Here is a 57,671-nt window from a genome sequence, read left to right on the forward strand (position 1 = left end):
GGTCCTGCACTTCCTGCACCGCAAGCCGCACGGGGAGCGCGGCAAACACGGGGAGCGCGGCAAGCACGCCAAGCAGCACGGCAAGCACGGCGGGCGGCCCGACACCCAGCCCGGAGCGCAGCCCGGCCTCCAGCGCGATGAGCAGTCCGGGGGAGCCGACACCGCCTGACAGGACGACGGCCCCGCGTCCTTAGGATCGGGGCCATGCCCGACAAGAACGCCAAGGCCGACGACAAGAAGTCCGCCCCGCCGGCGCCCGAGCCGCTGCGGGTCGCGGTCGCCGATTCCCACACCCACCTCGACATGCAGCCGGGCACGGTTCCCCAGGCCCTTGCCCAGGCCGCCGCGGTCGGCGTCGACACCCTCATCCAGGTGGGGTGCGATCTCGCGGGTTCCCGCTGGGCGGCGAAGACGGCCGCCGCCCACGACGCGATCTGGGCCACCGTGGCCCTGCACCCGAACGAGGCGCCCCGCATCGTCCACGGAGCGCCCGAGGGCTCCTACGGGGGCGCGCAGGCGCCGCGCGGCATCGAGGGGCTCGACCGGGAGATCGACGAGATCGACGCGCTCGCCGCCCTTCCCCAGGTGCGCGGCGTCGGCGAGACCGGCCTGGACTACTTCCGCACCGGGCCCGACGGTGTCGCCGCCCAACAGCACTCGTTCCGTCGCCATATCGACATCGCCAAGCGGCACGGCAAGGCGCTGGTCATCCACGACCGCGAGGCGCACGCCGACGTGCTGCGCATCCTCGACGAGGAGGGCGCCCCGGACACCGTCGTCTTCCACTGCTACTCCGGCGACGCCGAGATGGCCGAAGTCTGCGCGGCGCAGGGGTTCTACCTCTCCTTCGCCGGCACCGTCAGCTACAAGTCGGCGCAGAATCTGCGCGACGCGGTGGCCGTCGCCCCGCTCGACCGCCTCCTGGTGGAGACCGACGCGCCTTTCCTCACCCCGGTGCCCTACCGCGGACGGCCGAACGCGCCATACCTCATTCCGGTCACGCTGCGTGCGATGGCCGCGGCCCGCGGCATCGACGAGGACACCCTCGCGACGGCCGTCGCGGCCAACACCGCCAGGGCGTTCGCCTACTGACGTTTCCACGCGCTCACCCGGACAGGTGACTTCGCGCGACCGGAGGTGACGACGCCACGTGACGGCGAGGGCTTGGCCGGTGGCGACAAGTCGGCTACGTTCCCGGTTCCCCGCACCGGAACCCCGCAGCCGTGGAGCGAGCCGTCGTGAGCAATACGCAGGGCACACACCGAGCCGCCGCCCGTCCGGCGGCCGCCGTCCGGCGGACCGGCCGCGCGATCGTGCCGCGGGCGCTGGTGATGGCGGTCCTGGCGGGCGGCACCGGCGCGTACGTGCTGGCCGACAAGGCGGTACGGCTGACCGTGGACGGTCGGCCGCGCACGCTGCACACCTTCGCCGACGACGTGGCCGACGTGCTGCACGAGCAGGGCGTCGAGGTGGGCGACCACGACATCGTGGCGCCGGCGCCGGGCGAGGCGCTGCACGACGGCGACGACGTGGTGGTCCGCTACGGCCGTCCGCTGACGCTCACCGTGGACGGCCGTCACCAGCGGGTGTGGACGACCGGCAAGACCGTCGCGGAAGCGCTGCGGCAGCTCGGAGTACGGGCCGAGGGCGCGTATCTCAACGCCTCCCGCGACGCGTCCATCGGCCGCCACGGCCTCTTCCTCGACGTGCGCACGGAACGTACGGTCACCGTCCTGGCCGACGGCCGCGAGCACACCGTGCGCACCAACGCCGCCACCGTCCGGCAGGCCGTCGCGGACGCGGGCGTCACCCTCGGCGGCCAGGACGCCACCTCCGTGGACGCCGACAGCTTCCCCCGCGACGGCCAGACCGTCTCGGTGCTGCGGATCTCCGGCCACCAGGAGACCCGCGAAGAACCGATCCCCTTCCGCACCCGCAAGCACACCGACGCGACGCTCGCGCAGGGCACCGAGGCCGTGGACCGGCCGGGCCGCGACGGCGTCCGCCGCGTCACCTACGCCTACCGCACCGTCAACGGCGTCCGGGAGCGCCCGCGCGTCGTGGAGTCGGTGACCGCGCGCGAACCGGTCACCGAGGTCGTACGCGTCGGCACCAGACCGCTGCCCACCGCCGTCACGGGCGCCGACGGCCTCAACTGGGGCGGCCTCGCGCAGTGCGAGGCGGGCGGCAGACCCGACGCGGTGGACGCGACCGGCACCTATGGCGGGCTCTACCAGTTCGACGTGCACACCTGGCACAGCATCGGCGGCCAGGGCCGCCCCCAGGACGCCCCCGCCGCCGAGCAGACCTACCGGGCCAAGAAGCTGTACGTCCAGCGCGGCGCGGCCCCCTGGCCGGTCTGCGGGCGGCACCTGGGCGGTTAGGGCCGGACAGGCCCTAGGTCCGGTCCGCGAGGGCGGCCCCGGCCGCCCCGTACTCTTGCGGGTGTGAGTACGACAGATCCCGACGCCCTCCTCGGACCGGCCGACATCCGTGAACTGGCCGCGGCACTGGGGGTGCGCCCCACCAAGCAGCGCGGGCAGAACTTCGTCATCGACGCGAACACGGTGCGGCGGATCGTCAGGACCGCCGGGGTGCGCCCCGAGGACGCGGTCGTCGAGGTCGGTCCCGGACTCGGCTCGCTCACCCTCGCGCTGCTGGAGGCCGCCGACCGGGTCACCGCGATCGAGATCGACGACGTGCTGGCCGCAGCGCTGCCCGCGACCGTCGCCGCGCGCATGCCGGACCGGGCGGACCGTTTCGCCCTGGTGCACAGCGACGCGATGCGGGTGACAGAACTGCCGGGGCCGCCGCCCACCGCCCTGGTGGCGAATCTGCCGTACAACGTGGCGGTGCCCGTCCTGCTGCACATGCTCGCCGCCTTCCCGAGCATCGAGCGCACCTTGGTGATGGTCCAGGCCGAGGTCGCCGACCGGCTGGCCGCGGGGCCGGGCAACAAGGTGTACGGAGTGCCGTCGGTGAAGGCCAACTGGTACGCGGAGGTCAAGCGCGCCGGTTCCATCGGCCGCAATGTGTTCTGGCCCGCGCCCAACGTCGACTCCGGTCTCGTCTCGCTGACCCGGCGTGACCCGCCGAAGACCACCGCCACCCGCGAAGAGGTCTTCGCCGCCGTCGACGCGGCCTTCGCCCAGCGCCGCAAGACGCTGCGCGCGGCGCTGTCCGGCTGGGCGGGCTCGGCCCCGGCCGCCGAGGCCGCGCTGGTGGCCGCAGGGGTCTCCCCGCAGGCCAGGGGCGAGGAGCTGACGGTGGAGGAATTCGCCGCCGTCGCCGAGTACAAGCCCGCGGCCGAACACAAGCCCGCGGTCTGACGCCGCCGCACCGTAAACCCGCCGCCGCCCGTACCCGCCGCCCGCGAATCCCCAGCCCGTGAATCCCCAGCCCGTGAATCTCCACCCCGTGAATCCGCCGCGCCCGGCGGACCGCCCTCCGTACGCACCACCCTCGCAAGGGAGCCAGCAGTGACCGCCGCACCCGTCACCGTCCGCGTGCCCGCAAAGGTCAACGTCCAGCTCGCGGTCGGTGGTCGCCGCCCCGACGGTTTCCACGACCTGGCGAACGTCTTTCTGTCGGTCGGCCTGTACGACCATGTGACAGCAGTGCCCGCCGACGCGTTGACGATCACCGCGTCCGGCCCGGACACCGACAACATCCCGCTGGACGCCACCAATCTGGCGGCCAAGGCGGCGGTCGCGCTCGCCGCGCACCATGGCGTCGATCCCGTTGTGGGATTGCACATCACCAAGGACATCCCTGTGGCGGGCGGCATGGCGGGCGGCAGCGCGGACGCGGCGGCGGCGCTGCTCGCCTGCGACACCCTGTGGGGCCTGAACACCCCGCGCGCCGACCTGCTCGCGATCTGCGCGGAGCTGGGCAGCGACGTGCCGTTCAGCCTGGTCGGCGGCGCTGCGCTGGGGGAGGGCAGGGGCGAGATCCTCACGCCGCTGGAGGTGGCGGGCCCCTTCCACTGGGTCTTCGCCGTCGCCGACGGCGGCCTGTCCACCCCGGCCGTCTACCGCGAGTGCGACCGCCTGCGCCGCGAGTCCGGCGCGGGCGACACCACCGACGACGTACCGGCGCCCGTCGCCGACCCCGCCCTGATCGACGCGCTGCGCACCGGCGACCCGTACGCGCTCGCCGCCGTCCTGGTCAACGACCTCCAGGCCGCCGCCCTGTCCCTGCGGCCCGCGCTGGCCGACACCCTGGCGACCGGCACGGACGCGGGCGCGCTCGCCGCGCTGGTCTCCGGCTCGGGACCCACCTGCGCCTTCCTCGCGCCGGACGCCGACACCGCCGCCAAGATCGCGGTCACCCTCACCGCGTCAGGCACCTGCCGCACCGCCCGCCCGGCCGCCTCCCCGGCCCCCGGCGCGACCGTCGTCCCCGCCCCCTGACCGCCGGGGCACCACCCGGAACCGGCACCTCACCGCGCCGCACTACGCTGAAGCAGAACCCCCGCGAACCCCTGGAGCGTACGAGAGTGGCCGTCAACCTGGTCAACGTCGAAGCCGTCGGCAAGACATACGGCACGCGAGCGCTGCTCGAATCCGTGTCCCTCGGCGTCTCCGAAGGCGACCGCACCGGCGTCGTGGGCCGCAACGGCGACGGCAAGACCACCCTCATCCGGCTGCTCGCCAAGCTGGAGGAGCCGGACACCGGCCGCGTCACCCACCAGGGTGGGCTGCGACTGGGCGTCTTGACGCAGAGCGACAGCCTCGACCCGGCCGCGACCGTGCGCCACGAGGTGATCGGCGACCGCGCTGACCACCAGTGGGCGGGCGACGCGAAGATCCGCGACGTGCTGACCGGCCTGTTCGGCGGCCTGGACCTGCCCGGCTTCCCGCTCGGCCTGGACACCGTCATCGGCCCGCTCTCCGGCGGCGAGCGGCGCAGGATCGCGCTCGCGAAGCTGCTGATCGAGGAGCAGGACCTGCTGGTCCTCGACGAGCCGACCAACCACCTCGACGTCGAGGGCATCGCCTGGCTGGCGGGCCACCTCGGCACCCGCCGCTCCGCGCTCGTCTGCGTCACCCACGACCGCTGGTTCCTCGACCAGGTCTGTACCCGCATGTGGGACGTGCAGCGCGGCTCGGTGTACGAGTACGAGGGCGGCTACAGCGATTACGTGTTCGCGCGCGCCGAGCGGGAACGGATCGCGGCCACCGAGGAGACCAAGCGGCAGAATCTGATGCGCAAGGAGCTGGCCTGGCTGCGCCGCGGCGCCCCGGCCCGCACCTCCAAGCCGCGCTTCCGCATCGAGGCGGCGAACGAGCTGATCGCCGACGTGCCGCCGCCGCGCGACACCGCGGAGCTGATGAAATTCGCCAACTCCCGCCTCGGCAAGACCGTCTTCGAGCTGGAGGATGTGACAGTCCAAGCGGGCCCCAAGGTGCTGCTGAAGCACCTGACGTGGCAGCTCGGCCCCGGCGACCGCGTCGGCCTGGTCGGCGTCAACGGCTCGGGCAAGACCTCACTCCTGCGGGCGCTCGCCGAGGCCGCGGCGACCGGCGGCGACCAGCAGCCGGCGGCTGGCAAAGTGGTCGTCGGCAAGACGGTGAAGCTCGCTTACCTCTCCCAGGAGGTCGCCGAGCTGGACCCGAACTGGCGGGTGCTCCAGGCCGTGGAGTCGGTGCGGCAGCGCGTCGACCTCGGCAAGGGCCGGGAGATGACCGCGGGGCAGCTCTGCGAGAAGTTCGGCTTCACCAAGGAGAAGCAGTGGACGCCGGTCGGCGACCTGTCCGGCGGTGAGCGCCGTCGGCTCCAGATCCTGCGGCTGCTGATGGACGAGCCCAATGTGCTGTTCCTGGACGAGCCCACCAACGACCTCGACATCGAGACGCTCACCCAGCTGGAGGACCTGCTCGACGGCTGGCCCGGCTCGATGCTGGTGATCAGCCACGACCGGTACTTCCTGGAGCGCACCACCGACCGCGTCTTCGCGCTGCTCGGCGACGCCAGTCTGCGCATGCTGCCGCGCGGGGTGGACGAGTACCTGGAGCGCCGCCGCCGGGTCGCCGAGGCCGCGGCGCCCGCCCCGGCGCCCGCCAAGGACAAGCCCACGGGCGACACCCGCGCGGCGAAGAAGGAACTCCAGCGCATCGAGCGGCAGCTCGACAAACTCGGCCAGCGCGAGGCGAAGCTGCACACCGGCATCGCCGACAATGCGACCGATTTCGAGAAAGTCGCCTCCCTGGACGCCGAATTGCGCGCGCTGCGCGAGGAGCGCGAGGAACTGGAGATGCGCTGGCTGGAGTTGGCGGAGGACGCGTAACACCCCTTCACATGAGGCGGGTAACACCCCTTCACCTGGGGCGGGTAACACCCCTTCGCAGGTGAAGCAGAATCCCTCGACGTGTGAAGACGTGTAGCGGCCAGGTAACGGTCGGGCCGCTCCCCGAGGGGGTGGTGGGGGCGGGTGATAGAAAGAATTTCCGTTCATCCGTCCCTGATTCACCTGTGCCCGAAGGACCTGTTGATGTCGCAGCCGCCCCCGCCGCCCCCCGGAAACCCGCCGCCGCCCGGCGGTGGTTACGGATACCCGGGCCAGGCGGGCCCGGTTCCCGGTAACGAGAACCCGTACGCGCAGCCGGTGCCCCCCGGCCAGAACCCGTACGCGCAGGCGCCCACCCAACCGGCCTTCCCGCAGCAGCAGTACGGCGGCCGGCAGGGACCTCCGCCGCCGCCCGGCCAGGTGCCGCCCCCGCCCCCGCCGCCCGGCCAGGTGCCGCAGGGGCAGGCACCGCCCCCGCAGTACGGCTACCCGCAGCCCGGCCAGGTCCCGCAGCAGCAGGCGTACGGCTATCCGCAGCAGCAACAGCCGCCGTACGGGCCCGGACCCTCGGGCTACCCCGCCCCCTCAGGCGGCTCGTCGAACAACAAGCTGATCGTGATCGTCGCGGCGGTCGTCGCCGCGGTGCTGGTGATCGGCGGCGGTGTGTACTTCGCGACCAAGAGCGGCGGCGGCGACGACCCGGCGCCCAAGCCGCAGGCCAACGCCGGTGGCGCCAACGGCGGTACGAACACCGCCAAGACGCACAATTCGACACTGTCGTACAAGTGGGACAAGCCCGCGGACCCGGTGGCGTCGAAGGACAATCTGAAGAGCGTCCTCGGCGTCTGGTTCACCGACAAGTACGTGGTGAAGAACGAGATCGACAAGGTCGTCGGCTACGACCTGGGCACCGGCGCGGTGGCGTGGACCGTACCGACACCGTCGAGCGGCGACTGCACGGCCGCGCGCGACTCCAACAACAACCTGACGGCCGTCCAGTTCGGCGCCAACTGCGAGCAGGTCATGGTGATCGATCTCGCGGCGGGCAGGGCGGTGTGGACGGCGAAGCTGCCGGTCGGCAGCTCGGAGAAGGCGGACTTCGACTACAGCGAGATGGCGATCAGCGGCGACACGCTCGGCGTGGACTGGCTGGAGGGCTCGATCGGCTACCGGCTGAGCACCCAGAAGGTGCTGTGGCGGTCGGGCAACGGTGACTGCGAGGACGACGGCTACGCGGGCGGCAAGCAGTTCGTGGCGATCGTCAACTGCGGTTACAAGACGTACAAGGTCCAGGTCATCGATCCGGACAACAACGGCAGCGCCAAATGGTCGTGGACGGCGCCGGTCGGCACCAAGGTCTCGGCCGTCGTCTCCACCGACCCGGTGGTGGTGGTGCTCGGCACCGAGGGCGAGAGGCAGACGGACGTGGCGACGATCGTCGACGGCCGTCTCCAGTCGCGGGTCTCGCTCGGCACCGACAAGTACGACATCAGCACGGACGGCACCGAGATGCAGGCCGTGCACAATGTGATCGTCAGCAGTGACACCCTCTATCTGTCGCTGACGAGCAAGCACGACAGCAACGGCCAGGTGCTCAGCGGGATCGTCGCGTTCAACCTGAGCGACGGCAAGCAGAAGTGGATCGCCAAGCCCGACAGCAAGCACGACATCCAGGGCCTGGCGATCGAGGACGGCAAGCTGCTCGCGTACGAGCCCGCCGACTACGACGTGCAGGGCCGTCTGGTGACCCTGGACCCGGCCAGCGGCGCGCTCACCACCTACGCGCAGTTCGACACCGACGCCTCGCAGAAGCTGAACGTGTCGGCGATGCGCAGCTACCCCGTCTGGCACGACGGTCATTTCATCATCGCGACGCGCACGGTGTACGCCTCCTCGTCCGACCAGACCTATCTGGTGACCTTCGGCTGACGAGCTACGGTAATTCCGGATTCGCCGGAACCTTCTGTTCGATAGGGGGCGCGGCCGGTGGTGGATGCGTGTAGCTTCGCCGCCTAGGGCGGTATGCGTAGGGGTCGGGGTCGGCAGTGGTCCGGACCCCGGGGGGATAGGGGATACCCGACATGGGCGTACGGCTCGTGGTCGTTGACGACCACCGCCTGCTCGCCGAGGCGCTGGCCTCGGCACTGAAGCTGCGCGGGCACCGGGTGCTCGCGGCGGCGGCGCCCGCGGCGGGCGCGGCGGAACTGGTACTGAGCAGGTCTCCCGAGGTGTGCCTGTACGGTACGGCCGCACCGGCCGAGCCGGGCGCCTTCGACGCGGTGGCCAGGATCAAGCGGGAGCGCCCGGCGGTCGCGGTGGTCGTCCTCGGACCGGTGCCCGACCCGCGCGGCATCGCGGCGGCCTTCGCGGCCGGCGCCTCCGGTTACGTACGCCACGACGAGCGCATCGAGGGCGTGGAGCGCGCGATGGCCAAGGCGCGGGCCGGGGAGGTCGCGGTGGCGCAGACGCTCCTCCAGGGCGCCTTCGCGGAACTGCTCAACCCCGCGCGGCAGCCGGACGACGAGGGCGCGCGGCTGCTGGAGATGCTGACACCGCGCGAGATCGAGGTCCTGGTGCGGGTCGCGGAGGGCGAGGACACCCGGCTGATCGCGGCGGGCATGCGGATCGCGCCGAGCACCGCGCGGACGCATGTGCAGCGCGTCCTGATGAAGCTGGGGGTCGGCTCCCGGCTGGAGGCGGCCGCCCTGGCCGCCCGTACCGGCCTGCTGGACCGCGCGGCGGCCGAAGGCGCCCCGGCGTCCGCGCCGTTCCCGCAGTCCTCCGCGGCCGGTCCCGGCGCGGCGGGCTGACGCACCGATCCCAGCACCCCCTTTTCCCACACGTTTTCCGCACGTCTTCCGCACGCGGGGCGGCACCTCCGGACAGGAGGTGCCGCCCCGCTCTCGCGTGCGCGGACACTTACCACCACAATCAACCTGTTTCAAGCATCTTCCCGGAGTCCCCATTGACCGGGCTGTTATTTTGTGGTTCCTTGTGTTTGATTATGTTGAGTGCTTGTGATGAGGGGCCTCAAGGGTGAAGAAGACGACGACCCGGCTCGCCGACGGCCGTGAGCTGATCTATTACGACTCCAGGGACGACGTCGTGCGCGACGCCGTGGACCGCCGTCCGCTGGAGCCCGTCGCCACCGAGTCCGAGCTGCGCGCCGACCGGCTGCTGGGCGACACCGTCGCCGTCGCCTCGCACCGGCAGGGCCGTACGTACCACCCGCCCGCCGACGAGTGCCCGCTGTGCCCCTCGCGCGAGGGCCGGCTGAGCGAGATCCCGGACAGCGACTACGAGGTGGTCGTCTTCGAGAACCGCTTCCCCTCGCTGGCCGGTGACGCGGGCCGCTGCGAGGTGGTCTGCTTCACCCCCGACCACGACGCGTCCTTCGCCGACCTGAGCCCCGGCTCCGCCCGCCTGGTGCTGGACGCCTGGACCGACCGCACCCGCGACCTGGGCCAGCAGCCCGGCGTGGAGCAGGTCTTCCCGTTCGAGAACCGCGGCGCGGAGATCGGCGTCACCCTCGGCCACCCGCACGGCCAGATCTACGCCTATCCGTTCGTCACACCGCGCACCGCCCTGATGCTGCGCTCGCTCGCCGAGCACCGCGAGCGCACCGGCGGGCGCAACCTCTTCGACGACGTCCTCGCCGACGAGCGCGCGGACGGCCGCCGAATCGTCCTCACGGGTGAACACTGGACCGCCTTCGTGCCGTACGCCGCGCACTGGCCGTACGAAGTGCACCTGTATCCCCACCGCCGGGTGCCCGACCTGCTCGGCCTCGACGAGGACGCGCGCGCCGAGTTCCCGCGGGTCTATCTGGAGCTGCTGCGCCGCTTCGACCGGATCTTCGGCGAGGGCCAGCCGCGTACCCCGTACATCTCCGGCTGGCACCAGGCGCCGTTCAACGCGCCGGACCGCCGCGATTTCGCGCTCCATCTGGAGCTTTTCACTATCCGGCGCACATCGGGCAAGCTGAAGTTCCTCGCGGGCTCCGAGTCCGGAATGGGCGCTTTCATCAACGATGTGCCGCCGGAGTCCGCGGCGTTGCGACTGCGAGAGGTAGCGAGTCAGTGAGCACCGAGCGAGCGGGCACCGAGTCGACGACCGCCCAGCGGGAGACGGCCGCCCGGCCCAAGAAGGTCCTGGTCACCGGCGGCGCCGGATACGTCGGCGGGGTCGTCGCCGCCCATCTGCTGGAGGCCGGGCACCGGGTGACGGTGCTGGACGACCTGTCGACCGGCTTCCTCGCGGGCGTGCCCAAGGGCGCCGACTTCGTCGAGGGCCGCGTCCAGGACGCCGACAAGGTGCTCGACAGCACCTATGACGCGGTGCTGCACTTCGCCGCCTCCTCGCAGGTCGGCGAGTCCGTCGCCGTACCCGAGAAGTACTGGCGCAACAACGTCGGCGGCACCCTCGAACTGCTCGCCGCCATGCGGGACTCCGGCGTACGCACCCTCGTCTTCTCCTCCACCGCCGCCACCTACGGCGAGCCCACCGCCATCCCCATCACCGAGGACGCGGCGACCGCGCCCACCAACCCGTACGGCGCGACGAAGCTCGCCGTCGACCACATGATCACCAGCGAGTGCGCGGCACACGGCCTGTCCGCCGTCTCCCTGCGGTACTTCAACGTCGCGGGCGCGTACGGCGGCCACGGCGAGCGGCACGACCCCGAGTCGCACCTGATCCCGCTGGTCCTCCAGGTCGCGCAGGGCCGCCGCCCCGCGGTCTCGGTCTTCGGCGACGACTACCCGACGCCGGACGGCACCTGCCTGCGCGACTACATCCACGTCGCGGACCTGGCCGAGGCGCATCTGCTGGCGCTCGACAAGGCGCCCGCGGGCGAGCACCTGATCTGCAACCTCGGCAACGGCAACGGCTTCTCGGTCCGCGAGGTCATCAAGACCGCCCGCCAGGTCACCGGCCACCCCATCCCGGCCACCGACGAGCCGCGCCGCGCGGGCGACCCCGCCGTACTGGTCGCCTCCGCGGAGCGCGCCAGGCAGCGGCTCGGCTGGCAGCCCAGCCGCACCGACCTCGCGGAGATCATCCGCGACGCATGGAATTTCACCCGGTCGCTGTCGCAGGACCACTCGCCGACGCAGGGGGAGGACGGACGATGACGGAAGCCACGACGGAAGCCGCGTTCGAGATCGCGTTCAAGAACATCTTCGGGCGCGCGCCCGAGGGCATATGGGCGGCGCCCGGCCGGGTCAATCTGATCGGCGAGCACACCGACTACAACGACGGCTACGTCATGCCGTTCGCGCTCCCGCACCGCACCCGGGCGGCCGTCGCCCGCCGCGACGACGGGCTGCTGCGCGTGCACTCCGCCGACATGGACGGCGGCATCGTCGAACTGCGCGTCGACGAACTGGCTCCCGGTACGACCGGCGGCTGGGCCGTCTACCCCGCGGCCGTCCTGTGGACGCTGCGGCAGGCGGGCCACGCCATCGGCGGCGCCGACATCCACTACGACAGCAATGTGCCGGTCGGCGGCGGGCTCTCGTCCTCCGCCGCCCTCCAGGTCGTCACCGCCCTGGCCCTCACCGAACTGCACGGCCTGGACCTGCCCCGCCAGGAGTTGGCCCTGCTCTGCCAGTCCTCGGAGAACACCTACGTCGGCGCGCCCGTCGGCGTCATGGACCAGACCGCGTCCGCCTGCTGTACGCAGGGGCACGCGCTCCACCTCGACGTGCGCGGGCTCACGCAGCGCCAGGTGCCGTTCGACCTGGCCGCGCAGGGGCTGCAACTGCTGGTGGTCGACACCCGCGTCAAGCACGCGCACGCCGACGGGGCGTACGGCGAACTGCGCGCGGGCTGCGAGGCCGCCGCCGCGGCCCTCGGCGTCCCCGCCCTGCGCGACGTCCCCTACGACGGGCTCGACGCCGCGCTGGCCGCCCTCCCCGACGAGCGGCTGCGGCGGCTCACCCGGCACGTGGTGACCGAGAACCGGCGCGTCGAGGAGGTCATCGCGCTTCTGGACGCCGGGCGCACCCGCGAGATCGGGCCCGTCCTGACCGCGGGGCACGTCTCGCTCCGCGACGACTTCCGGATCTCGTGCGCCGAACTCGACCTCGTGGTCGACACCGCGCTCGCCAACGGCGCCCTGGGCGCCCGTATGACCGGCGGCGGCTTCGGCGGCTCCGCCATCGTCCTGGCGGAGGCCACCGACATCCCGGCGCTGTCCGCGACCATCCAGGCCGCCCTCCCGGCGGCCCGGCTCTTCCCGACGACGGCGGGCCCCGGAGCGCACCGGCTGGTTTAGCGGGGCCCGGATCTCAAACCCGGTTCCCAGACCCGGTTTCCATACCCGGTTTCCAGACCCCGTTCTCCCACCCCGTGCTCAAATCCCGTTCCCCGCTCCCGTTCCCCGCTGTCTGACGGGCCGGTCCGTGTGAAGCTCGGCACGCGCGGACCGGCCCGTTCGGCGCGCGCGGGGCCGCTCCCGTCACCGTGGTCACTCCGGTACCACAAGACGAGGGAATCCGGAATTCCGCGACGGAGAACTTCCGTCAAGACGGTGTTAACGGGGGCGCGACGCCCTACGCTTTTGAGACAGCGCCGGTGGGGGCCGGCGTGCATCAGGGGGCGAGACGCAAGGGGTTCGGCACCCGGGGAGGGTCGGCGGTCCCGATCCGGGTGCCGGATCCCGCGCGAATGCCGCCCCGCCACTGGGGGAGTGCCCAACACCGGGAGTGGTACCCGTGGGACGAATCCGCGTTCTCGTCGTCGATGATCATCGCATCTTCGCCGAGTCGCTTGCCGCCGCGCTCGCGGCGGAGCCCGACGTCGACGTCTCGGCCGCGGGGAGCGGCCCGGCCGCTCAGCGCTGCCTGGACCGCGCGGCGGCCGACAACCGGCGCTACGACGTCCTGCTGGTGGACGCCGATCTGGGGGACGGTCCGCGACCGCCGGTGACGCTCGCGGCGGTGCCGCGCATCCCGGTCGAGCAGGAACCGGTCCTGGACGGCCTGGCGCTGGTGGAACGGGTCAGGGCCGAGTATCCGGGGACCCGTACCGTCGTGCTGGCCGAGCGGGACGACGCCCGCAGGGCGGCCCGCGCGCTCCAGGCCGGGGCGTCGGGGTGGGTCGCCAAGGACTGCTCGCTGTCACGGCTGCTCGCGGTCGTACGCGGCGTGCTGCGCGACGAGACGCATCTGCCGCCCGCGCTGCTGACCGGTGTGCTGCGCGAGCTGACGGCCGCCCGCAGGCACCGCACCGAGAGCGAACGGCTGGTGGAGTCGCTGACGCCGCGCGAGCAGGAGGTGCTGCGCTGCATGGTCGCGGGCCTGGGCCGCAAAGCCGTCGCCGAGCGGCTGTTCCTGTCGCCGCACACCGTCCGCACCCATATGCAGAATGTGCTGGGCAAGCTCGGCGTGCACTCGACGCTGGCGGCGGTCGCGCTGGCCCGCAGGGCGGGCGTGGGGCCGGTGGAGCTGGTGCCGTCAGCCGGGGACGTTGTCGAAAGGCGCGGTCAACTGTCGTAGCAGCCCGGCCAGTTCACCGCGCTGCCGGGCGGACAGCTCGCCCAGGATCGCGCGTTCCTGCGCGAGCAGTCCGGCCAGTGACTGGTCCGCGCGCTCCTGGCCCTCCACGGTGAGCCGGACGAGCACGCCGCGCCGGTCGCTGGGGTCGGGCAGCCGCTCGACGAGCCCGCGCTGGGCGAGCCGGTCGATCCGGTTGGTCATCGTGCCGGAGGTGACCAGCGTCTGGGTCAGGAGCTGGCCCGGCGAGAGCTGGTACGGCGGTCCGGCGCGGCGCAGCGAGGTGAGCACGTCGAACTCCCACGGTTCGAGACTGTGCTCGGCGAAGGCCAGCCGCCGCGCGCGGTCGAGGTGCCGGGCGAGTCTGCTGACCCGGCTGAGCACCTCCAGCGGCTCCACGTCGAGGTCGGGGCGCTCTCGGCGCCATGCAGCGACCAGCCGGTCGACCTCGTCCTCCATGCGCTCAGTGTAGTAGGTCTGTCGATATGAAGTCTCTTGATATGAAGCCTCTTGACTTCAAGAGATATGTCGGAGGAGCCTGGACACCGACCAGAGGGCAGAACCTCGCCCTCCGTTTCGGTAGCGGCTGTGCGCAGCCGGCTATGAAAAGCCAGGGAGTACGACGATGCACGCAGCGCCAACGTGGGACCCGCAACAGTATCTCCGGCACTCCACCCACCGCACCCGCCCTTTCCTCGACCTCCTGACCCGTATCCAGGACCTGCCGGGCGGCGACGCGCCCCGGATCGCCGACATCGGGTGCGGTCCGGGCAATGTCACCGCGCTGCTCGCCGACCGCTGGCCCGGAGCCCGGATCACCGGCTTCGACAGCTCCCGCGAGATGCTGGACGCGGCGGCGCGGTACGCGGGACCCACGGCGGGCGGCGGTGAGCTGGACTTCCGGCAGGCCGACGCGGCGCACTGGGCGCCCGAGGAGTCCTTCGACCTGATCGTCTCCAACGCCGCGCTCCAGTGGGTGCCCGGCCACGCCGACCGCTTCCCCGGCTGGCTCGACCACATCACGCCCGGCGGCACCCTGGCCTTCCAGGTGCCGGGCAACTTCACCGCGCCCAGCCACGCGCTGCTGGGCGAGCTGTGCGACACCCCGCGGTGGCGCGACCGGCTCGACGGACACGGCCGCCGCTACGTCCACATCCTCAGCCCGGCCGACTATCTGGAGCGGCTGACCGAACTGGGCTGCGCGGCCGATGTGTGGGAGTCGACGTATGTGCAGTTGCTCCAGGGCGAGGACCCGGTGCTGGAGTGGACCAAGGGCACCGTGCTGCGGCCGGTGCTGACCGCGCTGGACGGCGACCGGGGGGCGGTGACGGAATTCGTCGGCCAGTACCGCGACCTGCTGCGCAAGGCGTACCCGCCGGGCCCGCACGGGACGGTCTTCCCCTTCCGGCGGATCTTCACCGTCGCGCGCAAACAGGGGCAGGAGGCGGCGGCGTGACGCGGGGAGCGGCAGGGGGGACGGCGGGGGGCGCCGACGGCTTCGGGATCGCGGGGGTCGACCACGTCCAGCTCGCCGCGCCGCCGGGCAGCGAGGAGGCGCTGCGCGCGTACTACGTCGGGGTGCTGGGGATGGCCGAGCTGACCAAGCCGCCGGTGCTCGCGGCGCGCGGCGGCTGCTGGTTCGCGGCGGGGGACGCGGTGCTGCACTTAGGGATCGAGGAGGACTTCAGGCCCGCCCGCAAGGCCCACCCGGGCATCCGCGTCACCGGGATCCACGCCTTCGGCAAGGAGCTCCAGGCGCGCGGCGCCAAGGTCGTCTGGGACGACGACCTGCCGGGCCACTCCCGCTTCTACTCCGAGGACCCGGTCGGCAACCGGCTGGAGTTCCTGGAGCCGACGGCGATGAGAGCCTGACGTCCGCGCGAGGGGGGCGTCGGGCGAGCGTGCCCGACGACCCCCACGCGTCCTACAGCAGCAGGAAGGCCGCACCGATAAGCGCCGCCCCCAGCGCCGCCAGCGTCCACGCCGTGCGCCGCATCCGCAGCGCCCCGCCGGCCACGACCGCGGCCAGCAGCAGGGCTCCGGCCAGCGGCACCCAGGAGAAGAACAGGCCGCCCCAGTCGGACCGTACGACCGTGTTCGTCCCGGGCTTCACCACGACCGGCACACGGTCGCCGACATGGTGTGTGACCGGCAGGCTGATGACCACCTTCGGGCGGGCGACGGCCGACCCCTTCGGCGCGAAGGGTCCGGTGCAGGTGGAGTCGCCGCAGTTCGTCAGCGTCATCGTGCCGTGCTCGTGCCCCTTGGTGAGCACCACGTATTGCGCGGTCTTCCACGAGTCCCAGGCGCCGGACGCCAGGAGCAGCAGCACCAGCGCCCACCCGCCCACCACCCGGGCCAGCAGGACCAGCCCCCAGGTGCCCTCGGCCATCCGGCGGGAACGGCTGCGTTTCACCATGCGGGCGATCTTTGGCCATCGCATGCCGTCCGGTCAACCTCGGTACGCGCTCGCCCTCGACAAGGGTGAGCGCCGTGTCCGGCGGTTGACCGGTCGCGCGTCCGGTCAGGTGTTGTACGTGCTCTGCGCGCGCTCCAGGCCCTCGGTGATCAGCGCCTCGACCGCGTCCGCCGCCCGGTCCACGAACCAGTCCAGCTCCTTGCGCTCGGTGGACGAGAAGTCCTTGAGCACAAAGGCCGCCACGTCCATCCGGCCCGGCGGACGGCCGATCCCCGCGCGCACCCGCAGATAGTCGGGGCCCATCGACTTGGTCATCGACTTGAGGCCGTTGTGACCGTTGTCGCCGCCGCCCAGCTTGAGCCGCAGCGTGCCGAAGTCGATGTCCAGCTCGTCGTGGACGGCGATGATCCGCTCGGTCGGCACCTTGTAGAAGTCGCGCAGCGCGGTCACCGGGCCGCCGGACAGATTCATGTACGACTGGGGCTTCGCCAGCACCACCCGCTGGTTCGCGGGACCGGGCGGGCCGATCCGGCCCTCCACGACCACGGCCTGCGCCTTCTGCGCGCGCTTGAACTTGCCGCCGACCCGCTGGGCGAGCAGATCGGCCACCATGAAGCCGATGTTGTGCCGGTTCCCCGCGTACTCGGGGCCCGGATTGCCGAGGCCCGCGACCAGCCAGGGCCCTGAGGTGTCACTCATCCACGTCTCCGACTCCGTGTCGCCGACTTCGTACCGGGAAAACGGCCGCCGCCGCACTCCGTGAGGGTGCGGCGGCGGCCGGGGTCACACGCGAGCACGTCAGCACGTCAGCACGCGAGCGCGCGGGCACGTGAGCGTACGCACATGAGCACGTCAACACACGAGCACGTCAGCACACGAGCGCATAAGCGCGCGAGGACCGGGGGAGCGCGGGGGACTACGCCTCGGCGGCGGCGTCCTCGGTGCCCTCGGCGGCCTCGTCGCCCGCCACGTCGGCGGCCTCGGCCTGGGCCGAGACGACCTGGATGACGACCGCGTCCTCGTCGATCGCCAGGGTGGAGCCCTTGGGCAGGGTGATGTCCTTGGCGAGGATGGAGGCGCCGGCCTCCAGGCCCTCGATGGAGACGGTGACCGCGGTCGGGATGTGGGTCGCCTCGGCCTCGACGGGCAGCGTGTTGAGCACGTGCTCCAGCAGGTTGCCGCCGACGGCCAGCTCGCCCTCGGTCTGCACCGGGATCTCGACGGTGACCTTCTCGCCGCTCTTCACGGACAGCAGGTCGACGTGCTCGATGGTGCCGCGCAGCGGGTCGCGCTGGACCGCCTTGGGGATGACCAGCGCGGTCTTGCCGTCGAGCTGGAGGGAGATCAGCACGTTCGCGGTGCGGAGCGCGAGCAGCAGCTCGTGGCCGGGGACGGTGACGTGCTGCGGGTCGGCGCCGTGACCGTAGATGACGGCGGGGACCTGGTGGGCGCGGCGCACGCGGCGGGCGGCGCCCTTGCCGAACTCGGTGCGCGGCTCTGCGGCGATCTTGACCTCGGCCATGATGCTCAACTCCTCGATGCGGAAAACTCGGTACGCGAAAGGGGGGTCATACGGTCGCCCGACCCACGACGGGCCGTTCCACGACTCACCCCCGCTTGCGCGGAGACCGTTACGAGGAGCGCGCCGATAACGGAGGTCCGCCGGAAAAACCGGGGCCTCCCTCGCCGAGCAACGCGGACAGCGTAACCGGCGGGGAGGCCCCGGGAGAAATCGATCTAGCTCAGTGCTCGGAGTCCTCGAACAGGCTGGTGACCGAGCCGTCCTCGAACACCTCGCGCACCGCGTTGGCGATGGTCGGCGCCATGGACAGCACGGTGATCTTGTCGAGGTTCAGCTCGCGCGGGGTCGGCAGGGTGTCGGTGAGGATGAACTCGCTCACCCGGGAGTTCTTCAGCCGGTCCGCGGCGGGCCCGGAGAGCACACCGTGGGTGGCGGTCACGATGACGTCCTCGGCGCCGTTGGCGAACAGCGCGTCGGCGGCGGCGCAGATCGTACCGCCGGTGTCGATCATGTCGTCGACCAGGACGCAGACCCGGCCCTTGACGTCACCGACGACCTCGTGGACCTTCACCTGGTTGGCGACGTCGGGGTCACGGCGCTTGTGGACGATGGCCAGCGGCGCGCCGAGCCGGTCGCACCAGCGGTCGGCGACCCGTACCCGGCCGGCGTCCGGGGAGACCACCGTGAGCTTGGCGCGGTCGACCTTGGCGCCCACGTAGTCCGCGAGCACCGGCAGGGCGAAGAGATGATCGACCGGGCCGTCGAAGAAGCCCTGGATCTGGTCGGTGTGCAGGTCGACCGTGAGGATGCGGTCGGCGCCCGCGGTCTTGAACAGGTCCGCCATCAGCCGGGCCGAGATCGGCTCACGGCCGCGGTGCTTCTTGTCCTGCCGGGCGTAGCCGTAGAAGGGCACGATCACGGTGATGCTCCGGGCGGAGGCCCGCTTGAGAGCATCGAGCATGATGAGCTGCTCCATGATCCACTTGTTGATGGGAGCGGTGTGGCTCTGGATGAGGAAGCAGTCCGCGCCGCGGGCCGACTCCTGGAACCGCACATAGATCTCGCCGTTGGCGAAGTCGAAAGCCTTGGTCGGCACCAGGCCGACTCCGAGACTGTGTGCCACCGCCTCCGCCAGATCGGGGTGGGCGCGGCCGGAGAAGAGCATCAGCTTCTTCTCACCGGTCGTCTTGATCCCGGTCACTGCACCGTCTCCTTGGAGTTTTCGACTGGTGTTCGGCACAGCGTCGCCTTCGGTTAGGCGTGCTGGCGGAATTGTGTGCAAGCCACACGGTACGCCCCAACCGGCGCATCTGTGCACCTCAAGAGGCCCGGATGAGACGTCCCTCACTCGCCCTGCGGCGTGTCTCCTCGTTGTGCGCGTTCGGCGGCCTCGGCGGCGGCGCTGCCGGGACGCTTGCGCGCCACCCAGCCCTCGATGTTGCGCTGCTGACCGCGGGCGACGGCCAGGGACCCCGCGGGAACGTCCTTGGTGATCACCGATCCGGCGGCGGTGTACGCGCCGTCCCCGACGGTGATCGGCGCCACGAACATGTTGTCGGAGCCGGTCTTGCAGTAGCTGCCGATGGTGGTGTGGTGCTTGGCCTCGCCGTCGTAGTTCACGAAGACGCTGGCGGCGCCGATGTTGGTGTACTCGCCGATCGTGGCGTCCCCCACATAGCTGAGGTGCGGCACCTTGGTGCCCTCGCCGATCGAGGCGTTCTTCATCTCCACGTACGTGCCCGCCTTGGCCTTCGGGCCGAGCTTGGCGCCGGGGCGCAGATACGCGTACGGGCCGACGGTCGCCTGCTCGCCGATCTCGGCCTGGTCGGCGACGGTGTTGGACACCCGCGCGCCGGGGCCGACCGCGGTGTCGGTGAGCGTGCAGTTGGGGCCGACCTCGGCGCCCGCGCCGACGCTGGTGGCGCCCAGGAGCTGGGTGTTGGGGTGCACCAGGCAGTCCTGCTCGAAGCGGACGTCGACGTCGACCCAGGTGGAGGCGGGGTCGACGACCGTGGCGCCGTCCAGCATGGCGCGGTGGAGCAGCCGGTCGTTGAGCACCCGGCGGGCCTCGGCGAGCTGCACCCGGTTGTTCACCCCGGCGATCTCGCGGTGGTCGGGGGCGACGTACGCGCCGACGCGGTGGCCGGCCTCGCGCAGGATGCCGAGGGTGTCGGTCAGATACTCCTCGCCCTGCGAGTTGTCCGTGGTGATCTTGCCGAGCGCGTCGGCGAGCAGGGCCGCGTCGAAGGCGTAGACCCCGGAGTTGATCTCGGCGATCGCCAGTTGGGCCGGTCCGGCGTCCTTCTGCTCGACGATCGCGGTGACCCGGTCGTCGGAGGAGCGGATGATCCGGCCGTAGCCGGTGGGGTCGGGCACCTTCGCGGTGAGGACCGTCACGGCGTTGCCGTCGCCCTCGTGCGCGCCGACCAGGGTGTGCAGGGTCTCGGCGGTGAGCAGCGGGGTGTCGCCGTAGGTGACCACCACGGTGCCGTCCAGGACGACGCCCTGCGCGGACAGCGCGTCCAGGCCGATCCTGACCGCGTGCCCGGTCCCGTTCTGCTCGTGCTGCACGGCGGTGAGCGCCTGCGGGTCGATGCCGTTGAGGTGCTCGGTGACCCGCTCGCGGGCGTGGCCCACGACCACCACGAGGTGCTGCGGCGCCAGTTCGCGGGAGGCGGCGACCACATGGCCGACGAGGGAACGGCCGCAGATGGGGTGGAGGACCTTCGGGGTGGCCGACTTCATGCGGGTGCCCTCACCCGCGGCGAGGACGACGACGGCAGCCGGACGGTTCGGGCTCACGTGAGGAGACTCCTCGGCTTCGGGTGCTGGACATCCGCAGGATACCGACGGGTTCCCGGATGGACGCCGGGCGGCCCCGGCCGGACCGGCCGGGGCCCCGGTGAGGTGCTCCGCCGCCAGGACTCGAACCCGGACATAAGGCACCAAAAGCCCCAGTGCTGCCAATTACACCACGGCGGATCAACCCGCGCTTTCGACCCGTTGGCGAGCCGGGCGGGCTGGACTTCACCATCATGCCGTACGAGCCGGGGTGGACGCGACGTAGATCCGGGGTAGAGATCGCACGACGGGCCGCATGAAGTGGTTCTGTCGCTCGTCGTCGGCCGCTGCAATACTTACGGCGGCGTAAGTTACGGGCTTGACCGGCTGAAACCAGCCCCCTCAGATCCCCAAGGGACAGACATGACCACGCACACGGACGTGAGGCCCGAGTCCCGGGAACCCGGGCCCTCGGGACAGGAAGACGCGCTGAACAGCGCCACCCGCGGTGGTGAGAGCAAGCGGTCGATCGAGCAGATCGCGCTGCTGCTGTTCATCAGCATCCCCTTCGTGGCGCTGGTGGCGGCCATCCCGCTCGCCTGGGGCCGCGGCATGAGCTGGCTGGATCTCGGCCTCATGATCGGCATGTACTTCCTCGGCTGCCACGGCATCACCATCGGCTTCCACCGGCACTTCACCCACGGTTCGTTCAAGGCCAACCGCCCCCTGAAGATCGCGCTCGCCATCGCCGGATCGATGGCCGTCGAGGGCCCGATCGTGCGCTGGGTGGCCGACCACCGCAGGCACCACAAGTTCAGCGACGCCGAGGGCGACCCGCACAGCCCGTGGCGGTACGGCGAGACGCTGCCCGCGCTGATGAAGGGCCTGTGGTGGGCCCACATGGGGTGGCTGTTCGACGAGGAGCAGACCTCGCAGGCGAAGTACGCGCCCGACCTGATCAAGGACTCCGCGATCCGCCGCATCTCGCGCGACTTCTGGCTGTGGACCGTGATCTCGCTGGCCATCCCGCCGGTGGTCGGCGGCCTCGTCACCATGTCGTGGTACGGCGCGTTCACCGCGTTCTTCTGGGGATCGCTCGTTCGGGTGGCGTTGCTGCACCACGTCACCTGGTCGATCAACTCGATCTGCCACGCGGTCGGCAAGCGCCCCTTCAAGTCCCGTGACCGCTCCGGCAACGTGTGGTGGCTGGCGGTGCTGTCCTGCGGCGAGTCCTGGCACAATCTGCACCACGCCGACCCCACCTCCGCCCGGCACGGTGTGCTGCGCGGCCAGGTCGACTCCAGCGCCCGGATCATCCGCTGGTGCGAACAGCTCGGCTGGGCCACCGACGTCCGCTGGCCGAGCGCGGACCGTATCGCGGCCCGCCGTAAGGAAAACATCAGTGAAGCGGCATGATTGACGCGTGAGCGACGGCAGCGGATCGAACGGCGACGGCGGAAGCGGCAGGGCCTCGGGTACGGATTCGGGTGCGAAGTCGGGCTCACGTCCGGCCACGGCCTCAGGCGTGGCGGGACCCACCGCCCGGCGCGCCCGCCGGGTCCGTATGACCGGCAAGGAACGGCGCGAGCAGCTTCTCGACATCGGCCGCACGCTCTTCGCCGAACGCGGCTTCGAGGGCACCTCGGTCGAGGAGATCGCCCACAAGGCGGGCGTCTCCAAGCCGGTGGTGTACGAGCACTTCGGCGGCAAGGAAGGGCTCTACGCCGTCGTCGTCGACCGTGAGATGCGCCGGTTGCTCGACATGGTGACCGGCGCCCTCACCGGCGGCCACCCCAGGGAGCTGCTGGAACAGGCCGCCTTCGCGCTGCTGGACTACATCGAGCAGTACACCGACGGTTTCCGCATCCTGGTGCGCGATTCACCCGTCGCCCAGTCCACCGGCACCTTCGCCTCGCTGATCAGCGACATCGCCACCCAGGTCGAGGACATCCTCGGCCACGAGTTCAAGCGGCGCGGCTTCGACCCCAAGCTCGCCCCGATGTACGCGCAGGCGCTGGTCGGCATGGTGGCGCTCACCGGCCAGTGGTGGCTGGACGCGCAGAAGCCGAAGAAGGCCGAGGTCGTCGCCCACCTGGTGAACCTCTCCTGGAACGGCCTGGCGGGCATAGAGCCCAAGCCGCGGCTGATCGGCCACCGCAAGAACTGAGGCGGCCGACGACGTACAGGCGCATAGGCGCACAGACGTACAGGCATACAGACGTACAGGCGTACAGAAGAAGGCGCCCGGCGGACCGATCATCGGTCCGCCGGGCGCCTTTCTCCTATCGCTCAGCCGGTGTTGCGCAGCCCCGCCGCCACACCGTTCACCGTCAGCAGCAGCGCGCGCGACAGCAGCGGGTCGGGGCTCTCGCCCCGCTCCGCCGCCGCCCGCTGCCGGGCCAGCAGCGTCACCTGGAGATACGAGATCGGGTCCAGGTACTGGTCACGGATGTGGAAGGTCTGCGCCAGCAGCGGGCTGCCCGCCAGCAGCTCGGACTCCCCGGTGATCCGCAGCACCTCGCTGACCGTCAGCGCGTGCTCCGCCTCGATCGTGGCGAAGACGTGCTTGAGCTCGTCGGGCACCAGGGTGTCCACGTAGTGCCGGGCGATCCGCAGATCGGTCTTGGCCAGGGTCATCTCGACGTTGGACAGGAAGTTGCGGAAGAAGTGCCACTGTCCGAACGCCTCGTCTATCACCGGGCCGAGCCCCGCCTCGCGGGCGGCCTTCAGCCCGGCGCCGACCCCGAACCAGCCGGGGACGATCTGCCGGGACTGCGTCCAGCCGAACACCCACGGGATGGCCCGCAGACCGTCCAGGCCCGCACCGGAGTCCGGGCGGCGCGAGGGACGCGACCCCAGGTGCAGCTCGCCGAGCTGGTCGACGGGCGTGGAGGCGAAGAAGTACGGCGGCAGGTCCGGGTCCTCGACCAGCTTGCGGTACGCGTCGTGGGCCGCCTCGGAGACGATGTCCATCGCCGCGTCCCAGCGCGACAGCGCCTCGTCGGACTGCCGGGGCGCGGTGTGCAGCGCGGACGCCTGAAGCGTGGCGGCGACCGTCAGTTCCAGGTTCTCCCGGGCCAGCGACGGGATCAGGTACTTGTCCGAGATCACCTCGCCCTGCTCGGTCACCTTGATCTCGCCCTCCAGGGTGCCCCAGGGCTGGGCGAGGATCGCGGTGTGCGAGGGGCCGCCGCCGCGGCCGACGGTGCCGCCGCGGCCGTGGAACAGCCGCAGCCGCACCCCGTGCCGGTGCGCGACGTCACGCAGCCGCCGCTGCGCCCGGTGGATCTCCCACTGCGAGGTGGTGATGCCGCCGAACTTCGACGAGTCGCTGTAGCCGAGCATGACCTCCTGCACGTCACCGCGGAGCGACACCAGCCGCCGGTAGGACGGGTCGGACAGCATCTCGTCCAGGAGCTGGTCGGCGATCTTCAGCTCGTCGGTGGTCTCCAGCAGCGGCACGATGCCGATCTTGGCGATCCCGGCGTGCAGGTCGATCAGCCCGGCCTCGCGCGCCAGCACCGCCGCCGCGAAGACGTCGTCCGAGCCCAGGCACATCGAGATGATGTACGACTCCACGACCTCCGGACCGAACCGCTCGAACGCCTCCCGGATGGTGTGGAACACCCCGAGCGTCTTGGCGCCCGCCTCGTCCAGCGGGGCGGGCGTCGGCGCCAGCGGGCGGCGCGAGCGCAGCTCCTTGGCCAGCAGCTTGCGCCGGTAGTCGCGCGGCATGTCCGCGTACCGCCAGGACTCCTCGCCGAGCCGGTCGAAGAGCTGCCCCAGCGCGTGGTGGTGCGCCTCGGCGTGCTCGCGCACGTCCATGGTCGCGAGCTGGAGGCCGAAGGCGGACAGGGTCCGGATCGTACGGTCCAGGCGGCCGTCGGCGATCAGTCCGCCGCGGTGGACGCGCAGCGAGTCCTGGATGAGCTGGAGGTCGTGCAGCAGACCGCCGGTGCCCAGGTAGTCGCGGCCGGGGACGTGCGGGGTGCCGCCGGCCAGCCGCTCGCGGGTGTTGACGAGCTTCTGCCGGATGCAGGTCGCCTTCAGCCGGTACGGCTCCTCGGCGTTCAGCCGCTTGTAGCGCGGGCTGATCTCGGGCAGCGCCACCAGGTCCGTGGCCAGCGAGTCCAGCAGGTCGGTGCTCGCGCCGCAGTTGCGGATCGAGTTGGACAGCGCGCCGCGCAGCACGTCCACCAGGTCGAGCGCGTCGGTGATGCCGTGCTCGTGCTGGAGGATCAGCACGTCCCAGGTGACCTGCGGGGTCACATTGGGGTTCCCGTCGCGGTCGCCGCCGATCCAGGTGCCGAAGGTCAGCGGGCGGGTCCCCGCGGGCAGCGGCAGCCCGACCCGCTCCAGCTCGGCCGCCAGGTCCTCCAGGACGTCGCCGACCGCGCCCGCGTGCAGTTCGTCCAGGTAGTAGATGGCGTTGCGCGCCTCGTCGGCGGGCTCAGGGCGCACCACCCGCAGCTCGTCGGTCTGCCACAGCAGGTCGATGTTCTCCGCGAGCCGCAGGTCCGCGCGGCGCCGGTCGCCCGTGCCCTGCCCGGTGGTGTCGTCCAGCAGCTCCGCGATCCTGCGCAGCTTGTTCAGCACACTGCGCCGCGCGGCCTCGGTGGGGTGCGCGGTGAACACCGGCCGCACGTTCAGATTCCGTACGGTCTCGCGTACGTGCTCGGGGTCGCCGTCCTTCAGCAGGTCGGCGGTCTGGGCGAGCAGGCCGCCCTCCTGCGCGCGGCGCTCGCGCAGGTCCCGGCCGCGGTGCACCTGCTCGGTGACGTTGGCCAGATGGAAGTAGGTGGAGAAGGCGCGTACCAGCTTGGCGGCGGTCTCCAGGTCGGTGTCGCCGAGAAGCGTGGCGGCTGCCTCGCCGTCGGTGCGGGTCAGGGCACGTACCCGCTCGACGAGATCGAGGAGTTCCTGGCCTTCCTGTCTCACCAGCGTGCCGCCGAGCAGTTCTCCCAGGCGGCGGATGTCGGCTCGCAGGGCGGTACTGCTCTCCGGGGCGGTGTCGGCGCTGCTCACAGGTGCGGCTCCTTGTGCAGTGGAAGTGGACGACGGCATACAAGGCGTAGGGAAAGACGTGGCTGCGGACCGCGCTGTCCGACCGCTCCAGGATAGGTGGCCGCCTCCGCGGCGAGACGGCCCGCCCATCTGGCGGACACGGCACCCGGTCGCGCTTACCCCTGGAGACCCTTACCGGTCCCGCCGGCCGATACCGCGCCGATACGGGGCTGACACGGCCGCCACGCCGCCTCGGGCACCGCCTAGTCTGGACGCCATGAGTACGACGGGGGCGCACGTACCGGACGACGGGGCTGGAGGACGGCCCGGGTCCGGCTGGTGGTGGTGGACGCGGCGGCGCGGCTTCCTCCTGGACCTGGCGCTGGCCGTGGCCTCGGCCGTGGAGTGCGCCTTCGAGGGCGTGACCTTCGCCCACAAGACCGGGGTGACACCCGCGGTGGCGGCGCTGATCGGGCTGCTCGCGGGCGGCACCCTGCTGCTGCGCCGCCGCTGGCCGATCGCCGTGGTCCTGGTGGGCATCGCCCTGAGCCCGGCCGAGCTGGGCTTCCTGCTGTCGGTGGTCGGCCTCTACTCCCTGACCGTCTCCGAGGTGCCGCGCCGGATCACCGCCGCGCTCGCCGCCATGAACGGCCTCGGCACCTTCCTGGTCTCCTTCATCCGCCTCCACGACAGCCTGCGCAACGCGGACGACAACCGCTCGATGTCCCTGCCGATCGTCCTGAGCACCTCACTCCTGCTCGCCCTCGGCCTCACCGCCCCGCCGGTCCTGCTCGGTCTGTACGTACGGGCCAGGCGCCGACTGGTGGAGAGCCTGCGGGAGCGGGCCGACGGCCTGGAACGCGAGCTGGAACTCCTCGCGGAGAAGGCGGCCGAGCGCGCCGAGCGGGCCCGCGCCGAGGAGCGGACCCGGATCGCCCGCGACATGCACGACGTGGTGGCCCACCGGGTGAGCCTGATGGTCGTCCACGCGGCGGCCCTCAAGGCCGTCGCCCTCAAGGACCCGGCCAAGGCGTCCAGCACCGCGGAGTTGCTCGGCGACATGGGGCGCGAGGCGCTGACCGAACTGCGCCAGATGCTCGGGGTGCTGCGTACGGCGGCGCCCGAGCGGGCACCCGCGCCCGCGCCGCGGCTTCCCGCGCCGCGGGTTCTCGAGCCCGAGCCCGAGCCGGATACGGATACGGAGCCGGAGCCCGAGGGGCCCTGCATCGACCAGCTCGGCGAACTCGTCGAGCAGTCCCAGGCCGCCGGGATGACCGTCGAGTTCACCGTCGAGGGCGAGGAGCGGCCCTGCGGCGCCCGCGTCGAACAGACCGTCTACCGCGTGGTCCAGGAAGCGCTCACCAACGTCCACAAGCACGCCGGGGGCGCCAGGGCCCATGTCCGGCTCGCCTACCGCGAGCTCGAGATCGCCGTCCTCGTTCTCAACGGGCCCTCCGACGGCACCCCGGCCACGCCGCTTCCCAGCGGGGGGCACGGGCTGGTCGGCATGAAGGAACGTGTCACCACCCACGGCGGGGGCTTCGCCGCGGGCCCCACGCCCGACGGCGGTTTCCGCGTCTCCGCCTTGTTGCCCCTGGCAGCCCGCCCGATCTGACGCCCGCCTGGCGCCGGTCGGTAAGCCGCTCTTCGGGGGCGGGGCCCTGGGCGGTTCTTCTCCCAAGGCGGCTGGCCGATCCTTGAGGGGCGCGGGGAACTGCGCGCTCAGCCACCGACGGTGGCGCGGCCTTTGGCCACCGGCCCCCGCGGGGCAGACGCGGTTGTTGTCGGGCTGACAGCCCGGTGGGGGCGGGCCGCGCAGTTCCCCGCGCCCCTAAAAACACGGCCCTGCGCAAGGGCAAGGCACCTTCCCCGCGCCCCTAAAAACACGGCCCTGCGCAATGGCAGCGCGCCCTAGGGGTCAGGCCGGGGCGGACGGGTCGGCTTGTTCGGGGAGGCCGGGGGCGCCCGGTGCTTCGGGGTGGTCCGGCCCGGAGGGCGGGAGGTGGCGGCCGGTCAGGGAGGCGAGGGTGGCCCGTACGTGCGCGAGATGCGCGCGAATCTCGTCGCGGTGCTGCTCGTGCTCGCGCAGCGAGCGCTCGCTCTCACGGCGGGTGCGCTCCTCGTGCATGCGCGCCTGGGCGAGCAGTTCGGACGCCCGCTCCTCGGCCTCCTGCTGCTGCACCCGCAGGGCCTCCTCGGCGTCGGCACGCTCCTGGTGCGCCTCGTGGAGGCGCCGTTCGGCGTCGCCGAGGAGATCGGCGAGCCTGCTGTCGACCCCGGCCTCGCGCTCGGCGAGCTCGTGTTCGAGGGTGTCGAGCCGTTCGCGGCGCTCCTTGTCGACCTCGGCCAGGGTCCGGCCGACGTCCTGCCGCATGGCGTCCAGGGCACGGCCCGCCTCGCCGCGTACGGCCTCGGCTTCCGCGCGGGCCTGGCCGAGGATCTCGGAGGCGCGTCCGCACGCCTCGTCCAGGAGCCGTTCCGCCTGCTCCTCGGCGGCGGCGAGCCGGGCGGAGGCGGCGGCGCGGGCCTCGTCCTGGAGGGTGCGGCGGGCGGTCTCCGCGGTGTCGCGCGCGTGCTGCGCCTCGGCCTCGGCGCGGTCGCGTACGGCGGCGGCCTCCTCCTCGACCAGCCGCAGCAACTCCTGGGCGCCGTCGCCGAGCGCGTCGAACGAGGTGGCGCCGAGCGCTTCGACCTGGTGCCGCAACGAGGCGCACTCGGCGTCCATCTCGTTGGCGAGCACCGTCAGCCGGGCGGCCCGCTCCCAGGCGGCGTCCCGGTCCTCCGACAACTCGTCGAGGAAACGGTCGACCTGTTCCGGCCGATAGCCGCGTCCGCGCGCGGTGTCGATGTTGCGGGCTGACGATGCGGTGTTGCTGCTCATGCCCTGCCCCTCGCCGTCGGCCGTTCCGTCCTGCCTATTTTTGGCTTATGTCCGAATTGTACGGGCTGCGACACTCCGACCTGTCTCCTACCCATCCACTCCCTTCCCGATGGCCCCGAACGCAGACGGGCCGGGTGAAGAAGGGAAGTGCCCTTCGTCACCCGGCTCTTCGCCGCGTGCGGGGTGGGGGTCAGCGCGCGAGGGAGACGGCGAACGGCGTGAAGCCGTTCCGGCGCAGGACGTGGGGCACGACCAGGATCATGGCCTCGGCGGCGCGGGCGGTGCGAATGCCGCCGAGGTCCTCGATCCATGCGGGCCGCCAGCCCAGGTCGGCGAGCAGACCGTTGACGGTCTTCTTCGCGTCCTCGTCGTCCCCCGACACATAGGCGGTCGGCGGGGTGGCCAGGATCTCGGGAGCGGTCATGACCATGAACAGCATGGTGTTGAGGGTCTTGACCACACGGGTGTCGGGGAGCGCGGCCTGGAGGTGCTCGGCGAGGCTGCCGCCGGGGTAGCACAGGTCGCCGGGCAGCCCGTCCTCGGCGTCGCGGGTGGCGTTGGAGACATCGACGAGGATCTTCCCGGAGAGTTCGGCGCGCAGGCCGGTGAGGCGTTCCAGCGAACTGTCGCCGGGCGTCGCGTTGATCACGATGTCCGCGCCGCGGGCGGCGGTGGGCTGGTCGGCGAAGGCGACCGTCGGGGCGGCCCCGGCGGCGCGGGCGGCGGTCTCCACCGGGGTCCGGCCGCCGAGGGTGACCTGGTGTCCCGCGGCGGAGAGCTTGTTGGCGAGGTGGGTCCCGACGCGGCCCGCGCCCAGGATGCCGATGGTGGTCATGAGGTGATGCTCCTTGCGGTGTCGAGCGGGTAAGGGCGGGCGTCCGGTCAGACGATCGGCGACAGGACCTCGCGGGCGGCGGCGTGGACGCCGGGGGCCGCGGCCAGGAAGTCGCGGCTGCGGGTGCTCCAGGGCTCGCCCGCCAGGTCGGTGACGGTGCCTCCGGCCTCGGAGACCAGCAGGGCGCCGGCGACCAGTCCCGAGCGGACGTCGGAGAACTGCCAGAAGGCGTCCATCCGTCCGGCGGCGACGTGGATGAGCTGCATCGTGGCGGGCACGGACACGCGTACGACCAGGCCGTTGACGAGCATGGCGGTGACGGAGTCGCCGATCCGCCGGAAGGTGCGCTCGTCCTCGCCGGGCCTGGCCTGACCGGTGCCGATGAGCGAGGCGGCCAGACCGGTCTTGGCGGACACCGCCAGGGGCCGGTCGTTGAGGCGGGCGCCGCCGCCGGCCACCGCGGTGTACGTGTCACCGGTCAGCGGCAGGTGGACGACGGTGAGCACGGGCTGGTTGTCGCGGACCAGGGTGGCGGTGACGGCCCAGTCGTCCATGCCGTGCACGTGGTTGATGTTGCCCTCGGCGGGGTCGACCACCCACCACTCCCCGGGCGGGAGCGCGCCGCCCGCCAACTCGTCCTCGGCCCACCGCGATCCCGGCCGGGCCCGCAGCAGCGGTTCGCGCAGCACGCTCAGCACCGCGTCGTCGTTGGCGTGGATCTCCGCGACGACCTCGTCCAGGCTCACGCCGCGGGCGTGCGTGGTGTGGCGGGCGCGCAACGTGCGACCGGCGGTCCGCACCGCGGCCGTCACGTCGGACAGGAGGGTCGTGCCGGCGGCGAAAGGCATGGCTGTGCTCATGGGGGGCTCCCTGGTGTCGATGGCCGCGGGGCGGTTCTTCTCGCGCCCGCACTTCGACGGTAGGTCGCCCATGGATTAACAACAAGTGCATGCTTTTCACTTGTAGATTTACTGTCATGCAACTGGATCTGAACCTGCTCACGGCCCTGGACGCGCTGCTGGAGGAGGGGAGCGTCACCGGCGCCGCGGCCCGCCTCCATGTGACCGCGCCCGCGATGAGCCGGTCCCTGGGCCGTATCCGCAAGGTCACCGGTGACCAGATCCTGGTCCGCGCCGGGCGCGGCATGCTCCCCACCCCTCGCGCGCTGGCCATGCGCGCCGAGGTCCACGCCCTCGTGCAGCAGGCCCACCGCCTGCTGTCCGCGCGGCAGAGCCTCGACCTGGCGGCTCTGGACCGGGTCTTCACCGTGCGCTGGCACGACGCGCTGACCGCGGCCTGCGGCACCGCTCTGACCACGGCCGTCCGCGAGCAGGCGCCCGGCGCCCGGCTGCGGCTGTCCGCCGAACCCGGCACGGACACGCCCGAGTCGCACCGGGGCGAGGTCGACCTCGAATCCAGCTCCGGCCGGTCGGCGCTTCCCGACATCCGCCACCGCCTCGTCGGCAGGGACCGGCTGGTCGTCGCCGTCCGGCCCGGCCACCCGCTGGCCGAGGGCCCGTTGAGCCCCGAGCGGTACGCGGCGGCGGAACACCTCACCGTTTCCCGGCGCGGAAGCCTGCGCGACTCGGTCGACGACGCCCTGGCCGCGCACGGCCTCGAACGGCGCGTCGCCGCCGCCGGGCCCACCGCCGCCTTCGCGCTGCGGCTGGTCCTCGACACCGACCTCGTGGTCACCGTGCCCGACGCGGTCACCCGCGAGGCCAGGGACCACCTCGGCCTGCTCACCCTGCCGACGCCGCTCCCGCTGCCCGACGTCCCCTTGTACCTGCTGTGGCACCAGCGGTACGACGAGGACCGCGCCCACATCTGGCTGCGCGACCTGGCCACCGAAACCGTCCAGGCGCTCTTCGCACCCCTGAACGCCTGACCGGCCCGCCAGATCGGCACGCTTGACCGGCCCGCCTGAACGGCACAGCGGACGGCCCCGCCGCGGCGGGGCCGTCCGCTGACGCCTCTGCTACGACCCGGCGGGACGGAACTTCTGTCGGCCGGGCCCTGGCGGGGCCGTTACAGCAGTCCGTCCCACATCTGCTCGATGAGGACCGACCACCAGTGGTCGGGCGAGGCGATGGCCGCCGGGTCCTGCGCGGCGAGCTGCGCCTGGAAGTCCACCGTCCAGCGGCCCGCCTGATCGGGCGTCAGCCCGATCCGCAGCCGCCACATCCGGCCCAGCAGCGCCAGGCAGCGGGCGAATTCCGGCAGGCTCGAATTGACGAACTGCGGCGGCGCGGGCTGTCCGCCCGGACCGGCCTCCAACGGCACCGCCACGATGTGCGCGGTGCCGTACTGCACACAGAGCTGACGGCCGAAGTCATTGCCCATCACCAGATACGAGCCGGCGTCCGACGCCGCCTGCACGCCGCGCTGCTGGGCCAGCTCCGCCAGCGTCGGCACCGGCTGGCCCGGCTGGGCCTGCGCCCAGAAGAACGGGCCGAAGTCCACCGGCAGCCCGGCCCACACCAGGGTCTGCGCCACGATGTCGGGCACGCCCTGCCGGGACACCGCCCGCTGGTCGAAGCGGAACAGGCCCTGCGGCCCGAAGGCCGACGCCAGTTCCTGCCCGATCACGTCGAGCGGCACCGGCGGCACCCGCAGCACACTGTGCGGGTCGGGCATCGGCACCCGCTGCGGCTGCGGGCGCGCGGGCGCGCCCGCCACCTGGTGCAGCTCGCCCTGGTGCGTCAGCAGATGCTGGACGCCCTGCTGGCGGCTGGCGTGGTCCCTGCCGTACGGCGCGGTGTGGCTGATCCGCACCTGCGGCCAGGTCTCGCGGATCATCCGCGTGCAGTAACCGCCCGGCAGGTCGCACGACTCCAGCTCGGTGTGCAGTTCGAGCACCTGCTCGGGCCGCACGCCCATCGAGCGCAGCTCGTGCAGGATCTGCCACTCCGGGTGCGGAGTGCCGGGCGCCGAACGCCGGATGAGCTGCTGCTCGCTGCCGTCCTGGCCGCGATAGCGGAGCACCGCCATGTAGCCGGGTCCGACCGTGGGCACCGCCGTCGGCTGCGGGTAGCCGTAGCCGGGCGGCGGGGGCGGGGCCATGCCGCCGCCACCGGGCGGGGGCGGCGGACCCATGGGCGCGCCGCCGGGACCCGCGAGCATCGTGGCCGCGTAGTGCGGGTCGTTGCCGCCGGTCCGGCCGGGCGCGCCGGGGCCCGCGCCGGGCGCCTGGGGTCCGGGCGGACCCGAAGGCCCTGCCAGCATCGTGGCCGCGTAGTGCGGGTCGTTGTTCCCCGCGGGCGGCGGGGGCGGCGACATGCCGGGGCCGGGCGGCGGCGGGGGCGGTCCCGTCGGACCGGTGGGTCCGGGAGGTCCGGGCGGGCCGCCGGGGCCCGCGAGCATGGTCGCCGCGTAGTGCGGGTCGTTGCCGCCGGGGCGACCGGCGCCGGGCGGCGGCGGTCCCTGCGGTCCCTGCGGGCTCTGACCACCCGGCGGATTCTGCGGTACGAGCTGCGTCGGCAGGTAACCGCCCGCAGGAGCGGCGGCTCCCGGCGGGGGCGGCGGCGCGTCCGGGCTGCGGACCGGACCGCCCGAGGGCGGCGGCACATGGCCGCGGGCGGCCTTCGCCGTCTCCAGGTCGGCGATGTCGGCGGCACCGCGACCGGGGCCACCGGGCGGAGGCACGGATCCGGCGCCGAGGCCGCCGGGCGGCGGCAGCGGCACCGCGGGTCCGCCGGGCGGCGGGAATTCCGAACCCCCCACGGTGTGCGGCACGCCGGGCCTGGCGGGCGGCACGGGAAGCTGCGGCTCCACGGGCGGGGCGATCCGGGTCTTGGGCAACCCGCTGCCGCTCGGCAGCAGTTCGGTGCGGGCCTGCTCGGCCTCGGGGTCCTGCGCGACGTCCACCTGGTCGGAGCCGGTGATCGGCGGCGCGAAGACGGTCGCGGGCACCGGGACCGACTGGCCCTCGCCGCTGTCGCTGGTCGTCTTGCCCGCCCAACTGCCGCCGGGCACGGCCGGTTCCGCGGGCGCCGAGGGCGTCGCGGGCGCGTCGGCCGCCGGGGCCGGGCGCCGGTAGTCGATCCCGCCGGACGCGGCCGGTGCGACGGGAGCGCTGTCAGCGGGCGCGGGGGAGGGCGTCGAGGCACCGGAGGAGGCGGGCCGCCGGTAGTCGATGCCGCCGGAGCCGGAGCCGGAGCCGGAGCCGGAGCCGGAGCCGGGCGCGGAGCCCGTACCGTCGCCCGGTCCCGAGGCGGGACCGGAGGCCGCCGCCAGGCCGTACCCGCCGTCGGCGTCGGCCGCCGGGGCACGGTCGGCCGGGGCGCCGCCGGACCCGGGGGCGGCGGCGTGCCACGCGGGAGCGTCGGCGCCCGCGCCTGCGGCGATACCGGCACCGTTGGTCCGGCTCGACCGGCGGTTGTCGGGGATGCCCATCTTGTCGGCCGCGTCCTGGAGCCACTGCGGCGGGCTCAGCAGGAAGGACGTGGCCTCCAGGTCGATGCGTTGCGGCGGGTCGGGCACCGCGTCGTTCGGCACCGGGCCGTACTCCTCCTCGTAACGCCTGATGAGTTCGCCGACGGGCAGGCCGGGCCACAAGGTGGCCTCGCCGCTGTCCTTGGCTATGACGACGCGGACGTCACCGCCGTCGCCCGCGGACGGGCCGCCCTCGCGCGGCTCCGACCAGACGACGAAGCCGAGGTCGAATTCGCGGACCCGGATCTCCCGGGCCTCGTACGCGGGGACGTCGCCGTTGATCCAGCGCTCCGCCCGCTCCTGGGCCTGCGCGAAAGTGACCATGTCCGGCCTCATCCCTCCACCGGGACGGCGCTGGCGAAGCCCCCGTCCACCATCAGGTTCGCGACGGTCTCCAATTCCGGCGGATTGCCCGCGAGCCGGAGCAGGAACGCGTCGAGTGACTCACCGCAGGGCAGCAGCAGTTCCGCGACCCGGTCGGCGGGGGCGGCCCAGCGGTCGCCGTCGCGGACGTCGTCGTACGCGCAGAACCAGACCGAGCCGGTCCGCTCGCCCTTGACCTTGACCGCGAGCAGGCCGCCCTGGAGGTAGGAGATCGCCAGGAAGTCCTTGGTCAGGTGGTCGCGCAGGCACTTGTTCACGTACACCAGGTCGTTGACCGCGGCGTCGTCGCGGACGGTGAAGAACGGCTGGTCGATCAGCAGGCCGAGGTCCGGGTCGAGCGCGACGCCGCTCGGGGCGCAGCCGCCCGCCGCCTTCAGGAAGGTGCGGTAGCCGCCGGGCAGCCGGTAGCCCAGCTCCTCCTCGACGTCACGGACCTGCGACTCGGTGACCGCGACCGGGTCCTTCGGCAGTCCGAAGTGCACCGGGCGGGTCTCCTGGAGCGGCCGGGTGCCGCGCTTGGCGTGGTCGGCGGAGGAGGCGGCGAGGCCCCCGTGGTGCCGCAGCAGCGCCTTGACCTCGACCGGTATCAGCTCCATCCGGCGGGTCCCGATGACGTGGTGCCAGGTCCAGCCGTGCGGGGTCGCGACGGGGGAGAGGCTGCCCCACAGCTCGTGGCCCGAGGCGTGCAGCGCCGCGTTCGCCGACACGTAGTCGGTCAGCCGCAGCTCGTCTATCCCGAAGCCCTCGGGGGGCTCGGCGATCTCCGCCACCGCCCGCGCGTACGGCGCGAAGTCCGGAATCCCGTTGTCGTCCACCCAGACACCCTGGGGATGGCGGGCGGCGCGTACGGGGTCGGGAAAATGCACGACCTGTCCGGCGTAGGCCGCGTTCGGCGGCGGCACGATACGTCCCCCGGCCCGCGGACCGGGAGGTGCGCCCAGCCCTTGCCGACCTGTCGTCATGGCGGTTGCCCCCTGCTGCGTCTGGCTGATGACCACAGCCTAGGGCCTCACCACCAGGGCAGAGCCAGGGCCTGTGGATAACTTGCCTGATCCGCCTGCCGCCGGGCCCGCGTCGGCAGCCGCCGACTCCGCGCCGATTCCGCGCCGACTCCGCCTCGACTCCGCGTCGGCGGCTGTCGGCCCCCGCGTCGGCCCCGCGTCGGCAGCCGCCGGGCTCAGTCGCCGGTCGCCGCCGCCCGCAGCTTCTCCGCCTGCTTCAGCGCGATCGCCGCCCGCAGCGTCGCCGTCTTGTGGTCGGCGCGCACCGTCTCGTACGCGGCCGTGGCGCCGCCGGACCTGACCACGGTGACCAGGACGACGCCCGCCGCGCCGCGCGCGGTGTCGGCGATCGTGTACGCCACCTCCTGGTCGCCCAGCGCGGGCCGGCCCGCGGGCGGCGCCACCGGCCGGACGGTGTAGGAGGTGACCCCGCCGTCGCGGGTGGCCTTGAAGCCGCGGCAGGTCTTCAGCGCCGTGGTCAGCTCGTCCAGCACGGTCTCGGCGGTGCCGGGAGCGTAGGAGGCGATCACCTCCAGGCTGATCGCCTTCGCGTTCTTGTCCTTGTCCGCGGTGTCGGTGACCATCGCGCCGGTGTACACCTGCCGCGTGTGCTTGGGCCGGCTGCTCCACTGGTCGGCGACCGGCTGGCAGGCCGCGTTGTCGACCGTCGTGGCCGGGCCGAGGAGCTGCGTCTTGCTGCCCGCGGGCAGCACCTGGACGTGGGGGACGTCGGAGGACGTGAGCAGCGCGGAGGTGAGCTTGGCCGTCGACACCGCGCCGGACGCGCGGACCGGGCCCGGCTCCTTCTTCGCCTTGTCGTCGCCGCCCCCGCCGCCCCCGCAGGCCGCGGTGAGCGCGAGCACCGGCACCAGGGCGGCGGCCGCCAGTACGGCGGTCCGCGTGTGCGGGCCGCCGTGTCGCAGGTCAGCGGCCGACTCCCGGCTACCGGTCAGTAGGCGACTGCGTGCACGTATCGGCATCTGGTGTTCCCCTGTGTTGTGTCCGTCCCCGGGATCGCACGGGCGACGGTCCGTTGCCGCGCGACTTTACGGCACCAGGGGCGCGATTTCGCCTGTGGGGCCGCTCACGAAGAGGCGCGCGAAAGCGGCCCCGGGGTGTGCCCCGAGACGGTCCCCGCAGGCCCTTCAGCGGACGGTCACTTCGCCTGCGCCGCCTTCAGCTTCTCGCTCTGCTTGCGCGCGACGTCGATGGGCAGGGTGCCCGCGCCGCCCGCCGACTTCACCGACAGGTACGCGGTGATGGTGTCGCCGGTCCGCACGACGCTCACCAGGGCCGCGCCGGACTTCTTGTCCGCGGTGTCGGCCATCACATAGGAGACGGCCTCGTCACCGGTCGGCACCGCGGGGCCCTTGGCGATGGTGAACGGCGTCTTGGTGCCGGTGTTGTCCGTCGCGGTGAAGCTCTTGCAGGTGCCCAGCGCCGTCTTCACCGACTCGATGACCTTCTCGGCGTCACCGGGCGCGTGACTGGCGACCAGCATCTGGTTGATCGCGTCGGGGGTGGCGCTCGACGTCGTCTTCGCGAAGGCCGCGCCGACGAACGCCTTGCGCGGGATCTTCGGCTTGCTGCTGGTGATGTCGGCGAGCGGCTGGCAGGCGGGCTTGTCCGCGGTGAGCGTGGAGGTGTCGGCGGAGTCGTCGGTCTGCGAGACCTGGATCGTCCAGCCGGGCACGTCGGCCTCGGCGATCAGCGCCTTGGTGAGCTGCGCCTTGGTGAGCGCCGAGCCGTCCGACGGACTGTCGGCGCCGCTCGTCGGAGCGGAGGCCGAGGCGGAGCCCGTGGCCTTGCCGCCCTTGCCGTCGGCGTCCTTGGAGCCGTCGGACGAGCCGGAGCAGGCCGCGGCGAGGACGAGGGCGGGGAGCACGGCGGCGGCCAGGCGGAGCCGGGTCTTGCGCATGGGGGGTCACGTTCCCTGATCGGCGGCAGCGGGTCCGCGGGCGCGGACCGACTGCCGATACTCCCGCCATGTCGGGCGCGCGTCCATGCCGCGCCGAAGCTGTGTCGCGGCTGTGCGTGCCTGACGCCCCCGCGGTGCGCGCCCCCGCCGCCGACATGTGTTCGGGAAGCGCCCGCCGGGGACCGGCCGTCACCCTGCGTCGACCGTCCGCGCCCGTACGACGATCGCCCGCGACCGTATGGCGGCCGGTTTTGTGCACATGCTGTGCCCATGCTGCCGACGCTCCGTCACACGACGGTGACATGGCCCACACACGATGGGCGCGGTGCCGCGTCCGGCTTCCCGTCGCATGGCCTGTTTGGCACTCTGAACGACATACGGGGGATCGCCCGCCCAGGCGGGCGGATGGAGGGACGCACACAGATCATGACAAGTCAGACCCAGGCGGCGGGGGCCGCCGATCCGCGCTTGAGCTGGAGCGGTTCGGACGATCCGGTGGGCCCGCCGGTGCTGCGGCACCGCAGGGACGGCATCATGCCCGCGGTCGCCGCCGCGCTGCTGATCCGCGACGACGTGCTGACCTGCACCGGTGCCAAAGGTGAGCAACCGCCCGTACTGCACCCGATCGTTCAGGACTTCCTGGACGCGCTGCCGGTCGCGCAGCGGGAACGGTTCGCCGGGCGCTGTCCCGAACCGGTGCTCATTTCACGCCACTTGACGGCAGTCGAGGCAAACCGGGGCAAGCGTGCGTCCCGCAAGCCGCTCACCCAGGGTGAGGCCCGCAAGGCGCTGCGCGGGGCGAAGCTCACCTCGCGGCGCATCCGGGAGGACGGCGACCCGACGCACGGCGCGTACGCCCCGCCCTGCCGCTCGTGCGCGCCGCTGCTGTCGCACCTGGGGGTCAAGCCGGTGGATCCGGCGGCCGAAGGAGTATGAGCATCCCGATGGCGGGCACCACCCGTTTCCCGGTCGGCGTCGACGCCGCGCTGCGCGCCGCGGGCTGGCGGCCGGGGCGCTGGGACATCAAGCAGGCCGAGTTCTGGGCGGACCGGCTGCGGGCGTACGAGTCGCCGGGCGGCCACCGGCACGCCGTCTTCCCCGCCGCGGTCGAGGCGTGGGCGGAGTTCGGCGGCCTGCTGATCCCCGGCGCCTCGGGTCCCGGCCGGCAGATCGCCCCCACGGCCATCGCCGTCGACCCGCTGCGCGGCCTGCACCTGGCGCGGACCTTCGGCGATCTCGGCCGCGCCCTGGAGACCGACATCAGCCCGCTCGGCGAGGAGCCCGCGTCCGGCGCGCTGCTCGCGATCGACGCCGAGGGCCGCGTCTACACCGTCGACCACACCGGCGACTGGTACGTGGGCCCCGACATCGACCGCGCGCTGACCGCCCTGATCGGCGGCGTACGCCCGGTGCGCCTCACGATGCACTGACCTTCGCAGGGTTGAGCCGCGATGCACTGACCTTCGCCGGGTTGAGCCGCGAAAGACCGGCTCACGGCGAACCCGTCCACGACGGACCGCCCGCGTCCGCGGCCGTGGACGCGGGTGTTCCCCCGGCCATGACGACCCCTCAACTCCCGTACGTGTAAAGGACACCTTCGCGCGGTCGCGGCGACGTCCCCGACACGGGGATGAGCCTCAGGTAGCAGACCCCTAGGGGGAGGTACCTACTTTTGGTGGCCATCGGTTCGTACCGGCGGATGACGATCCCGGGCCGTCCGTTCCATACGGTCATGAGGCGGGGTGGGGATAGCCCCACCCACAAGACGGAGACCTCCCCCATCGTGCCGGGGGACGCCGCTCCGACAAGCTGAGCACACCGGCTCAACAGGGCCTGGTCAGGGCCCGCATCGACCTCACAGGAGATTCACGTGACAACGGCAGTGACGATTCCCAAGTCCGGGGGCAGCGGAGAGCGTCCGGCCGTTGCCGCAGCAGGCCGAGCGGTGACGAAGGCGTACGGCAGCGGCGAGACGCGCGTCCTGGCGCTCGACGCGGTGGACGTCGACATCGCGCGCGGCCGGTTCACCGCGATCATGGGCCCCTCGGGCTCCGGCAAGTCCACGCTGATGCACTGCCTGGCCGGGCTGGACACCGTGTCCGAGGGCCGGATCTGGATCGGCGACACCGAGATCACCACCCTCAAGGACAAGAAGCTCACCCAGCTCCGCCGGGACAAGATCGGCTTCATCTTCCAGTCCTTCAACCTGCTGCCGACGCTCAACGCGGCGGAGAACATCACGCTGCCCATGGACATCGCGGGCCGCAAGGTGGACCGCGACTGGTTCGACCGGGTGGTGGAGACCGTCGGTCTCGCCGGGCGCCTCAAGCACCGCCCCACGCAGCTCTCCGGCGGTCAGCAGCAGCGCGTCGCGGTCGCCCGCGCCCTCGCCGCCCGCCCCGAGATCATCTTCGGTGACGAGCCGACCGGAAACCTCGACTCCCGCGCCGGCGCCGAAGTCCTCGGCTTCCTGCGCAAGTCGGTGGACGAGCTGGGCCAGACCATCGTGATGGTCACCCACGACCCGGTCGCCGCCTCCTACTCCGACCGCGTGCTGTACCTGGCGGACGGCCGGATCGTCGACGAGATGCAGAACCCGACCGCCGACGGCGTCCTGGAGCGCATGAAGTCCTTCGACGGTCGCGGGAGGACCTCGTGACCGTCCTGAAGACATCGGTGCGCAACTTCCTCGCGCACAAGGGACGCATGGCGCTGTCCGCCGTCGCCGTCCTGCTCTCGGTGGCGTTCGTGTGCGGCACGCTCGTGTTCACCGACACCATGACCGCCACCTTCGACAAGCTCTTCGGCTCCACCGCCTCCGACGTCACCATCAGCGCCAAGAAGGTCGACGACGCGCAGGAGACCGGGCGGCCCGACACCGTGCCCGCCTCGCTCCAGCAGACCCTGCTCAAGGTGCCGGGCGTCGCCAAGTCCTACCCCGACGTCACCAGCGACCAGGTGACGGTCGCCGACGCGAACAACAAGAGCATCAGCCCGACCAGCGGCGCCCCGACCATCGTCAGCAACTGGGACCCGACCGAGACCAAGGCCGTCGAGCTGTCCTCGGGCAACACCCCGCGCGGGCCCACCGACGCGGTGATCGACGCCGACACCGCCGACAAGCACCACCTGAAGATCGGCGACACGCTGCGGGTCATCGCCGCGCCCGGCGACTTCCACGTCACGATCTCCGGCATCGTCACCTTCAAGACCACCAACCCCGGCGCGGCCGTCATCTACATCGAGACCGCCACCGCCCAGGCCAAGCTGCTCGGTGACAGCCACGCGTACACCGGCTACGGCCTGACCGCGGCCAAGGGCGTCACCGACGACCGCCTCAAGGCGGACGTCACGACGGCCATCGGCGCGGGCAAGTACACCGTCGACACCGCCGCCGAGACCAAGAAGAAGGACAAGGACGACGTCGGCAGCTTCCTGAACTTCATGAAGTACGCGATGCTCGGCTTCGCGGGCATCTCGGTCCTGGTCGGCATCTTCCTGATCGTCAACACCTTCTCCATGCTGGTCGCCCAGCGCACCCGCGAGATCGGCCTGATGCGGGCCCTCGGCTCCAGCCGCAAGCAGGTCAACCGGTCGGTGCTGGTCGAGGCGGTGCTGCTCGGCGTCGTCGGCTCGGTGCTCGGCATCGGCGGCGGCATCGGCCTGGCCATCGCCCTGATGAAGCTCATGGGCCAGGCGGGCATGAAGCTCGACACCTCCGAGCTGACCATCAAGGCCACCACCCCGATCGTCGGCCTGGCCATCGGCGTCATCGTCACCGTGATCTCCGCCTACATCCCGGCCCGCAGGGCCGGACGGATCTCCCCGATGGCGGCGCTGCGCGACGCGGGCACCCCCACCGACGCGAAGTCCGGCCGGATCCGCGCCGCGATCGGCGTCCTGGTCTGCGCGATCGGCGCCGTGGCGCTGGTCGGCGCGGGACAGTCGGACAAGGCGTCCTCCGGCGGCGGACTGCTGGGCCTGGGCGTGCTGTTCAGCCTGGTCGGCTTCGTGATCATCGGCCCGCTGCTGGCCGGTGTGATCGTACGAGCGGTCAGCGCGGTCATCCTGCGGTTCTTCGGACCGATGGGCCGCCTCGCGGAGCGCAACGCGCTGCGCAACCCGCGCCGTACCGGTGCCACCGCCTCCGCGCTGATGATCGGCCTCGCGCTGGTCGCCGGCATGTCGGTGGTCGGCTCGTCCATGGTGGCCTCCGCCGACGACCAGCTCGACAAGTCGGTCGGCGCGGACTTCATCCTCCAGCCCGACGGCGGCCAGCCGCTGACCCCCGCCCTGGTCGCGGCGATCAAGTCGGCCTCCCACATGGAGCACTTCACCGAGTACGCGGGCGTCAACGCCAAGGTCACGCTGCCCGACGGCAAGACGGTCACCAAGCAGTTCAGCGCGGTCAGCCCGACCTACGCCGACGACCTGCGGCTCAAGACGGTCAAGGGCGATCTGAAGGACGCGTACGCGAAGAACGGCATGTCCGTCAACGAGGCGTACGCCAAGGACCACCACATCAAGATCGGTGACGAGCTGCCGGTGACGATGATCGGCGGCACGCCGACCAAGCTCCGCGTCAACGTCATCACCAGCGACGACACCACGGTCGACCACGGCGCCTGGTACACCAACCTGGCCACCGCCAAGCAGTACCTCCCGGCGGACAAGCAGCCGCTCGACCAGATCATGTTCGCCAAGGCCGTCGACGGCCAGGCCAAGGAGGCGGGCGCCTCGCTCACCGCGGCCGTCAAGGACTACCCGCAGCTCAAGGTCCGCGACCAGTCCGACTTCAAGGACCTCATCCACAAGCAGGTCAACCAGCTCCTGTACATGATCTACGGGCTGCTCGGCCTCGCGATCATCGTCGCCATCCTGGGCGTGGTGAACACCCTCGCCCTGTCGGTGGTCGAGCGCACCCGGGAGATCGGCCTGATGCGGGCGATCGGCACCTCCCGGCGCCAGCTGCGCCGGATGATCCGCCTCGAATCGGTGGTCATCGCGCTCTTCGGCGCGCTGGTCGGCCTCGGTCTCGGCCTCGGCTGGGGCACCACGGGACAGAAGGTGCTGGCCTCCCAGGGCCTCGGCGTCCTCCAGATCCCGTGGACGACGATCATCCTGGTCTTCATCGGCTCCGCGGTCGTCGGCCTGCTGGCCGCGCTGCTCCCGGCCTTCCGGGCGGGGCGGATGAACGTACTGAACGCGATCGCCACGGACTGACGCCGCCGGTCGCACCGGCCGGTGGCGCAGGTCACCACAGACGCGGCCCCGGAAGCGCAACCCCCCGCGCTCCGGGGCCGCCCGCGCGTCCCGCACCCCGGTCCGCCCCCCCCCGCCGGGCGTCCCCGCCCACGGGCTCCGCGGCCTTGCGCCTCACGCGATGGCCTGTGGCTGTCGGCGGTACGTCGTACGCTGGAGGTACCCCCGGCCCGTGACACGTGTCGGGTGCTTCGCGTTGCCTCTGCCCCGGGACGGAAAACCCCTCATGAGTCTGAACGGTCTGGTCGACGTCGTCGTCGAGGACGCCGCCCTCGCGGAAGCGGTGGAGGCCGCCGCCTCCGGCGCCCGGCCGATGGTGGACCTGGTGGGGCCGCCCGCCGCGCGTCCGCTGGCCATCGCGGCGCTCGCGGCCCGCGCGCACCGCACCGTACTGGCGGTCACGGCGACCGGCCGCGAGGCGGAGGACCTGGCCGCCGCGCTGCGCACCCTGCTGCCGCCGGACGCCGTCGCCGAGTACCCGGCGTGGGAGACGCTGCCGCACGAGCGGCTGTCCCCGCGCAGCGACACCGTAGGCCGCCGCCTGGCCGTCCTGCGCCGCCTGGCGCACCCGCGGGCCGACGACGCGGCGACCGGACCCGTACAGGTCGTGGTCGCCCCCATCAGGTCCGTGCTGCAACCGCAGGTCAAGGGCCTGGGCGACCTGGAGCCCGTCGCCTTGCGGACCGGGCAGAGCGCCGACCTGGGCACCGTCACCGAGGGCCTGGCGGCAGCCGCGTACTCCCGCGTCGAGCTGGTCGAGAAGCGCGGCGAATTCGCGGTGCGCGGCGGCATCCTCGACGTCTTCCCGCCGACCGAGGAGCACCCGCTGCGGGTGGAGTTCTGGGGCGACGACGTCGAGGAGATCCGGTACTTCAAGGTCGCCGACCAGCGCTCCCTCGAAGTCGCCGAGCACGGCCTGTGGGCGCCGCCCTGCCGCGAGCTGCTCCTCACCGACCAGGTGAAGGAGCGGGCCGCGGCGCTGTCGGTCGCCCACCCCGAGCTGCACGAGCTGCTGGACAAGATCGCCGAGGGCATCGCGGTGGAGGGCATGGAGTCCCTGGCCCCGGTGCTGGTCGACGACATGGAGCTGCTGCTCGACGTGCTCCCGGCGGGCAGCATGGCCGTGGTGTGCGACCCGGAGCGGGTCCGTACCCGCGCCGCCGACCTGGTGGCGACCTCCCGCGAATTCCTGGAGGCGTCCTGGGCGGCGTCGGCCGGCGGCGGCGAGGCGCCGATCGACCTGGGCGCGGCCTCGCTGTGGTCGATCGCCGACGTCCGCGACCGGGCCCGCGAGCTGGGCGTCCCCTGGTGGTCGGTGAGCCCCTTCGCGGCCGACGAGGCCGACGACCTGGCCGCCGACACCCTCAAGCTGGGCATGCACGCGCCCGAGCTGTACCGCGGCGACACCGCACGCGCGCTCGCCGACACCAAGGGCTGGCTGGCCGACGGCTGGCGCACCGTCTACGTCACCGAGGGCCAGGGCCCGGCCGCCCGCGTGGTGGAGGTGCTGGGCGGCGAGGGCATCGCCGCTCGCCTCGACATCGAGCTGGCCGACCTCGCGGCGTCCGTGGTCCACGTGGCGACCGGCTCCATCGAGCACGGCTTCATCGACCCGGCGCTCAAGCTCGCGGTGCTCACCGAGACCGACCTGTCGGGGCAGCGCTCGTCCACCAAGGACATGGGCCGGATGCCGTCCCGGCGGCGCAAGACCATCGACCCGCTCACCCTCCAGGCGGGCGACTACATCGTGCACGAGCAGCACGGTGTCGGCCGCTATGTGGAGATGGTGCAGCGCACCGTGCAGGGCGCCACCCGCGAGTACCTGCTGGTCGAGTACGCGCCCGCCAAGCGCGGCCAGCCGGGCGACCGGCTCTTCGTCCCCACCGATCAGCTCGAACAGGTCACCAAGTACGTCGGCGGCGAGGCCCCCTCGCTGCACCGGCTCGGCGGCGCGGACTGGACGAAGACCAAGGCGCGGGCGAAGAAGGCGGTCAAGGAGATCGCCGCCGACCTGATCAAGCTGTACTCGGCGCGGATGGCCGCCCCCGGCTACACCTTCGGGCCCGACACCCCCTGGCAGCGCGAGCTGGAGGACGCCTTCCCGTACGCGGAGACGCCCGACCAGCTCACCACCATCGCCGAGGTCAAGGAGGACATGGAGAAGTCCGTCCCCATGGACCGGCTGATCTGCGGCGACGTCGGCTACGGCAAGACCGAGATCGCCGTGAGGGCGGCCTTCAAGGCCGTGCAGGACGGCAAGCAGGTCGCCGTGCTGGTGCCGACCACGCTGCTGGTGCAGCAGCACATGGGCACCTTCGCCGAGCGGTACGCGCAGTTCCCGGTCAAGGTGCGGGCGCTGTCGCGGTTCCAGACCGACAGCGAGGCCAAGGCCACCATCGAGGGGCTGTGGGACGGCACCGTGGACCTGGTGATCGGCACCCACCGGCTCTTCTCCTCCGAGACGAAGTTCAAGGACCTGGGCCTGGTCATCGTCGACGAGGAGCAGCGCTTCGGCGTCGAGCACAAGGAGCAGCTCAAGAAGCTGCGGGCCAACGTGGACGTGCTGACCATGTCCGCCACCCCGATCCCGCGCACCCTGGAGATGGCGGTCACCGGCATCCGCGAGATGTCCACCATCACCACCCCGCCGGAGGAGCGGCACCCGGTGCTGACCTTCGTAGGCCCGTACGAGGAGCGGCAGATCGGCGCCGCGATCCGGCGTGAACTGCTGCGCGAGGGCCAGGTCTTCTACATCCACAACCGGGTGGAGTCGATCGACCGGGCGGCGGCGCGGCTGCGCGCCATCGTGCCGGAGGCGCGGATCGCCACCGCGCACGGGCAGATGGGGGAGTCTCAGCTCGAACAGGTCGTGGTCGACTTCTGGGAGAAGCGGTTCGACGTGCTGGTGTCCACCACGATCGTGGAGTCGGGCATCGACATCGCCAACGCCAACACCCTGATCGTGGAGCGCGGCGACACCTTCGGGCTCAGCCAGCTCCACCAGTTGCGCGGGCGCGTCGGCCGCTCGCGCGAACGCGGCTACGCGTATTTCCTGTACCCGCCGGAGAAGCCGCTGACCGAGACCGCGCACGAGCGGCTCGCCACCATCGCCCAGCACACCGAGATGGGCGCGGGCATGTACGTCGCCATGAAGGACCTGGAGATCCGCGGCGCGGGCAATCTGCTGGGCGGCGAGCAGTCCGGGCACATCGCGGGCGTCGGATTCGACCTGTACGTACGGATGGTGGGCGAGGCCGTCGCCGACTACCGCTCGGCGCTGGAGAGCGGCGGCGAGCCGGAGGAGACGCTGCTCGACGTCAAGATCGAGCTGCCGGTGGACGCGCACGTCCCGCACGACTACGCGCCGGGCGAGCGGTTGCGGCTCCAGGCGTACCGGGCCATCGCGGCGGCCAACACGGCCGAGGACATCGCGGCGGTCCGCGAGGAGCTGACCGACCGCTACGGCAAGCTGCCGGAGCCGGTGGAGAATCTGCTGCTGGTGGCGGGGCTGCGGATGCTGGCCCGCAAGGTCGGCGTCAGCGACATCACCCTCCAGGGAGTCAACGTCCGTTTCGGCCCGGTGGAGTTGCGCGAGTCGCAGGAGCTGCGGCTGAACCGGCTCTACCCGCGCACGGTGCTCAAGCACGCGACGAAGCAGATCCTCGTCCCGCGTCCGACGACGGCGCGGATCGGCGGCAAGCCGGTGGTGGGCCGCGAACTGCTGCAGTGGACGGCGGAGTTCCTGACGACGGTGCTGGACAACTAGGGCTGTTCCAGCCGGTTTCCCACCGCCCGGCGGACGTTCAATGGTCTGGACCTTGACAGGTCCAGACCATTCCGCTTGAGTCTGTCCCGACCCCACTCGAACCCCCACAAGGAGTGGTCACGTGTCGAGACAACGGCTCATAGCGTTCCTCACCGCACTCGCGGTCGCGATAGGAATCGCCATCCTCGTACCGCTGGCGTCCACCGCCTCCGCCGCGGGCTGCTCCACCGCGTGGAACTCGTCGTCGGTGTACACCGGCGGCATGAGCGCGTCGTACAACAGCCACAACTGGCTGGCGAAGTGGTGGACCCAGGGCGAGACGCCCGGCGCCGCCGACGTCTGGTCGGACCAGGGCGCCTGTACCGGCGGTTCGGGCGGCACCGGCGGCACCACGGGCGGCACCGGCGGGACCTGCAACTACCCGGCGTGGGTCCAGGGCCACAACTACGTCGCCGGTGACATCGTCAAGTACAGCAACGGCAACTACTACAAGGCCTCCCACGACAACCCGGGCTACGACCCCACCATCAGCACCTGGTACTGGGACCCGTTCGGCTGCAACGGCGGCGGTACGACCACCCCGCCCGGCAACCCGAGCGGATTCGTCGTCACCGAGGCCCAGTTCAACCAGATGTTCCCGAACCGGAACTCCTTCTACACCTACAGCGGCCTGACCGCGGCGCTCAGCGCGTACCCCGGTTTCGCGAACACCGGCAGCGACACGGTGAAGAAGCAGGAGGCCGCGGCCTTCCTCGCCAACGTCAGCCACGAGACCGGCGGCCTCGTCTACATCGTCGAGCAGAACACCGCGAACTACTCGCACTACTGCGACACGAGCCAGTCCTACGGCTGCCCGGCCGGACAGTCCGCGTACTACGGCCGCGGGCCGATCCAGTTGAGCTGGAACTTCAACTACAAGGCCGCGGGCGACGCGCTCGGCATCGACCTGCTGCACAACCCCAACCTGGTGCAGACCGACTCGGCCGTCGCCTGGAAGACCGGCCTGTGGTACTGGAACACCCAGACCGGCCCCGGCACCATGACCCCGCACAACGCCATGGTCAACGGCGCCGGATTCGGTGAGACCATCCGCAGCATCAACGGCAGCATCGAGTGCAACGGCGGCAACCCCGCGCAGGTGCAGAGCCGGATCAACTCCTACCAGAGCTTCGTCTCGATCCTCGGAGTCCCGGCGGGCAACAACCTGAGCTGCTGACCCGGCGTCGTCCCACGGACGCACGCAAGGCCGTACGCACGCAAGGCCGTACACAGGTAAGGCCGTACGGGCCCAGCCCGTACGCACGCTTCATCCGACGCGCCCCGCTCACCACGAGCGGGGCGCGTTAGTGTGAGCGGCTGTGACGATCACCGGAGCGGGGACGAACGTACGGCCGCTGGCGGCGGGACAGCGCGCGCGGCTGCTGGTCGGGGACATCGACGGCGGCGAGCCGCGCCTGGTGTACGAGACGGCGGACAGCGCGCTGGAGGCGCCGAACTGGTCGCCGGACGGCCGCTGGCTGGTCTTCAACCAGGACGGGCTGCTGCTGCGGATCGCCCCCGGCGGCGGGGCGCCCGAGGTCATCGACACCGGCGGCATCACGGACGCCAACAACGACCATGTGCTCTCGCCGGACGGCGGCACGGTCTATCTGTCGGCGGGCGACGGGCACATCCACGCCGTGCCGTTCGAGGGCGGACCCGCGCGCCGGGTCACCAACGACCGCGGCCCCGGACCCTTCCGGCACTTCCTGCACGGCGTCTCGCCCGACGGCCGCACGCTGGCGTACGTGGGCGTCGAGCCGTACGGCGGCGACGAGTGGGGCTACCGCAACATCTTCACCGTCCCCGCGGCCGGCGGCCCCGACACCCGGCTGACGGACTCTCCCGCTCCCGCGGACGGCCCGGAGTTCAGCCCAGACGGCGCCTGGATCTACTTCAACTCCGAGCACGGCGCGACCGTCCCCGGCCACGCCCAGCTCTTCCGGATGCGGCCGGACGGCACCGAGTTGACGCGGCTCACCTCGGACGCGCGCGTCAACTGGTTTCCGCACCTGTCACCCGATGGACGACACGTCCTCTACATCAGCTTCCCGCCCGGCACCGAGGGGCACCCGGCCGACCGCGACGTCGTCCTGCGCGTCATGGACCCGGACGGCGGCGCCCCGCGTGACGTCCTGGCCTTCCCCGGCGGCCAGGGCAGCCTCAACGTCAACAGCTGGGCCCCGGACAGCCGCCGCTTCGCCTACGTCGACTACCCGACGGCCTGAGCCGGTCCCGCTGCGCCCGACGCGCCCGGCCCTAGCCGTTCGGCGGGCTCGTCCGGTGCATGATCACATAGCCCTCGGCGTTGACGATCTGCTGATATTCGGCGTTCGGGTGGAGCTGCTTGGCGTAGGTGAGCGGATCGGGCACCCAGCCGGAGGAGTTGTCGATCACGATGTAGTCCGGGCTGATGCCCTGCGTGTCGCCGACCCAGTACACCGTGGTCCGGTGGACGAGACGGCTGATCGGCCCGACGTTCGCCTCCACCGAGGAGCCGCTGGGCACCGTCTCGAGCAGCTTCTCCACGGCCTTGGTGTGCGCGTCGACCTTGTAGGTGTCGGAGTGGCTGAGCGAGGCCAGCGGCATCGTCAAGGTGAGCGCCAGCGCGGCGCCCGCCGCCGCCGCGGGCAGCCCCGAGGCGTACGAGCGCAGCCAGGGCCGCGGGCTCCTGCGGGAGAGCGCCGCCGCGTCCACGAGGGCGAGGAAGACCACCGGCATCAGCACCGCGCTGTAGTGCCAGTCGGTGCCCCAGTAGTGGTCGTCGTGCGAGATGAACCGCCAGCCGATGGTCGGCAGCGCGGCCAGCAGCAGCGGCGAACGCAGCGCGAGCAGGCCGGTGGTCGGCAGCAGGATCCACAGCAGGGTGTGCACGGCGGTGCCGAACGGGATGTGCCCCGGCATCGGCGCCCCGTTGCCGTTCAGCTTGTTCCAGTAGTCGTATCCGCCCGCGCTGTTGAACGCCGGGATGATCACCGCGAAGGCGAGCGCGGAGGCCAGCACCCCGAGGCTGACCAGCCCCAGCGCGTACGGCCCGTACCGCATGCCGTCGCTGAGCCGCGGCGGCTCCTCGGCCCGCGTCCCGCTCCCGTCGGCCTCCGGGGCCTCCGGGGTCTCGCCGCCGTCGGCGCGCGGCGCCGGGACGACGTCCTCGCCCCGCGCGGACCCGGACCCGCCGACTGTCCCGGACCCGCCGACCGACCCCGCCCCTGACGGCGCCCCGGACATGGCCTCGGACCCGGCGTCCGGCTCGGTCTCCTTGCGGGTCCGCAGCCACACGATCGCGCCGATCGCGGCGGCCGTGACGCCCATGTCCTCCTTGACGAAGATCAGCGGCAGCGCCCACCACATCGCCGGCGCCCACTTCCTGCGCAGCACCGCCTCCAGCGAGAACGCCAGCAGCGGCATCGCGAAGGCGATCTCGTGGAAGTCGAACTCGACCGCCCGCTGCACGCCCCACGACAGCCCGTACGCCACGCCGACGGCCAGTCCGCGCCCGCGGCCCAGCAGATGGGCGGCGCCCCGGGTCACGGGCACGATCGACAGCGCGAACAGCAGCGCCTGCGCGACCAGCAGCGTCACCGGGCTCGGGAACACCCGGTAGAAGGGGGCGATCAGGGCGGTGATCGGACTGAAGTGGTCACCGAGGATGTTGAAGCCGGGGCCCTTGAGGTCGGCGACCGGCGCGTGGAAGTGCGCGTAGGAGCCGACCGCCTGCTCGAAGATGCCCAGGTCCCAGGACATCGTGAGCATCCGCCGGTAGCGGGTGACCGACAGCGCGAGGAACGCCGCGAAGAAGACGGTGGCCAGCAGATACGGGTCGACGCGCGGCCCGATGCCGCCGAGCCTGAAGCCGGTCGTCGGCGCGTCGTCGACCGTGGTGCCGCCGGGCGCGGCGGCTCTGGTGTCCTGCGCCGGTATGACGGCCTCGGCCCTGTCCATCGTCGGTCCTCCCGCGGAAGCTGGGTCGGGGTCTGCCGGAAAAGATACGGGACGCGGCTGTGCCGGGGGCACTCCTGAACCCGCCATCCCCACTCACCTCCGCCACTCGCGTCCCGGCACCACGGGCCCGCCGCTCCCGGCGGACCGGCGCGGCCCCGCGGTGTCCGTCCTGTATGCACCGTTATGCGGTGCTTCACCGCGAGAAAGATACCCCTCGGCCGCCGCTGTCCCGGCGGCCCGCGCCGCATATGCTGCCCGCCGTGAAAACGTGGACGAACGCGCATCGGCTCTGGATACTCCTCGCGGGCGCCGCGGCCGTGGCGGTGGCCGCCACCGTGACCGCCCTGGTCCTGACGTCCTCCGGCCCCGGCAAGGAGCGGGCCCTGCCGCCGGCCCGGGCGCGTACGTACACCGACCAGCAGGCGTGTCTGCTCACCGGGGAGCGCGGTCTGGCGGACCCGGCGGTGGCGCCGGTGTGGGCGGGGATGCGGGACGCCTCGGCCGGGACGCACGCGAAGGTCAGCTATCTGGCGATGGCGGGGGAGCAGAGCGCGGCGGCGGCCGGGCCTTATCTGGCGACCCTGGCCGACCGCAAGTGCACGGTCGTCCTGACGGTCGGCGCGGGCCCCGACGGCGCGGTCCCGGCGGCGGGACCGAAATTCCCCGGCACGCGCTTCGTCGTCGTGGGGGAGAAGGCCGTGGGGGAGAAGGCGGGCGGTACGGGCGGTACGGCTGACGCGCCCGGTGCGAATGTCACCGCCGTGCCCGGGGGCTCCGCCGCGAGCACGCGCAAGGCGGTCGAGGCCGCCGTGACCGACGCGCTGCGTCACTGAGGCGTCGCTGAGACGTCGTTGAGGGGTCGTTGAGACGTCGCTGAGACGTCGCTGAGACGTCGTTGAGGGGGTCCGCCGGGAGGCCCGCGCGGGCTTGACCTCTCTTGCCCAAAAGCAGGGCGAAAGGCGGACCAAACCCCTCCATCGTAAAGATCGTTCCCGGAACGAACCGGGACAGGGGTCACAAGTCGCCGCGCTTGATGATGTACAGGCAAAGAGTGTCCCCGGATCGTCCCCACGATCTATCCGCGGGTGAGGAAAACGGTCACGATCGGCAAGTTTTCTGTGTCGATCCTGTCAGGAGCCTGTGCCGTGCGCGCATCCTTCGCCCGTCGTTCGTCCCGGAGAACAACCCTCCGTCGCCGGTGGCTGCGTGCCACCGCGATGCTGTCGCTGATCGCGCTGGCACTGGTGCTGACCACGGAGCAGGCGGCGGCGGACGGGGCGACCCTGCCCGCGCTGTCGATGCCCAGCCTCGCCTCGCTCACCGCGTGGCTGAAGCACCCGCACTGGGGGCGCGTGCCGCAGCAGGAGAGCGGCACCGCCGCCGGGCACAGCCACCGGGCGACCGCGGACTCCACCCGCGCGCACGTCGGCGCGGGGCACAAGCCCGGCAAGGCGCCCGGCGAACTCGACGCCTACCACCCGTTCCGCAAGGCGTCCACGTCCGGCCGCAGCGGTGTCGTCGGCGGCTACTCCGCCCGCACCAGCAAGCGGAACGCGGCGAAGTCGACCGACACCGTCACGGTGTTCGACAACGCGGACGGCACGCACACCCGCCGCGTGTCGCAGACGCCGGTCAACTACCGGGACGCGCACGGCGCCTGGCAGCCGATCGACACCAGCGTGCACCGCCGGGCCGACGGCCGCCTCCACGAGGCGGCCAACTCCCTCGGCGTCGACTTCGCGCCGCGCTCCTCCGCGCCGGACCTCGCCACCTTGCGCACCGACGCCGCGCACTCCGTCGCGTACGGCCTGTCCGGCGCGGCCGACGTCACCGCCGCCGTGTCGGGCGACCGGGTCACGTACCCGGACGCCCTGCCGCGCACCGACCTGGTCGTCGCCCCGTCCGCGACCGGCGTCAAGGAAGCCGTCGTCCTGCACGCGGCGAGCGCCGCCAACTCCTGGCTCTTCCCGCTCAGGCTCCAGGGCCTGACCCCCGTCCAGGTCAAGGACGGCTCGGTCGAACTGCGCGACGCCGCGGGCAAGGTGACCGCCCGGATACCGCGCGCCTACGCCTACGACTCCAAGGTCGACCGCCGCTCCGGCGAGCCGACGACGACCTACGCGGTCGACTACCGGCTGGTCGCCGACCACGGCGGCACCGCCCTGAAGGTCACCCTCGACCCGGCGTGGCTGCACGACCCCGCGCGGGTCTTCCCCGTCACCGTCGACCCCAGCATCGTCGACGGCTGGACCACCACCTACGCCGAGTCCGGCAACCCCGCGGGCGACCACTCCTTCGAGCAGACCGTCAAGATCGGCTCGTACGACTCCGGCACGCACTCCGCCAACACCTTCGTCAACCACTGGTACGGCGGCTGGGACGGCTCCAAGGTCACCGTGACCGCCGCGTCGCTGCACCTGTTCGAGACCTGGGCCTCCACCTGCACCGCCGAGCGCTTCGACGTCGCGCTGATCACCGCGCCGTGGACCCCGACCGGCGTCACCACCTACCCCGGCCCCTCGCACGGCGCGTCCATCGGCAACCTCACGCCCAGCGTCCCCATCGCCTGCGCCAACACCGCCGCCGACCCCACCAAGGGCAACGCGGTGGAGGTGCCGCTCACCACCGCCTCCATCCAGGGCTGGATGAACGGCACCACCCCCGACTACGGCCTCGCGGTCTACGCGGCCACCACCGACGCCCTGCACTGGAAGCAGTTCGGCTCCTTCGCCGACGCGGGCAAGGGCCCGTACATCGACGTCACGTACACCGGCACCACCCCGCCGCAGGTCTACCAGCAGTACCCCAACGACAACGAGGTGGAGTACACCACCACCCCCCAACTGACCGCCTGGTCCGGCGGCGCCAACTCGCAGGCGAACACCACCACCAAGTACGACTTCCAGATCTACGACAACACCAACACCAAGGTCGTCGACTCCGGACTGCTCACCACCGGCTCCTGGACGGTCCCGGCGGGCAAGCTCAAGTGGGGCCAGAGCTACTCCTGGACGGTGCAGTCGCAGGACGCGGGGCTGTACTCCGGCGCCACCTGGTACCAGATGGCGATCCAGGTCCCGCAGCCGCTGATCACCTCGGGGCTGTCCCAGAACAGCAGCGACCACGGCTACGACCCGTCGATCGGCAACTACACCACCTCCGACACCGACGCGACCGTCTCCACCGTCGGACCGAGCCTCGACGTCGACCGCGACTACAACTCCCGTGACCCGCGCTGGACCGGGGCGTTCGGCGCGGGCTGGTCGAGCATCTTCGACGCCCGCGCCACCGAGCAGTACAACCCGGCGGGCGCCGTCGTCTCCAACGTCGTCACCTACCCGGACGGCTCCCAGGTCGGCTTCGGCAAGAACGGCGACGGCAGCTACTCGCCGCCCGCGGGCCGCTTCGCCACCTTCAAGGCCGTCACCGGCGGCTACACGCTGACCGACAAGAACGCCACCGTCTACGCCTTCACCCAGTCGCTGGGCTCCGGCGCGTACGGCATCACCTCGGTCACCGACGCCAACGGCCGCGCCGTCACCTTCACCTGGACCAGCGGCCACGTCACCACCATGACCTCGGTGACCTCCGCCCGCGCCCTGCACCTGACCTGGCAGACACCCACCGGCGCGAGCGCCGCGCACGTCGCCACCGTCGTCACCGACCCGGTCACCGCGGCCGACCCGAACTCCGCGCAGACCTGGACGTACGGCTACACCAACGACCAGCTCACGAAGGTCTGTTCGCCGATCTCCAGCACGCAGTGCACCGCGTACAACTACACCGCGGGATCGCAGTACCAGAACGCCGCGCTCGACCTCGACCCGCGGGCGGTGTGGCCGATGTCCGAGGCGTCGGGCACCGTCGGCAAGGACGCGGTCCTCGCCAACCAGGGCACCAAGAACCTCGCGTACAGCGGCGTCACCTACGGCCAGGCGGGCCCGCTCACCGGGTCGGCCGCCACCGCCATCGGGTTCAACGGCACCAGCTCGTACGCCACGCTCCCGTTCGACATGGGCAACAACACCGACTCCGGCGCCCTGTCGCTGTGGTTCAAGACCTCCGCCGGGCCCGGCGTGCTCTACTCCTACGCCTCGCAGCCGGTCACCGCGGGCGACTCGCCCGGCGGCTACACCCCGGCCGCCTACGTCGGCACCGACGGCAAACTGAAGGCCGAATTCTGGTACAGCGGCGGCATCGCGCCGATCAGCACCACCGCCTCGGTCGCCGACGGCAAGTGGCACCACATGGTGCTGTCCGCCGCGGGCAACAGCCAGACGCTCTTCCTGGACGGCGCCAAGGTCGGCTCGGTGTCCGGCTCGATCTCCATCCAGCCCGGCATCGCCTTCGGCAAGAACCAGCCGTACAACACCCTGGGCGCGGGCTTCCTCGGCGGGGCCTGGCCCGACCAGCCGCACTCCAGCACCACCGACAAGACCGGCTACGCGACGTACTTCAACGGCGCGATCGCCGACGCCGCCTGGTACGACCGCCCGCTGGTCGCCGCCGACGCGAGCGCGCTGCGCACCTACGGCACCCACGCCGCGAGCCTGCTGAGCACGGTCACCCGGCCGTCCGCCAAGACGTACCACGCGATGACGTACGACCCGGCGACCACGGCGCTGACCCAGCTCACCGACGAGAACGGCGGCGTCTGGAAGCTCGGCGCGCCGACCGTCACCGGCTCCAGCCAGACCTACCGCGGCGCGGTGCTCGGCGGCGCGCCCGCCACGTACTTCCTGCTGGGCGAACCCGCGGGCGCCACCACGGCGCTGGACGAGACGCGCGGCGGGACCGGTACGTACAACGCGGTGACGCTCGGCGCGACCGGGCCGTTCAGCGACCAGAAGGCCGCCACGTTCAACGGGACCAGCTCCTGGGTGAAGGTGCCCGACACCGTGACCGGGGACACCGCGGCCTCGGCCGAACTGTGGTTCAGCACCACCCACGGCGGCGCGATCCTGCTCAACACGCAGAGCGGCGCGATCGGTTCGACCGTGTCCTCCACGACACCGCAACTGTGGATCGGCAGCGACGGCAAGCTCTACGGCGGCTTCTACACCACGTCCGGCTCGGTGCAGATGGGCACCACGGGCACCGTCACCGACGGCAAGTGGCACCATGTGCTGCTCAGCGCCGGAGCCACCAGCCAGACCCTGTACCTCGACGGCGCGCAGGCCGCGACCAAGACGGCCACGGCCGCGCTGTCCAACAGCGCCAGGACCACCGCCTACATCGGCGCGGGCACCACCGGCTCCGGCTGGACCGGCCTGACCAACGGCACCGTCGCCTACTTCAACGGCACGCTCGCCGACGTCGCCACCTACCGCACCGCGCTGACCGCGCAGGACGCCGAGAGCCACTTCCAGGCGGGCAAGAACTCCACCGGCCTGCTGCCGGTGGAGACCGTCAAGGTCACCTCCCCGGCGAACAAGGTGACGACGTACACCTACGACGTCGTCAACAACGAACGCCAGCTCACCGAGACCGACGGCCTCGGCAACAGGACCAGCTTCGGCTACGACACCGGCGGCTACGAGCACACGGTCACCGACCCCAACGGCGCGATGACCGTCACCGGCCACGACGTCCGCGGCAACGTCGTCTCCTCGACCACCTGCCAGAATCAGGCGGCCAAGGTCTGCTCCACCGAGTACTACACGTACTTCCCCGACGACACGACGGAACAGCTCACCACCGCCGACCCGCGCAACGACGTGCTGCTCACCGAGCGGGACGGCCGCTCCTCCTCGGCGACCGACCCCACGTACCTGACCTCGTACACCTACGACGCGTTCGGCGACGAGACCGCGGTGACCGGACCGCCGGTCGCGGGCTTCCCCAACGGGCGCGCCTCGACCACCGTGTTCAGCGACGGCACCGCCACCTACCCCGCCGCCGACAGCGGGAACGTGCCCAAGGGCCTGCCGGTGCGGTCGGTCTCGCCCGGCGGCGCGGTCAACTCCGTGTCCTACTTCCACAACGGCGACGTGGCCTCCTCCACCGACGCGGTGGGCCTGGTCACCAGCTACACCTACGACGGCCTCGGGCAGGTGCTCACCAAGAAGGCCGTCTCCGACACCTACCCCGCCGGTCTGACCACGTCCTACACGTACGACAAGGCCGGGCAGATCACCGAGGAGGACGACCCGCAGCTCACCGACCGGGTCACCGGCGCCACCCACGCGGCGGCCACCACCACGGTCTTCGACGCCGACGGCGACATCACCTCGCAGACGGTCAAGGACCTCAGCGGCGGCGACGCGCCCCGGACCGAGACCCAGACCTACGACGCGTACGACCACGTCCTCACCCAGACCGACGCCAACGCCAACGCGGGCGGCGCCAACGGCGGGACGACGACGTACACGTACGACACGTCGGGCAACAAGACGCAGGAAGTGTCCAAGTCGGGCACGGTCACCAACTACACGTACGACGACAACGGGCACCTGCTGACCCAGACGCTCCAGTACACCGGCGACCCGGTCAGCCCGCAGGCCGCCACCACGCTGACGGAGTCCTCGCGGGCGTACGACCCGGCGGGCCGGCTGGCGTCGGTGACCGACTCGATGGGCGCCACGACGTCGTACACCTACACCGACAACGGCCTGGCGGTCACCGCGACCAAGAAGAGCGCCGACGGCACGGCCTCGACGGTGCTCCAGACCACCACGTACGACGCGGCCGGGAACCAGTTGTCGCAGACCACCGACAACGGGCAGACGGTCGTCAACTTCACGGTGGACGCGGCCTCCAGGACCACGAGCACCACCGTGGACCCGACCGGCGTCGACCGGGTGACCAGCGTGTCCTTCACCCCGGACGACCAGGTCGCCACCCAGAACGAGCACGACTCCTCGGGCTTCGACCGCACCACCTCCTCCACCTACGACGCGGCGGGCAACACCCTGACCGAGACGCTGCACGGCGACGCCTCGGGACACCCCTCCGCCTGGTGGAAGCTCGACCAGACCACCGGCTCCACCGTCACCGACACCTCGGGCAGCGGCTACACCGGCGCCGCCTCGGGCGTCACCTGGGGCGGCGACGCGGCGACCTTCGCGGGCACCTCCGGCCAGCAGATCGCCACCAACGGCCCGGTGCTCAACACCGCCGGGTCCTACACCGTCTCCGCCTGGGTCAACATGGCGTCGCTGCCGACCCACAACGCGACGATCGTCGCCCAGGGCGGCACCACGGCCAGCGCCTTCTACCTCCAGTACAACTACGCGCACACCAGCGCGCCGCTGTGGAGCATGGAGCAGACCAGCGCCGACACGGCCGCGCCGACCTTCCCGTCCGCGTACTCCACCGCCGTGCCCAAGACCAACACCTGGACGCACGTGGTCGGCGTGTACAACGTCGCCAACGGCGCCAGCCAGATCTACGTCAACGGCGCGCTGTCCGGCAGCGGCACCAACACCGCGCCGTGGTCCGCGAACGGCCCGCTGACCATCGGCGCGGGCAAGTACAACGGCGCGCCGACCGACTTCCTGCCCGGCGCGGTCTCCAACGTGCAGGTCTACCCGCGCGCGCTGACCGGCACCGAGGTCAACACGCTGTACGGCAACGGCCGTACCGGCGGCACCGTCGGTTCCTCCACCGAGCAGACCACCCGCTACACGTACGACAAGCGCGGGCTGCCGAAGTCGATGACCGACGCGGACAACTTCACCACCGACTACTCCTACGACG

Annotated in this window: 42 protein-coding genes and 1 tRNA gene (2 of these 43 only partly in view); 27 read left to right on the forward strand and 16 right to left on the reverse strand. The window is 72.0% G+C overall.

All coding sequences use genetic code 11. From position 1 onward, the window contains the following. From ACIQCJ_RS05490 to ACIQCJ_RS05545, 12 genes are all read left to right on the forward strand, one after another. A protein-coding gene (locus tag ACIQCJ_RS05490) for a hypothetical protein (RefSeq protein ID WP_402710767.1) crosses the window boundary here: on the forward strand, nt 1-169 show its final stretch. It extends 428 nt beyond the left edge of the window; only the last 169 of its 597 coding nucleotides appear in the window; its start codon lies off the left edge, out of view; its stop codon occupies nt 167-169. Nucleotides 170-204: 35 nt separating this feature from the next. After that, a complete protein-coding gene (locus ACIQCJ_RS05495; RefSeq protein WP_355337957.1) occupies nt 205-1,092 on the forward strand; it encodes a TatD family hydrolase in 888 nt (295 codons plus the stop codon). Between the two features lie 146 nt (nt 1,093-1,238). Further along, nucleotides 1,239-2,384: a ubiquitin-like domain-containing protein gene (locus ACIQCJ_RS05500; RefSeq protein WP_402710768.1), complete on the forward strand. Its 1,146-nt coding sequence runs from the start codon at nt 1,239-1,241 to the stop codon at nt 2,382-2,384. 63 nt (nt 2,385-2,447) lie between these two features. After that, nucleotides 2,448-3,329, forward strand: coding sequence for a 16S rRNA (adenine(1518)-N(6)/adenine(1519)-N(6))-dimethyltransferase RsmA (gene rsmA / locus ACIQCJ_RS05505; RefSeq protein ID WP_402710769.1), 882 nt, complete (start codon nt 2,448-2,450; stop codon nt 3,327-3,329). Between the two features lie 150 nt (nt 3,330-3,479). After that, complete coding sequence (locus tag ACIQCJ_RS05510) at nt 3,480-4,412, forward strand: 4-(cytidine 5'-diphospho)-2-C-methyl-D-erythritol kinase (protein WP_402710770.1); 933 nt, start codon at nt 3,480-3,482, stop codon at nt 4,410-4,412. Between the two features lie 86 nt (nt 4,413-4,498). Continuing rightward, nucleotides 4,499-6,289: an ABC-F family ATP-binding cassette domain-containing protein gene (locus ACIQCJ_RS05515; protein ID WP_355337968.1), complete on the forward strand. Its 1,791-nt coding sequence runs from the start codon at nt 4,499-4,501 to the stop codon at nt 6,287-6,289. 204 nt (nt 6,290-6,493) lie between these two features. Continuing rightward, nucleotides 6,494-8,218, forward strand: a complete 1,725-nt coding sequence (locus ACIQCJ_RS05520; RefSeq protein WP_402710771.1) for a hypothetical protein — start codon at nt 6,494-6,496, stop codon at nt 8,216-8,218. A 152-nt stretch (nt 8,219-8,370) separates the two neighbouring features. After that, entirely contained in the window at nt 8,371-9,099 is a 729-nt protein-coding gene (locus ACIQCJ_RS05525; RefSeq protein WP_391162317.1) for a LuxR C-terminal-related transcriptional regulator, read from the forward strand. Nucleotides 9,100-9,325: 226 nt separating this feature from the next. Next, on the forward strand, nt 9,326-10,372 hold the full coding sequence (gene galT / locus ACIQCJ_RS05530) for a galactose-1-phosphate uridylyltransferase (protein WP_401310334.1): 1,047 nt from the start codon (nt 9,326-9,328) through the stop codon (nt 10,370-10,372). A gap of 68 nt (nt 10,373-10,440) precedes the next feature. After that, entirely contained in the window at nt 10,441-11,421 is a 981-nt protein-coding gene (galE, locus tag ACIQCJ_RS05535) for a UDP-glucose 4-epimerase GalE (RefSeq protein WP_402710866.1), read from the forward strand. Next, complete coding sequence (gene galK, locus ACIQCJ_RS05540; RefSeq protein WP_402710772.1) at nt 11,418-12,566, forward strand: galactokinase; 1,149 nt, start codon at nt 11,418-11,420, stop codon at nt 12,564-12,566. The genes galE and galK overlap by 4 nt, the downstream gene beginning before the upstream one ends. A gap of 439 nt (nt 12,567-13,005) precedes the next feature. Further along, complete coding sequence (locus ACIQCJ_RS05545; RefSeq protein WP_188282377.1) at nt 13,006-13,788, forward strand: LuxR C-terminal-related transcriptional regulator; 783 nt, start codon at nt 13,006-13,008, stop codon at nt 13,786-13,788. On the opposite strand, the gene ACIQCJ_RS05550 is transcribed toward ACIQCJ_RS05545, so the two are convergent. Then, nucleotides 13,747-14,244 carry a MarR family transcriptional regulator gene (locus tag ACIQCJ_RS05550; RefSeq protein ID WP_355337983.1) on the reverse strand — a complete coding sequence of 166 codons (498 nt, stop codon included), beginning with the start codon at nt 14,242-14,244 and terminating at the stop codon, nt 13,747-13,749. The genes ACIQCJ_RS05545 and ACIQCJ_RS05550 overlap by 42 nt on opposite strands. 166 nt (nt 14,245-14,410) lie before the next feature. Between ACIQCJ_RS05550 and ACIQCJ_RS05555 the strand changes: the two genes are divergently transcribed. Beyond that, entirely contained in the window at nt 14,411-15,241 is an 831-nt protein-coding gene (locus ACIQCJ_RS05555) for a trans-aconitate 2-methyltransferase (protein WP_402710773.1), read from the forward strand. After that, nucleotides 15,238-15,657: a glyoxalase gene (locus tag ACIQCJ_RS05560; RefSeq protein ID WP_391162315.1), complete on the forward strand. Its 420-nt coding sequence runs from the start codon at nt 15,238-15,240 to the stop codon at nt 15,655-15,657. The genes ACIQCJ_RS05555 and ACIQCJ_RS05560 overlap by 4 nt, the downstream gene beginning before the upstream one ends. Before the next feature lie 52 nt (nt 15,658-15,709). Here the strand turns inward: ACIQCJ_RS05560 and ACIQCJ_RS05565 are convergent, their stop codons facing one another. The 6 genes from ACIQCJ_RS05565 to ACIQCJ_RS05590 form a co-directional block, all read right to left on the reverse strand. Further along, nucleotides 15,710-16,201 (reverse strand): hypothetical protein, encoded by a 492-nt coding sequence (locus ACIQCJ_RS05565; RefSeq protein WP_391162558.1) that lies wholly within the window; start codon nt 16,199-16,201, stop codon nt 15,710-15,712. Between the two features lie 108 nt (nt 16,202-16,309). Beyond that, on the reverse strand, nt 16,310-16,903 hold the full coding sequence (gene pth, locus ACIQCJ_RS05570; protein WP_355337992.1) for an aminoacyl-tRNA hydrolase: 594 nt from the start codon (nt 16,901-16,903) through the stop codon (nt 16,310-16,312). A 217-nt stretch (nt 16,904-17,120) separates the two neighbouring features. Continuing rightward, entirely contained in the window at nt 17,121-17,726 is a 606-nt protein-coding gene (locus ACIQCJ_RS05575; RefSeq protein WP_402710774.1) for a 50S ribosomal protein L25/general stress protein Ctc, read from the reverse strand. Nucleotides 17,727-17,946: 220 nt separating this feature from the next. Further along, nucleotides 17,947-18,927: a ribose-phosphate diphosphokinase gene (locus ACIQCJ_RS05580; protein WP_355337998.1), complete on the reverse strand. Its 981-nt coding sequence runs from the start codon at nt 18,925-18,927 to the stop codon at nt 17,947-17,949. Nucleotides 18,928-19,070: 143 nt separating this feature from the next. Beyond that, nucleotides 19,071-20,528, reverse strand: coding sequence for a bifunctional UDP-N-acetylglucosamine diphosphorylase/glucosamine-1-phosphate N-acetyltransferase GlmU (glmU, locus tag ACIQCJ_RS05585; protein ID WP_391051663.1), 1,458 nt, complete (start codon nt 20,526-20,528; stop codon nt 19,071-19,073). A 108-nt stretch (nt 20,529-20,636) separates the two neighbouring features. Further along, a tRNA-Gln gene (locus ACIQCJ_RS05590) sits at nt 20,637-20,708 on the reverse strand. Nucleotides 20,709-20,930: 222 nt separating this feature from the next. On the opposite strand from ACIQCJ_RS05590, the gene ACIQCJ_RS05595 reads away from it, so the two are divergent. Both ACIQCJ_RS05595 and ACIQCJ_RS05600 read left to right on the forward strand, forming a co-directional pair. Next, on the forward strand, nt 20,931-21,923 hold the full coding sequence (locus tag ACIQCJ_RS05595) for a fatty acid desaturase (RefSeq protein WP_391051661.1): 993 nt from the start codon (nt 20,931-20,933) through the stop codon (nt 21,921-21,923). A 148-nt stretch (nt 21,924-22,071) separates the two neighbouring features. Beyond that, nucleotides 22,072-22,674 (forward strand): TetR/AcrR family transcriptional regulator, encoded by a 603-nt coding sequence (locus tag ACIQCJ_RS05600; protein WP_188282429.1) that lies wholly within the window; start codon nt 22,072-22,074, stop codon nt 22,672-22,674. A gap of 122 nt (nt 22,675-22,796) precedes the next feature. Here the strand turns inward: ACIQCJ_RS05600 and ppc are convergent, their stop codons facing one another. Beyond that, a complete protein-coding gene (gene ppc, locus ACIQCJ_RS05605) occupies nt 22,797-25,532 on the reverse strand; it encodes a phosphoenolpyruvate carboxylase (RefSeq protein ID WP_355338007.1) in 2,736 nt (911 codons plus the stop codon). A 256-nt stretch (nt 25,533-25,788) separates the two neighbouring features. Here ppc and ACIQCJ_RS05610 point away from each other — a divergent pair, with 256 nt between their 5' ends. Continuing rightward, complete coding sequence (locus ACIQCJ_RS05610; RefSeq protein WP_402710775.1) at nt 25,789-27,126, forward strand: sensor histidine kinase; 1,338 nt, start codon at nt 25,789-25,791, stop codon at nt 27,124-27,126. 303 nt (nt 27,127-27,429) lie between these two features. Here ACIQCJ_RS05610 and ACIQCJ_RS05615 read toward each other — a convergent pair whose 3' ends face one another. The 3 genes from ACIQCJ_RS05615 to ACIQCJ_RS05625 form a co-directional block, all read right to left on the reverse strand. Continuing rightward, nucleotides 27,430-28,392 carry a DivIVA domain-containing protein gene (locus ACIQCJ_RS05615; protein ID WP_402710776.1) on the reverse strand — a complete coding sequence of 321 codons (963 nt, stop codon included), beginning with the start codon at nt 28,390-28,392 and terminating at the stop codon, nt 27,430-27,432. A gap of 190 nt (nt 28,393-28,582) precedes the next feature. After that, on the reverse strand, nt 28,583-29,227 hold the full coding sequence (locus ACIQCJ_RS05620) for an NADPH-dependent F420 reductase (RefSeq protein WP_402710778.1): 645 nt from the start codon (nt 29,225-29,227) through the stop codon (nt 28,583-28,585). A 47-nt stretch (nt 29,228-29,274) separates the two neighbouring features. After that, nucleotides 29,275-30,087, reverse strand: coding sequence for an inositol monophosphatase family protein (locus ACIQCJ_RS05625; RefSeq protein ID WP_391162309.1), 813 nt, complete (start codon nt 30,085-30,087; stop codon nt 29,275-29,277). A 116-nt stretch (nt 30,088-30,203) separates the two neighbouring features. On the opposite strand from ACIQCJ_RS05625, the gene ACIQCJ_RS05630 reads away from it, so the two are divergent. Continuing rightward, nucleotides 30,204-31,115 (forward strand): LysR family transcriptional regulator, encoded by a 912-nt coding sequence (locus ACIQCJ_RS05630; RefSeq protein ID WP_355338022.1) that lies wholly within the window; start codon nt 30,204-30,206, stop codon nt 31,113-31,115. A 140-nt stretch (nt 31,116-31,255) separates the two neighbouring features. Here ACIQCJ_RS05630 and ACIQCJ_RS05635 read toward each other — a convergent pair whose 3' ends face one another. The 4 genes from ACIQCJ_RS05635 to ACIQCJ_RS05650 form a co-directional block, all read right to left on the reverse strand. After that, a complete protein-coding gene (locus tag ACIQCJ_RS05635; RefSeq protein ID WP_402710779.1) occupies nt 31,256-33,985 on the reverse strand; it encodes an SUKH-4 family immunity protein in 2,730 nt (909 codons plus the stop codon). Between the two features lie 8 nt (nt 33,986-33,993). After that, nucleotides 33,994-35,007, reverse strand: coding sequence for an HNH endonuclease (locus ACIQCJ_RS05640; protein WP_355346841.1), 1,014 nt, complete (start codon nt 35,005-35,007; stop codon nt 33,994-33,996). A 215-nt stretch (nt 35,008-35,222) separates the two neighbouring features. Next, on the reverse strand, nt 35,223-36,026 hold the full coding sequence (locus tag ACIQCJ_RS05645) for a hypothetical protein (protein WP_402710780.1): 804 nt from the start codon (nt 36,024-36,026) through the stop codon (nt 35,223-35,225). Nucleotides 36,027-36,202: 176 nt separating this feature from the next. Continuing rightward, nucleotides 36,203-36,964 carry a hypothetical protein gene (locus tag ACIQCJ_RS05650; RefSeq protein WP_355346847.1) on the reverse strand — a complete coding sequence of 254 codons (762 nt, stop codon included), beginning with the start codon at nt 36,962-36,964 and terminating at the stop codon, nt 36,203-36,205. A 426-nt stretch (nt 36,965-37,390) separates the two neighbouring features. Here ACIQCJ_RS05650 and ACIQCJ_RS05655 point away from each other — a divergent pair, with 426 nt between their 5' ends. The 7 genes from ACIQCJ_RS05655 (at nt 37,391) to ACIQCJ_RS05685 (ending at nt 48,259) form a co-directional block, all read left to right on the forward strand. After that, nucleotides 37,391-37,900, forward strand: coding sequence for a YwqJ-related putative deaminase (locus ACIQCJ_RS05655; protein WP_355346850.1), 510 nt, complete (start codon nt 37,391-37,393; stop codon nt 37,898-37,900). Beyond that, on the forward strand, nt 37,897-38,394 hold the full coding sequence (locus ACIQCJ_RS05660) for an SUKH-3 domain-containing protein (protein ID WP_355346853.1): 498 nt from the start codon (nt 37,897-37,899) through the stop codon (nt 38,392-38,394). The genes ACIQCJ_RS05655 and ACIQCJ_RS05660 overlap by 4 nt, the downstream gene beginning before the upstream one ends. 440 nt (nt 38,395-38,834) lie before the next feature. Beyond that, nucleotides 38,835-39,623, forward strand: a complete 789-nt coding sequence (locus tag ACIQCJ_RS05665; RefSeq protein ID WP_188285264.1) for an ABC transporter ATP-binding protein — start codon at nt 38,835-38,837, stop codon at nt 39,621-39,623. After that, on the forward strand, nt 39,620-42,187 hold the full coding sequence (locus ACIQCJ_RS05670) for an FtsX-like permease family protein (protein ID WP_355346857.1): 2,568 nt from the start codon (nt 39,620-39,622) through the stop codon (nt 42,185-42,187). The genes ACIQCJ_RS05665 and ACIQCJ_RS05670 overlap by 4 nt, the downstream gene beginning before the upstream one ends. A gap of 265 nt (nt 42,188-42,452) precedes the next feature. Next, complete coding sequence (mfd, locus tag ACIQCJ_RS05675) at nt 42,453-45,992, forward strand: transcription-repair coupling factor (protein ID WP_402710781.1); 3,540 nt, start codon at nt 42,453-42,455, stop codon at nt 45,990-45,992. Between the two features lie 121 nt (nt 45,993-46,113). Then, nucleotides 46,114-47,208 carry a glycoside hydrolase family 19 protein gene (locus tag ACIQCJ_RS05680; RefSeq protein WP_391128686.1) on the forward strand — a complete coding sequence of 365 codons (1,095 nt, stop codon included), beginning with the start codon at nt 46,114-46,116 and terminating at the stop codon, nt 47,206-47,208. Nucleotides 47,209-47,350: 142 nt separating this feature from the next. Continuing rightward, nucleotides 47,351-48,259: a hypothetical protein gene (locus ACIQCJ_RS05685; protein WP_355346866.1), complete on the forward strand. Its 909-nt coding sequence runs from the start codon at nt 47,351-47,353 to the stop codon at nt 48,257-48,259. Between the two features lie 31 nt (nt 48,260-48,290). Here the strand turns inward: ACIQCJ_RS05685 and ACIQCJ_RS05690 are convergent, their stop codons facing one another. Further along, on the reverse strand, nt 48,291-49,973 hold the full coding sequence (locus ACIQCJ_RS05690) for a DUF2079 domain-containing protein (RefSeq protein ID WP_402710782.1): 1,683 nt from the start codon (nt 49,971-49,973) through the stop codon (nt 48,291-48,293). A 260-nt stretch (nt 49,974-50,233) separates the two neighbouring features. Here ACIQCJ_RS05690 and ACIQCJ_RS05695 point away from each other — a divergent pair, with 260 nt between their 5' ends. Both ACIQCJ_RS05695 and ACIQCJ_RS05700 read left to right on the forward strand, forming a co-directional pair. Then, entirely contained in the window at nt 50,234-50,806 is a 573-nt protein-coding gene (locus ACIQCJ_RS05695; RefSeq protein WP_402710783.1) for a hypothetical protein, read from the forward strand. A 312-nt stretch (nt 50,807-51,118) separates the two neighbouring features. Continuing rightward, nucleotides 51,119-57,671: the 5' portion of a LamG-like jellyroll fold domain-containing protein gene (locus ACIQCJ_RS05700; RefSeq protein WP_402710784.1), read on the forward strand. It continues 4,382 nt past the right edge of the window; 6,553 of the gene's 10,935 nt are visible here — the first part of the coding sequence; the start codon lies at nt 51,119-51,121; its stop codon lies off the right edge, out of view.

Source organism: Streptomyces sp. NPDC093221, from assembly GCF_044753885.1.
Classification (GTDB): domain Bacteria; phylum Actinomycetota; class Actinomycetes; order Streptomycetales; family Streptomycetaceae; genus Actinacidiphila.

What these genes read in the sequence shown, in the direction of transcription:
- ACIQCJ_RS05495 (WP_355337957.1), top strand. Translation starts at nt 205, where the DNA reads ATGCCCGACAAGAACGCCAAGGCCGACGACAAGAAGTCCGCCCCGCCG.
- ACIQCJ_RS05520 (WP_402710771.1), top strand. Translation starts at nt 6,494, where the DNA reads ATGTCGCAGCCGCCCCCGCCGCCCCCCGGAAACCCGCCGCCGCCCGGC.
- ACIQCJ_RS05525 (WP_391162317.1), top strand. Translation starts at nt 8,371, where the DNA reads ATGGGCGTACGGCTCGTGGTCGTTGACGACCACCGCCTGCTCGCCGAG.
- galK (WP_402710772.1), top strand. Translation starts at nt 11,418, where the DNA reads ATGACGGAAGCCACGACGGAAGCCGCGTTCGAGATCGCGTTCAAGAAC.
- ACIQCJ_RS05550 (WP_355337983.1), bottom strand. Translation starts at nt 14,244, where the DNA reads ATGGAGGACGAGGTCGACCGGCTGGTCGCTGCATGGCGCCGAGAGCGC.
- ACIQCJ_RS05555 (WP_402710773.1), top strand. Translation starts at nt 14,411, where the DNA reads ATGCACGCAGCGCCAACGTGGGACCCGCAACAGTATCTCCGGCACTCC.
- pth (WP_355337992.1), bottom strand. Translation starts at nt 16,903, where the DNA reads ATGAGTGACACCTCAGGGCCCTGGCTGGTCGCGGGCCTCGGCAATCCG.
- ACIQCJ_RS05575 (WP_402710774.1), bottom strand. Translation starts at nt 17,726, where the DNA reads ATGGCCGAGGTCAAGATCGCCGCAGAGCCGCGCACCGAGTTCGGCAAG.
- ACIQCJ_RS05595 (WP_391051661.1), top strand. Translation starts at nt 20,931, where the DNA reads ATGACCACGCACACGGACGTGAGGCCCGAGTCCCGGGAACCCGGGCCC.
- ACIQCJ_RS05600 (WP_188282429.1), top strand. Translation starts at nt 22,072, where the DNA reads ATGACCGGCAAGGAACGGCGCGAGCAGCTTCTCGACATCGGCCGCACG.
- ACIQCJ_RS05610 (WP_402710775.1), top strand. Translation starts at nt 25,789, where the DNA reads ATGAGTACGACGGGGGCGCACGTACCGGACGACGGGGCTGGAGGACGG.
- ACIQCJ_RS05615 (WP_402710776.1), bottom strand. Translation starts at nt 28,392, where the DNA reads ATGAGCAGCAACACCGCATCGTCAGCCCGCAACATCGACACCGCGCGC.
- ACIQCJ_RS05620 (WP_402710778.1), bottom strand. Translation starts at nt 29,227, where the DNA reads ATGACCACCATCGGCATCCTGGGCGCGGGCCGCGTCGGGACCCACCTC.
- ACIQCJ_RS05625 (WP_391162309.1), bottom strand. Translation starts at nt 30,087, where the DNA reads ATGAGCACAGCCATGCCTTTCGCCGCCGGCACGACCCTCCTGTCCGAC.
- ACIQCJ_RS05630 (WP_355338022.1), top strand. Translation starts at nt 30,204, where the DNA reads ATGCAACTGGATCTGAACCTGCTCACGGCCCTGGACGCGCTGCTGGAG.
- ACIQCJ_RS05635 (WP_402710779.1), bottom strand. Translation starts at nt 33,985, where the DNA reads ATGGTCACTTTCGCGCAGGCCCAGGAGCGGGCGGAGCGCTGGATCAAC.
- ACIQCJ_RS05640 (WP_355346841.1), bottom strand. Translation starts at nt 35,007, where the DNA reads ATGACGACAGGTCGGCAAGGGCTGGGCGCACCTCCCGGTCCGCGGGCC.
- ACIQCJ_RS05645 (WP_402710780.1), bottom strand. Translation starts at nt 36,026, where the DNA reads ATGCCGATACGTGCACGCAGTCGCCTACTGACCGGTAGCCGGGAGTCG.
- ACIQCJ_RS05650 (WP_355346847.1), bottom strand. Translation starts at nt 36,964, where the DNA reads ATGCGCAAGACCCGGCTCCGCCTGGCCGCCGCCGTGCTCCCCGCCCTC.
- ACIQCJ_RS05655 (WP_355346850.1), top strand. Translation starts at nt 37,391, where the DNA reads ATGACAAGTCAGACCCAGGCGGCGGGGGCCGCCGATCCGCGCTTGAGC.
- ACIQCJ_RS05660 (WP_355346853.1), top strand. Translation starts at nt 37,897, where the DNA reads ATGAGCATCCCGATGGCGGGCACCACCCGTTTCCCGGTCGGCGTCGAC.
- mfd (WP_402710781.1), top strand. Translation starts at nt 42,453, where the DNA reads ATGAGTCTGAACGGTCTGGTCGACGTCGTCGTCGAGGACGCCGCCCTC.
- ACIQCJ_RS05690 (WP_402710782.1), bottom strand. Translation starts at nt 49,973, where the DNA reads ATGGACAGGGCCGAGGCCGTCATACCGGCGCAGGACACCAGAGCCGCC.